68 protein-coding genes, 2 tRNA genes and 3 pseudogenes (1 of these 73 only partly in view) are annotated in these 53,952 nt (G+C 55.8%); 25 read left to right on the top strand and 48 right to left on the bottom strand.

Annotation, left to right across the window (positions count from 1 at the left end; translation table 11 throughout):
- Both ggt and ASF29_RS14415 read left to right on the top strand, forming a co-directional pair.
- Positions 1-351 carry the final stretch of a gamma-glutamyltransferase gene (ggt, locus tag ASF29_RS14420; protein ID WP_062451675.1) on the top strand. 1,407 nt of this gene lie to the left of the window's left edge, so 351 of the gene's 1,758 nt are visible here — the last part of the coding sequence; its start codon lies off the left edge, out of view; the stop codon is at positions 349-351.
- Positions 352-391: 40 nt separating this feature from the next.
- Positions 392-1,639 (top strand): cytochrome P450, encoded by a 1,248-nt coding sequence (locus ASF29_RS14415; protein WP_062451368.1) that lies wholly within the window; start codon positions 392-394, stop codon positions 1,637-1,639.
- A 55-nt stretch (positions 1,640-1,694) separates the two neighbouring features.
- Here the strand turns inward: ASF29_RS14415 and ASF29_RS14410 are convergent, their stop codons facing one another.
- The 3 genes from ASF29_RS14410 to ASF29_RS14400 form a co-directional block, all read right to left on the bottom strand.
- Positions 1,695-2,051 carry a cupin domain-containing protein gene (locus tag ASF29_RS14410; RefSeq protein WP_062451367.1) on the bottom strand — a complete coding sequence of 119 codons (357 nt, stop codon included), beginning with the start codon at positions 2,049-2,051 and terminating at the stop codon, positions 1,695-1,697.
- Between the two features lie 30 nt (positions 2,052-2,081).
- Entirely contained in the window at positions 2,082-3,365 is a 1,284-nt protein-coding gene (locus ASF29_RS14405) for an O-acetylhomoserine aminocarboxypropyltransferase (RefSeq protein WP_062451366.1), read from the bottom strand.
- 90 nt (positions 3,366-3,455) lie between these two features.
- Positions 3,456-3,887, bottom strand: coding sequence for a CoA-binding protein (locus ASF29_RS14400; protein WP_062451365.1), 432 nt, complete (start codon positions 3,885-3,887; stop codon positions 3,456-3,458).
- Positions 3,888-4,416: 529 nt separating this feature from the next.
- Here ASF29_RS14400 and ASF29_RS14390 point away from each other — a divergent pair.
- From ASF29_RS14390 to rpsI, 3 genes are all read left to right on the top strand, one after another.
- Positions 4,417-5,253: an EamA family transporter gene (locus ASF29_RS14390; RefSeq protein WP_062451363.1), complete on the top strand. Its 837-nt coding sequence runs from the start codon at positions 4,417-4,419 to the stop codon at positions 5,251-5,253.
- A gap of 244 nt (positions 5,254-5,497) precedes the next feature.
- Positions 5,498-5,962 carry a 50S ribosomal protein L13 gene (rplM, locus tag ASF29_RS14385; RefSeq protein ID WP_062451362.1) on the top strand — a complete coding sequence of 155 codons (465 nt, stop codon included), beginning with the start codon at positions 5,498-5,500 and terminating at the stop codon, positions 5,960-5,962.
- 2 nt (positions 5,963-5,964) lie between these two features.
- On the top strand, positions 5,965-6,432 hold the full coding sequence (gene rpsI / locus ASF29_RS14380) for a 30S ribosomal protein S9 (RefSeq protein ID WP_062451361.1): 468 nt from the start codon (positions 5,965-5,967) through the stop codon (positions 6,430-6,432).
- Positions 6,433-6,537: 105 nt separating this feature from the next.
- On the opposite strand, the gene ASF29_RS14375 is transcribed toward rpsI, so the two are convergent.
- On the bottom strand, positions 6,538-8,508 hold the full coding sequence (locus ASF29_RS14375) for an acyltransferase family protein (RefSeq protein WP_156462681.1): 1,971 nt from the start codon (positions 8,506-8,508) through the stop codon (positions 6,538-6,540).
- 267 nt (positions 8,509-8,775) lie between these two features.
- Here ASF29_RS14375 and argC point away from each other — a divergent pair, with 267 nt between their 5' ends.
- Together argC and ASF29_RS14365 are read left to right on the top strand one after the other, a co-directional pair.
- The gene (argC, locus tag ASF29_RS14370) at positions 8,776-9,708 is read left to right on the top strand and encodes an N-acetyl-gamma-glutamyl-phosphate reductase (RefSeq protein WP_062451359.1); all 933 of its coding nucleotides are present in this window, start codon (positions 8,776-8,778) and stop codon (positions 9,706-9,708) included.
- The gene (locus ASF29_RS14365) at positions 9,708-10,577 is read left to right on the top strand and encodes an aminoglycoside phosphotransferase family protein (protein ID WP_348271310.1); all 870 of its coding nucleotides are present in this window, start codon (positions 9,708-9,710) and stop codon (positions 10,575-10,577) included. The genes argC and ASF29_RS14365 overlap by 1 nt, the downstream gene beginning before the upstream one ends.
- Here the strand turns inward: ASF29_RS14365 and ASF29_RS14360 are convergent.
- Positions 10,567-11,682 carry a COX15/CtaA family protein gene (locus ASF29_RS14360; RefSeq protein WP_062451358.1) on the bottom strand — a complete coding sequence of 372 codons (1,116 nt, stop codon included), beginning with the start codon at positions 11,680-11,682 and terminating at the stop codon, positions 10,567-10,569. The genes ASF29_RS14365 and ASF29_RS14360 overlap by 11 nt on opposite strands.
- A gap of 147 nt (positions 11,683-11,829) precedes the next feature.
- Here ASF29_RS14360 and ASF29_RS14355 point away from each other — a divergent pair, with 147 nt between their 5' ends.
- Positions 11,830-12,042, top strand: a complete 213-nt coding sequence (locus ASF29_RS14355) for a DUF2842 domain-containing protein (RefSeq protein WP_062451357.1) — start codon at positions 11,830-11,832, stop codon at positions 12,040-12,042.
- 3 nt (positions 12,043-12,045) lie between these two features.
- On the opposite strand, the gene ASF29_RS14350 is transcribed toward ASF29_RS14355, so the two are convergent.
- Entirely contained in the window at positions 12,046-12,681 is a 636-nt protein-coding gene (locus ASF29_RS14350) for a tyrosine-protein kinase family protein (RefSeq protein WP_062451356.1), read from the bottom strand.
- Positions 12,682-12,879: 198 nt separating this feature from the next.
- Here ASF29_RS14350 and ASF29_RS14345 point away from each other — a divergent pair, with 198 nt between their 5' ends.
- The 6 genes from ASF29_RS14345 (at position 12,880) to ASF29_RS14325 (ending at position 17,235) form a co-directional block, all read left to right on the top strand.
- A complete protein-coding gene (locus ASF29_RS14345) occupies positions 12,880-13,452 on the top strand; it encodes a polysaccharide biosynthesis/export family protein (protein ID WP_062451355.1) in 573 nt (190 codons plus the stop codon).
- Between the two features lie 320 nt (positions 13,453-13,772).
- Positions 13,773-15,326 carry an undecaprenyl-phosphate glucose phosphotransferase gene (locus tag ASF29_RS14340; protein WP_062451354.1) on the top strand — a complete coding sequence of 518 codons (1,554 nt, stop codon included), beginning with the start codon at positions 13,773-13,775 and terminating at the stop codon, positions 15,324-15,326.
- Between the two features lie 66 nt (positions 15,327-15,392).
- The gene (locus ASF29_RS24695) at positions 15,393-15,542 is read left to right on the top strand and encodes a hypothetical protein (RefSeq protein ID WP_156462680.1); all 150 of its coding nucleotides are present in this window, start codon (positions 15,393-15,395) and stop codon (positions 15,540-15,542) included.
- A complete protein-coding gene (locus ASF29_RS14335) occupies positions 15,539-16,306 on the top strand; it encodes a hypothetical protein (protein ID WP_156462679.1) in 768 nt (255 codons plus the stop codon). The genes ASF29_RS24695 and ASF29_RS14335 overlap by 4 nt, the downstream gene beginning before the upstream one ends.
- A gap of 292 nt (positions 16,307-16,598) precedes the next feature.
- Positions 16,599-16,675 (top strand) — tRNA-Pro (locus ASF29_RS14330).
- Between the two features lie 281 nt (positions 16,676-16,956).
- Positions 16,957-17,235: a hypothetical protein gene (locus tag ASF29_RS14325; RefSeq protein ID WP_244473564.1), complete on the top strand. Its 279-nt coding sequence runs from the start codon at positions 16,957-16,959 to the stop codon at positions 17,233-17,235.
- 54 nt (positions 17,236-17,289) lie between these two features.
- Here ASF29_RS14325 and ASF29_RS14320 read toward each other — a convergent pair whose 3' ends face one another.
- Together ASF29_RS14320 and ASF29_RS14315 are read right to left on the bottom strand one after the other, a co-directional pair.
- Entirely contained in the window at positions 17,290-17,880 is a 591-nt protein-coding gene (locus ASF29_RS14320) for a dual specificity protein phosphatase family protein (protein WP_156462678.1), read from the bottom strand.
- 115 nt (positions 17,881-17,995) lie between these two features.
- Entirely contained in the window at positions 17,996-18,583 is a 588-nt protein-coding gene (locus tag ASF29_RS14315; protein ID WP_062451352.1) for a YqaA family protein, read from the bottom strand.
- Between the two features lie 191 nt (positions 18,584-18,774).
- Here ASF29_RS14315 and ASF29_RS14310 point away from each other — a divergent pair.
- Positions 18,775-19,761: pseudogene (locus tag ASF29_RS14310) on the top strand (IS1595 family transposase); the annotation flags it as partial.
- A gap of 352 nt (positions 19,762-20,113) precedes the next feature.
- Here ASF29_RS14310 and ASF29_RS14305 read toward each other — a convergent pair.
- Positions 20,114-20,476: a type II toxin-antitoxin system RelE/ParE family toxin gene (locus tag ASF29_RS14305; RefSeq protein WP_062451351.1), complete on the bottom strand. Its 363-nt coding sequence runs from the start codon at positions 20,474-20,476 to the stop codon at positions 20,114-20,116.
- Entirely contained in the window at positions 20,473-20,733 is a 261-nt protein-coding gene (locus ASF29_RS14300) for a ribbon-helix-helix protein, CopG family (RefSeq protein ID WP_062451350.1), read from the bottom strand. Before ASF29_RS14300 ends, ASF29_RS14305 begins: the two co-directional genes overlap by 4 nt.
- Before the next feature lie 561 nt (positions 20,734-21,294).
- On the opposite strand from ASF29_RS14300, the gene ASF29_RS14295 reads away from it, so the two are divergent.
- Complete coding sequence (locus ASF29_RS14295) at positions 21,295-21,942, top strand: exopolysaccharide biosynthesis protein (RefSeq protein WP_062451349.1); 648 nt, start codon at positions 21,295-21,297, stop codon at positions 21,940-21,942.
- Here ASF29_RS14295 and ASF29_RS14290 read toward each other — a convergent pair.
- Positions 21,929-22,213, bottom strand: coding sequence for a hypothetical protein (locus tag ASF29_RS14290; RefSeq protein ID WP_062451672.1), 285 nt, complete (start codon positions 22,211-22,213; stop codon positions 21,929-21,931). The genes ASF29_RS14295 and ASF29_RS14290 overlap by 14 nt on opposite strands.
- A gap of 176 nt (positions 22,214-22,389) precedes the next feature.
- On the opposite strand from ASF29_RS14290, the gene ASF29_RS14285 reads away from it, so the two are divergent.
- Positions 22,390-22,464: transfer RNA gene (locus ASF29_RS14285), tRNA-Asn, on the top strand.
- Positions 22,465-22,894: 430 nt separating this feature from the next.
- On the opposite strand, the gene ASF29_RS14280 is transcribed toward ASF29_RS14285, so the two are convergent.
- Entirely contained in the window at positions 22,895-23,224 is a 330-nt protein-coding gene (locus ASF29_RS14280; RefSeq protein ID WP_062451348.1) for a DUF2934 domain-containing protein, read from the bottom strand.
- A gap of 132 nt (positions 23,225-23,356) precedes the next feature.
- On the opposite strand from ASF29_RS14280, the gene ASF29_RS14275 reads away from it, so the two are divergent.
- Positions 23,357-23,587 carry a hypothetical protein gene (locus ASF29_RS14275; protein ID WP_062451347.1) on the top strand — a complete coding sequence of 77 codons (231 nt, stop codon included), beginning with the start codon at positions 23,357-23,359 and terminating at the stop codon, positions 23,585-23,587.
- A gap of 13 nt (positions 23,588-23,600) precedes the next feature.
- On the opposite strand, the gene ASF29_RS14270 is transcribed toward ASF29_RS14275, so the two are convergent.
- The gene (locus ASF29_RS14270) at positions 23,601-23,975 is read right to left on the bottom strand and encodes a TIGR02594 family protein (RefSeq protein ID WP_082453529.1); all 375 of its coding nucleotides are present in this window, start codon (positions 23,973-23,975) and stop codon (positions 23,601-23,603) included.
- 377 nt (positions 23,976-24,352) lie between these two features.
- Positions 24,353-24,619, bottom strand: a complete 267-nt coding sequence (locus tag ASF29_RS14265; RefSeq protein ID WP_062451346.1) for a DUF982 domain-containing protein — start codon at positions 24,617-24,619, stop codon at positions 24,353-24,355.
- A gap of 188 nt (positions 24,620-24,807) precedes the next feature.
- Between ASF29_RS14265 and ASF29_RS14260 the strand changes: the two genes are divergently transcribed.
- The 4 genes from ASF29_RS14260 to sseA all read left to right on the top strand — a co-directional run bounded on the left by ASF29_RS14260 (position 24,808) and on the right by sseA (position 29,607).
- Positions 24,808-26,256, top strand: coding sequence for a deoxyribodipyrimidine photo-lyase (locus ASF29_RS14260; RefSeq protein WP_062451345.1), 1,449 nt, complete (start codon positions 24,808-24,810; stop codon positions 26,254-26,256).
- A gap of 123 nt (positions 26,257-26,379) precedes the next feature.
- Positions 26,380-27,417, top strand: a complete 1,038-nt coding sequence (locus ASF29_RS14255; RefSeq protein ID WP_062451344.1) for a cysteine synthase A — start codon at positions 26,380-26,382, stop codon at positions 27,415-27,417.
- Between the two features lie 13 nt (positions 27,418-27,430).
- Entirely contained in the window at positions 27,431-28,168 is a 738-nt protein-coding gene (locus ASF29_RS14250) for an alanyl-tRNA editing protein (RefSeq protein WP_062451343.1), read from the top strand.
- Between the two features lie 17 nt (positions 28,169-28,185).
- Complete coding sequence (sseA, locus tag ASF29_RS25105) at positions 28,186-29,607, top strand: 3-mercaptopyruvate sulfurtransferase (protein WP_062451342.1); 1,422 nt, start codon at positions 28,186-28,188, stop codon at positions 29,605-29,607.
- A 131-nt stretch (positions 29,608-29,738) separates the two neighbouring features.
- On the opposite strand, the gene msrQ is transcribed toward sseA, so the two are convergent.
- The 5 genes and pseudogenes from msrQ to ASF29_RS14220 all read right to left on the bottom strand — a co-directional run bounded on the left by msrQ (position 29,739) and on the right by ASF29_RS14220 (position 34,558).
- Complete coding sequence (gene msrQ / locus ASF29_RS14240) at positions 29,739-30,395, bottom strand: protein-methionine-sulfoxide reductase heme-binding subunit MsrQ (RefSeq protein ID WP_062451341.1); 657 nt, start codon at positions 30,393-30,395, stop codon at positions 29,739-29,741.
- Positions 30,395-31,336 (bottom strand): protein-methionine-sulfoxide reductase catalytic subunit MsrP, encoded by a 942-nt coding sequence (gene msrP, locus ASF29_RS14235; protein ID WP_062451670.1) that lies wholly within the window; start codon positions 31,334-31,336, stop codon positions 30,395-30,397. Before msrP ends, msrQ begins: the two co-directional genes overlap by 1 nt.
- A 208-nt stretch (positions 31,337-31,544) precedes the next feature.
- Positions 31,545-33,533 (bottom strand): bifunctional 2',3'-cyclic-nucleotide 2'-phosphodiesterase/3'-nucleotidase, encoded by a 1,989-nt coding sequence (locus ASF29_RS14230; protein WP_062451340.1) that lies wholly within the window; start codon positions 33,531-33,533, stop codon positions 31,545-31,547.
- Positions 33,534-33,663: 130 nt separating this feature from the next.
- On the bottom strand, positions 33,664-33,999 hold the full coding sequence (locus ASF29_RS14225) for a PilZ domain-containing protein (protein ID WP_062451339.1): 336 nt from the start codon (positions 33,997-33,999) through the stop codon (positions 33,664-33,666).
- Positions 34,000-34,089: 90 nt separating this feature from the next.
- A pseudogene (locus tag ASF29_RS14220) lies at positions 34,090-34,558 on the bottom strand (DUF1203 domain-containing protein).
- A gap of 150 nt (positions 34,559-34,708) precedes the next feature.
- Here ASF29_RS14220 and ASF29_RS14215 point away from each other — a divergent pair.
- The 3 genes from ASF29_RS14215 to ASF29_RS14205 all read left to right on the top strand — a co-directional run bounded on the left by ASF29_RS14215 (position 34,709) and on the right by ASF29_RS14205 (position 37,103).
- Entirely contained in the window at positions 34,709-35,593 is an 885-nt protein-coding gene (locus ASF29_RS14215) for a DUF4344 domain-containing metallopeptidase (RefSeq protein WP_062451338.1), read from the top strand.
- A 274-nt stretch (positions 35,594-35,867) separates the two neighbouring features.
- The gene (locus ASF29_RS14210) at positions 35,868-36,677 is read left to right on the top strand and encodes a DUF817 domain-containing protein (RefSeq protein WP_082453528.1); all 810 of its coding nucleotides are present in this window, start codon (positions 35,868-35,870) and stop codon (positions 36,675-36,677) included.
- Between the two features lie 12 nt (positions 36,678-36,689).
- Positions 36,690-37,103 carry a hypothetical protein gene (locus ASF29_RS14205; protein ID WP_062451337.1) on the top strand — a complete coding sequence of 138 codons (414 nt, stop codon included), beginning with the start codon at positions 36,690-36,692 and terminating at the stop codon, positions 37,101-37,103.
- 171 nt (positions 37,104-37,274) lie between these two features.
- On the opposite strand, the gene rplQ is transcribed toward ASF29_RS14205, so the two are convergent.
- The 29 genes and pseudogenes from rplQ to tuf form a co-directional block, all read right to left on the bottom strand.
- Positions 37,275-37,700 (bottom strand): 50S ribosomal protein L17, encoded by a 426-nt coding sequence (gene rplQ / locus ASF29_RS14200; protein ID WP_062451336.1) that lies wholly within the window; start codon positions 37,698-37,700, stop codon positions 37,275-37,277.
- A 134-nt stretch (positions 37,701-37,834) separates the two neighbouring features.
- Positions 37,835-38,845 carry a DNA-directed RNA polymerase subunit alpha gene (locus ASF29_RS14195; RefSeq protein ID WP_003495228.1) on the bottom strand — a complete coding sequence of 337 codons (1,011 nt, stop codon included), beginning with the start codon at positions 38,843-38,845 and terminating at the stop codon, positions 37,835-37,837.
- Between the two features lie 186 nt (positions 38,846-39,031).
- Positions 39,032-39,421: a 30S ribosomal protein S11 gene (gene rpsK / locus ASF29_RS14190; RefSeq protein ID WP_007766864.1), complete on the bottom strand. Its 390-nt coding sequence runs from the start codon at positions 39,419-39,421 to the stop codon at positions 39,032-39,034.
- 139 nt (positions 39,422-39,560) lie between these two features.
- Positions 39,561-39,929, bottom strand: a complete 369-nt coding sequence (gene rpsM, locus ASF29_RS14185; RefSeq protein WP_062451335.1) for a 30S ribosomal protein S13 — start codon at positions 39,927-39,929, stop codon at positions 39,561-39,563.
- 224 nt (positions 39,930-40,153) lie between these two features.
- Positions 40,154-40,768, bottom strand: a complete 615-nt coding sequence (locus tag ASF29_RS14180) for an adenylate kinase (RefSeq protein WP_062451334.1) — start codon at positions 40,766-40,768, stop codon at positions 40,154-40,156.
- The gene (gene secY, locus ASF29_RS14175; protein ID WP_062451333.1) at positions 40,765-42,105 is read right to left on the bottom strand and encodes a preprotein translocase subunit SecY; all 1,341 of its coding nucleotides are present in this window, start codon (positions 42,103-42,105) and stop codon (positions 40,765-40,767) included. Before secY ends, ASF29_RS14180 begins: the two co-directional genes overlap by 4 nt.
- 316 nt (positions 42,106-42,421) lie before the next feature.
- A complete protein-coding gene (gene rplO, locus ASF29_RS14170) occupies positions 42,422-42,901 on the bottom strand; it encodes a 50S ribosomal protein L15 (RefSeq protein WP_062451332.1) in 480 nt (159 codons plus the stop codon).
- Between the two features lie 16 nt (positions 42,902-42,917).
- Positions 42,918-43,124 carry a 50S ribosomal protein L30 gene (gene rpmD, locus ASF29_RS14165; RefSeq protein ID WP_045230765.1) on the bottom strand — a complete coding sequence of 69 codons (207 nt, stop codon included), beginning with the start codon at positions 43,122-43,124 and terminating at the stop codon, positions 42,918-42,920.
- Positions 43,125-43,135: 11 nt separating this feature from the next.
- Entirely contained in the window at positions 43,136-43,705 is a 570-nt protein-coding gene (gene rpsE, locus ASF29_RS14160) for a 30S ribosomal protein S5 (RefSeq protein ID WP_062451331.1), read from the bottom strand.
- Between the two features lie 119 nt (positions 43,706-43,824).
- Positions 43,825-44,187, bottom strand: a complete 363-nt coding sequence (rplR, locus tag ASF29_RS14155) for a 50S ribosomal protein L18 (RefSeq protein WP_062451330.1) — start codon at positions 44,185-44,187, stop codon at positions 43,825-43,827.
- Between the two features lie 12 nt (positions 44,188-44,199).
- A complete protein-coding gene (gene rplF, locus ASF29_RS14150; RefSeq protein ID WP_062451329.1) occupies positions 44,200-44,733 on the bottom strand; it encodes a 50S ribosomal protein L6 in 534 nt (177 codons plus the stop codon).
- A 43-nt stretch (positions 44,734-44,776) separates the two neighbouring features.
- Positions 44,777-45,175, bottom strand: a complete 399-nt coding sequence (gene rpsH / locus ASF29_RS14145) for a 30S ribosomal protein S8 (protein WP_042618522.1) — start codon at positions 45,173-45,175, stop codon at positions 44,777-44,779.
- Positions 45,176-45,187: 12 nt separating this feature from the next.
- Entirely contained in the window at positions 45,188-45,493 is a 306-nt protein-coding gene (gene rpsN, locus ASF29_RS14140) for a 30S ribosomal protein S14 (protein WP_062451328.1), read from the bottom strand.
- 33 nt (positions 45,494-45,526) lie between these two features.
- Positions 45,527-46,084 carry a 50S ribosomal protein L5 gene (rplE, locus tag ASF29_RS14135; protein ID WP_062451327.1) on the bottom strand — a complete coding sequence of 186 codons (558 nt, stop codon included), beginning with the start codon at positions 46,082-46,084 and terminating at the stop codon, positions 45,527-45,529.
- Positions 46,077-46,385 (bottom strand): 50S ribosomal protein L24, encoded by a 309-nt coding sequence (gene rplX / locus ASF29_RS14130; RefSeq protein ID WP_062451326.1) that lies wholly within the window; start codon positions 46,383-46,385, stop codon positions 46,077-46,079. The genes rplE and rplX overlap by 8 nt, the downstream gene beginning before the upstream one ends.
- 12 nt (positions 46,386-46,397) lie before the next feature.
- Positions 46,398-46,766: a 50S ribosomal protein L14 gene (rplN, locus tag ASF29_RS14125; protein ID WP_003495199.1), complete on the bottom strand. Its 369-nt coding sequence runs from the start codon at positions 46,764-46,766 to the stop codon at positions 46,398-46,400.
- Between the two features lie 232 nt (positions 46,767-46,998).
- Positions 46,999-47,235 (bottom strand): 30S ribosomal protein S17, encoded by a 237-nt coding sequence (gene rpsQ / locus ASF29_RS14120; RefSeq protein WP_062451325.1) that lies wholly within the window; start codon positions 47,233-47,235, stop codon positions 46,999-47,001.
- A 12-nt stretch (positions 47,236-47,247) separates the two neighbouring features.
- Positions 47,248-47,448 carry a 50S ribosomal protein L29 gene (rpmC, locus tag ASF29_RS14115; RefSeq protein ID WP_062451324.1) on the bottom strand — a complete coding sequence of 67 codons (201 nt, stop codon included), beginning with the start codon at positions 47,446-47,448 and terminating at the stop codon, positions 47,248-47,250.
- A 12-nt stretch (positions 47,449-47,460) separates the two neighbouring features.
- Complete coding sequence (gene rplP / locus ASF29_RS14110) at positions 47,461-47,874, bottom strand: 50S ribosomal protein L16 (protein ID WP_042618528.1); 414 nt, start codon at positions 47,872-47,874, stop codon at positions 47,461-47,463.
- A 38-nt stretch (positions 47,875-47,912) separates the two neighbouring features.
- Positions 47,913-48,644 (bottom strand): 30S ribosomal protein S3, encoded by a 732-nt coding sequence (gene rpsC, locus ASF29_RS14105; protein WP_062451323.1) that lies wholly within the window; start codon positions 48,642-48,644, stop codon positions 47,913-47,915.
- Complete coding sequence (gene rplV / locus ASF29_RS14100; RefSeq protein ID WP_037172087.1) at positions 48,644-49,033, bottom strand: 50S ribosomal protein L22; 390 nt, start codon at positions 49,031-49,033, stop codon at positions 48,644-48,646. The genes rpsC and rplV overlap by 1 nt, the downstream gene beginning before the upstream one ends.
- Before the next feature lie 2 nt (positions 49,034-49,035).
- Positions 49,036-49,314 carry a 30S ribosomal protein S19 gene (gene rpsS / locus ASF29_RS14095; protein WP_045230774.1) on the bottom strand — a complete coding sequence of 93 codons (279 nt, stop codon included), beginning with the start codon at positions 49,312-49,314 and terminating at the stop codon, positions 49,036-49,038.
- Between the two features lie 15 nt (positions 49,315-49,329).
- A complete protein-coding gene (rplB, locus tag ASF29_RS14090) occupies positions 49,330-50,166 on the bottom strand; it encodes a 50S ribosomal protein L2 (RefSeq protein ID WP_062451322.1) in 837 nt (278 codons plus the stop codon).
- Between the two features lie 44 nt (positions 50,167-50,210).
- Positions 50,211-50,504, bottom strand: coding sequence for a 50S ribosomal protein L23 (locus tag ASF29_RS14085; RefSeq protein ID WP_062451321.1), 294 nt, complete (start codon positions 50,502-50,504; stop codon positions 50,211-50,213).
- Complete coding sequence (gene rplD / locus ASF29_RS14080; protein ID WP_062451320.1) at positions 50,501-51,121, bottom strand: 50S ribosomal protein L4; 621 nt, start codon at positions 51,119-51,121, stop codon at positions 50,501-50,503. Before rplD ends, ASF29_RS14085 begins: the two co-directional genes overlap by 4 nt.
- Before the next feature lie 13 nt (positions 51,122-51,134).
- The gene (gene rplC, locus ASF29_RS14075) at positions 51,135-51,776 is read right to left on the bottom strand and encodes a 50S ribosomal protein L3 (protein WP_062451319.1); all 642 of its coding nucleotides are present in this window, start codon (positions 51,774-51,776) and stop codon (positions 51,135-51,137) included.
- 170 nt (positions 51,777-51,946) lie between these two features.
- Positions 51,947-52,255, bottom strand: a complete 309-nt coding sequence (gene rpsJ / locus ASF29_RS14070; RefSeq protein ID WP_003507767.1) for a 30S ribosomal protein S10 — start codon at positions 52,253-52,255, stop codon at positions 51,947-51,949.
- 358 nt (positions 52,256-52,613) lie between these two features.
- Positions 52,614-52,711 (bottom strand): annotated as a pseudogene (locus ASF29_RS24415) (elongation factor Tu); the annotation flags it as partial.
- 65 nt (positions 52,712-52,776) lie between these two features.
- The coding region (gene tuf / locus ASF29_RS14065; RefSeq protein WP_062451318.1) for an elongation factor Tu at positions 52,777-53,952 on the bottom strand (1,176 nt) is incomplete at its 5' end.

The raw sequence follows: 53,952 nt of genomic DNA, 5'->3' as shown, positions 1-53,952 counted from the left end.
TCCTCCATGGCGCCGACTATCGTCATGAAAGATGGAAAGCCGCTGCTTGCAATCGGTTCGCCGGGCGGCAGCCAGATCATCGGCTATGTGGCGCAGGCCCTGGTCGCCTACATCGATTGGGGATTACCCGTGGAAAAGATCGTTGCCCAGCCGCACCTCATCAACCGGTTCGGGACCTACGACATAGAAGCCGGGACGGATGCGGAACGATTTTCAGAACCGCTGAAAGCCTTGGGTTATGAGGTCAAGGCAGGAGAAATGAATTCCGGCCTGCACGCCATCGAGATTACCGGCAGCGGGCTTGTCGGGAGTGCCGATCCGCGCCGTGAAGGCGTAGCGGTCGGCGAATAGATGGCTTTTTCACAGCAATGATTTCAGATAGACATCAGGCATGAAAATCTTGCCTGATGTTCTTCGTATCGACACCGACCGGCGTGCCGTTTTGCTCGATGCCCGCGATCCCGCCTTCTACAGCAACCCGAACGCCGTCTATGCGGCGTTGCATGCACATTGTCCCAACTTTTACTGGGAAGAGCAAAAACAATGGTTCTTCACCCGCTACGACCATGTCAATGCGCTGTTGCGCGACAGGCGTTTCGGACGACAAATCCTGCATGTTGCCAGCCGCGAAGAACTGGGCCTGCCGCAACCGCTTGACCATGTTCGCCACTTTGACGCCGCCGAACGCCATTCGCTGCTGGAGATAGAGCCGCCGGAACATACGCGGCTCAGGACGCTGGTGAACCGGGCCTTCGTATCTCGCCATGTCGATAAGATGAAGCCAGAAATCGAGGCGCTCGCCAACGGACTGATCGATCGTTTCGAAAAGGATGGACGCACCGAACTCCTCTCCTCCTTCGCCGACATCATTCCCGTCACAATGATCGCCCGCATGATCGGCATACCCGAGGAGATGGGCCCACAATTGCTGAAGTGGTCGCACGCCTATGTCGGCATGTACATGTTCAAGCGCACCCGCGAAGACGAGCTTCTCGCCAACGCGGCTGCCAAGGAATTCTCCGATTATGTACGAACAGTGATCGCCCAACGGCGTGCCGAGCCGAAAGACGATCTGCTGAGCCACATGATCCACACGGAACATAAAGGCCATTTGTTGAGCGACGACGAACTGATCTCGACGACGATCGTGCTACTGAACGCAGGACACGAGGCAACCGTCCATCAGATCGGCAATTCCGTACGGGTTATTCTGGACAGTGGCATCGAATCCGCTCGCCTTTTCGCCGATGAGAAGACAACCGAGCGAACGGTCGAGGAAACGCTAAGGATCGGCGCACCGGTGCACATTTTCCAACGCTGGGCTCTGGAACCCGTCGAAATCGACGGCATAAAGTTCAAGCGTGGAGACAAGGTCAGCCTGATCCTTGCCGCAGCCAATCTCGACCCGCAAAAATTCACCGATCCGCTAACCTTCAAGCCCGACCGCAACGAGGCCCCAAACCTGTCCTTCGGCGCAGGCATCCACTTCTGCATCGGCGCGCCGCTGGCCAGGCTGGAGCTGAATATCGTGCTTCCGTCGTTGTTCAAACGGCTGCCGAGACTGCGCCTGGCCGAGGAGCCGAGGGTTAAGGATGTCTACCATTTCCATGGTCTGGAACGGTTGGATTTGGTTTGGTGAACTCAACCGTGACAGAGATTATGCGCGATGGTGGAGCAAGACATTGCGGCCGGTTCTATAACCGCACCACGTAATCCTTGCGCGTCGTCTCCACGACTTCCCAAGTGCCTTTGAAGCCGGGGCGAATGATCTGACGGTCTCCGGGTCTGAGATGAATGGGCACTCCACCGTCTTCGGTCAGAATGGAATGGCCATCCAGGATGTTGAAATATTCCCATTCGTCATATTCCACCCGCCACTTCCCCGGGGTGGATTGCCAGATACCGGCGTAGATCCCGCCGCTGGCCTCTTCCAGATTCCACGTGGTGAACGTCGGCTCTCCCGATATGAGCCGGTCTGGCGCAGGTGCGCCCTCTTCTGGCTGAATGGCCGAAAGATCGCCGTCCGACTTGAAGTTGAGTGTATGGGGCATCGGCGATCTTTCCTGTTCCGACTTTCGATTTCAGACGTTTGACAGCGCCTGCTCCAGATCGGCAATGATGTCCTTTACATCTTCAATGCCGATGGACAGACGCACCACATCCGGCCCTGCCCCTGCAGCCGTCTGCTGTTCAGGCGTCAACTGGGCATGAGTTGTCGATGCGGGGTGGATGACCAGAGAGCGTGTGTCGCCGATATTGGCGACATGCGAAAACAGTTGCAGCCCCTCGACGATGGCCTTGCCCGCCGCATATCCGCCCTTGACGCCGAATGTGAAGACGGAGCCAGCACCCTTTGGCGAATAACGCTGCTGAAGCGCATGATTTTCGCTGTCTTCCAGACCTGCGTAGTTAACCCAGCCAACTTTAGGATGCGCCTTCAGCCATTTGGCAACCGCAAGCGCATTATCGGAGTGGCGTTGTACGCGCAGCGCCAGCGTTTCGATACCGGTCAGGATGAGGAACGCGTTGAACGGCGCGATGGATGGTCCAAGGTCGCGCAGGCCCAAAACACGTGTCGCAATGGCAAAGGCGAAATTCCCGAAAGTCTGATGCAAGACGACGCCGGAATATTCGGGCCGCGGTTGCGACAGGGCCGGAAATTTGTCGCTGGCCGACCAGTCGAAGGTTCCGCCATCGACGATGATACCGCCCATGGAATTGCCGTGCCCGCCTAGAAACTTGGTGAGCGAATGCACGACGATATCGGCACCATGCTCGATAGGCCGCAGCAGATAGGGGCTGGCCATCGTATTGTCGACGATCAGCGGCAGGCCATGTTTGTGGGCAACTTCGGCGATGGCGGAGATATCCACGAATGTACCACCCGGATTGGCAAGGCTTTCGATGAAGATCGCTTTCGTGCGCGCGTCGATCTGGCTTTCGAAACTGGCGGGGTCTGCGGCGTCGGCCCACCGCACCTGCCAACCGAAATTCTGAAACGAATGGCCGAACTGGTTGATGGAGCCACCATAAAGCTGGCGCGCCGCAACAAAATTGTCTCCGGACTGAAGCAGCGTGTGGAAAACGAGCAACTGAGCAGCATGACCCGACGCCACCGCCAATGCTGCGGTGCCCCCTTCAAGCGCAGCCACCCGCTCTTCCAGAACCGCCTGTGTCGGGTTCATGATACGGGTGTAGATGTTGCCGAATTCCTTCAAGCCGAAGAGGGCTGCCGCGTGATCGGAATCGCGGAACTCATAGGCCGTTGTCTGGTAGATAGGCGTCGCCCGCGCGCCGGTCGTCGGATCTGGCGCGGCTCCGGCATGAATCGCCAAAGTCGAAAAACCCGGATTATTCTCTGACATGTGTCCCTCCAAATTTCATTCTGCCCGCCTTGAGAGCAGAGGGATAATAACGCCCTCAAGGCGAATGGTAAGTGCAACTTATGCTAACTATCATGCGATATTGAGACGCGGATGCTCAATTGCGGGGCATCGGTTCATCACAACCTCTATTCCATAAGCCTCGGCTTTGGCTGCCGCATCGTCATGACGCACAGACAACTGGCCCCAGATGACCTTCGGTCTCGGCGACAGTAGAATAACCTCATCAACAATGGCGGGAAGAAACTCCGAGGCGCGGAAGACATCAACCATGTCGATCGGCTCGGCAATGTCGGCAAGTTTTGCGTAGACAGGCCTGCCAAGGATTTCCGTTCCCACCTGGCCCGGATTGACCGGAAAGACGGTATAGCCCTTGGAAAGCAGAAAGTTCATGACGCCGTGGCTTGGCCTTGCCGGATTGGGAGACGCTCCCAGAACGGCAATTGTTTTGACATCCTTCAATATCCTGGTGATGTCCCCATCGTCATACATATCGTGTTTCATCACTTTCTCCTCCAACCTGCACCACGTCTAAAAAAGCTGCGTCCATAGTGATCGAGAAAAGTGTTTTATCAAAGCCCACCCAGAACGACATGGACCCGCAACTCCAATGTTTGCGCTAACGCTGTCCTCAATCCTCAATCGTACTTTTTTTGTACCACATTTGTTCATCCGCATTTTAGAAACTACTCATAGTTACATTAGCAAAATATGTTTCATGATAAAACAGTTCAACTCGAAACGATCATTCGACATCAAAATGTCAAATCGAACTCGAATTGCCATCCGAAACACATTTATTTTTTCGTTGACCCATGGTTCAATCGTTTTAACAGCACGGTTTTTCGGGAAATTGTTAACATCGGCGTTATCTACGGCGTCAGCCGATAACACGTATAGATTGTTAATGACGACGGAGAGGTCAAAAAAACGGTAACCAGGCACCGCGTCGAAACGATAGAATCAAGCACCGTGCAAATGCCCTCGATAAGGCATAAGCATCTAAACAAGTCCAAAACTGTGTGAGTCGCCCGTGCCACTTGATGTCTTATTGCTGGTTTTGCTGGGCGCTCTCTTGCATGCCGGCTGGAACGCGTTGGTAAAATCCGGTGCGGACAAGGCACTGGACGCCACCTTGATTGCGGCAGGTGCCGCTGCCTGCTCCCTACCCTTTCTTCCATTTCTTCCGATGCCGGGAATGGTGGCTCTTCCCTTTCTCGTGGTTTCGGCCATCCTGCAATTTACCTATTTCAGGCTTGTGGCCGCGGCCTACACGGTCGGCGATATCGGCCTTGTTTATCCGATCATGCGCGGGGTAGCGCCCCTCATCGTCGCCGCGAGCAGCAACCTGTTTCTTGGCGAAACACTCAGCACGGCAGCCATGGCGGGCATCGCGATCATATCCGCCGGCATCCTCACCCTCGCCTTTGAAGCGCGGCATGGTGGTCGTCACCCCATTCTTCTGGCACTTGCCAATGCTGTGGTAATTGCCGGCTACACATTCGTGGATGGTGTGGGCGCAAGACTTTCAACGAGTGCAATTTCCTACACACTGTGGATGTCACTGCTGCCACCCATACTCCTGTTTTCCTGGGCACTGTATCGCAGGGGATGGACACCCGTGGCCGCTCATGTGCGCGGCAACTGGTGGAGGGGCCTGGCCGGTGGCGCAGGCTCCATTCTTTCCTACGGCCTTGCACTCTGGGCCATGACCAAGGCCCCTGTCGCAATCGTCGCGGCGTTGCGCGAAACATCCATTCTTTTTGCCATAGTGATCTCGGTTTTTCTCCTCAAGGAAAAGGCCAGCATCTGGAGATATGTTGCCGGTGCCGTCATCGCCATGGGGGTTCTGACCATGCGGATCGGTTGATTTCAGCGAGTTATATTGTGGTATTATAAAACCACACTAATAACCAATTGATTTTAAACATTATTTTTTAAAGCCTTCCAGAAACGCACCGTTGACGAGATTTTTCCAACCGCTTATAAGCGCGCCAGACAGAATTTCCCTGGAAATACGGTCTTCCCGGCTGCGCAGAAGTGTTCAGCCTCAAGCAACAAGAAACGCCTGCATGCTTATCCAAGTGTGACAGGTCCAAAAGAAAGTGAAAAGAATGTCTACTTTCGTTCAGAAGCCTGCCGAGGTGGAGAAGAAGTGGGTCATCATCGACGCCGAAGGCCTCGTTGTTGGTCGCCTCGCTACCATCGTTGCAACCCGCCTTCGCGGCAAGCACAAGGCAACTTACACACCTCACGTTGACGACGGCGACAACGTCATCATCATCAACGCTGAAAAGTGCGTTTTCACAGGCAAGAAGTATTCCGACAAGAAGTACTACTGGCACACCGGTTATCCGGGTGGCATCAAGGAACGTACCGTTCGTCAGATCATCGAAGGCCGCTTCCCGGAGCGCGTTCTCGAGAAGGCTATCGAGCGTATGATTCCGCGTGGTCCTCTTGGCCGTCGCCAGATGAAGAACCTTCGCGTTTACGCCGGTTCCAACCATCCGCATGAAGCACAGCAGCCAACCGTTCTCGACGTGGCACAGCTGAACAGCAAGAACGTAAGGAGCGCCTGATAATGGCCGATCTTTCCTCTCTGAAAGACCTCGCCCCTGCATCGGAAGCGTCTGCTCCCGTGCACGTCCGCAAGGTTGACACTCTCGGCCGCTCCTACGCGACCGGCAAGCGCAAGAACGCCGTAGCCCGCGTATGGGTCAAGGCCGGTTCCGGCAAGATCATCATCAACGGTCGCGACTTCTCGGCATATTTTGCCCGTCCTGTCCTGCAGATGATCCTTCAGCAGCCGCTCGTCGCAGCTGCTCGTTCGGGCCAGTTCGACATCATCGCAACGGTTGCAGGCGGCGGTCTTTCCGGCCAGGCCGGTGCCGTTCGCCACGGTCTTTCCAAGGCCCTCACCTACTTCGAACCAGGCCTTCGCGGCGTGTTGAAGAAGGGTGGCTTCCTGACCCGCGACAGCCGTGTTGTTGAACGTAAGAAGTACGGTAAGGCCAAGGCCCGTCGTTCCTTCCAGTTCTCCAAGCGCTAATCGCTACGGAATACAAAATCGAAAGGCGGAGCTTCGGCTCCGCCTTTTTTCATTTGTCAGTTTTTGGTTACTGAAAATACCTGGCGACACGATGCCGCTTTATGCCTATCTCTGGGGCACTATATTGTCGGCTACATGGGTAGCGCCGATTTGCTTCATCATATGGTCCACGATCATGTGCGCACCCGTCAGCGTGTAGTGGCTCTTGTCGGCAATGTAGGCAACGCCATCACGGGCAAAATAACATTGCTCGGATTCCACTTGCCCGCAGAATATTGCCTCAGGAAGGACCTTGACCACTCCCCCTGTCGCGGCAGCGTCCAGCACGTCATAGGCGCGCTTGGTTTCGGCTTTGAAAAGCGTATGGGGATACGCAAAGTCCGGGGTAGTATCACCCTTGATGATATGCGTCGCCATAACTTCAGCGACCGATTTTTTAAAGCGTGGTGTGGGATAGACGATCAGCACCCGCTTGCCATCTTTTTCCAGTGAATCGATCGTTGATTTTAGATTGCGTGCCATATCGACGACGGCGATAGCCGAACCCTGCCTTTCAACGCCATCGACATACATATAATCAGCATTGAAGAAATTGACCCAGGACGCTGAGAGAACGACAGTATCGACATCGCTTTCCAGAAGATACTCCATCGCTCTCCTGTTGAAGATATCACAGTTAGCAGCACGCTCGTGGCGAGCGTTCCACACGCCAATAATCGGCGCACAGAAACCATGCGTCAGTTGCACCACCCCTACCCCCTGCTCCTGCAATTCGTCGCGTACCGCAGGAGTGATAGCCGCAGAGATGGAATCGCCCCACATGGCGTAGGTTCTCTGCGCACCCTGCGTGTTGAACATACACTTTTGCGCGGGAAGAGCAGGAATGCCATCAAATACCTGGAACAGGCACTTGCTGCTCCAGTTCGTTGTTTCAACGAGCTTTGCGACCTCAGGCGGCAGCCGGAAGGGCAACCCCTCCTGCACCCCCCATGCGCCGAAACCAACAATAATCACGACGCTGGCCGTAACACTGGTAACAACGCGGCGCAAAGAAACACGGAGATGCCGGAAGGGCTGCTCCACAAAATGCCAACTCAAGGCGGCAAGAATAAAGACGACAACGATCAGTCCAGACATGATGGCTGGCGTGGGCGGATCGAGGTTTTTGATGCGCCAGAACGCGAAGACAGGCTGGTGCCACAGATAGGCACTGAAACTGATGCGACCAAGCCAAACCAGGGGCGTCAAAGCCAGCAGCTTGCCCGCAAGATTGTGCCGGGACGCATGAAGGAGAAAGAGCGCTGCGCCGCCGACAGGCAACAATGCGATGACTGAAGGAACCCGGGTGGTCGTATCGAAGGCGAGGATAGACCCGACAATCAGCACAAGCCCAAGCATCGCGAGCGCTCCGTTTGCGCGGCGTTGCTGACCGAAACCATAGAATGCGCAGAGCGATCCCGCCAAAATTTCCCAGGCACGGGTTGGGAGCAGATAATAATTGGCGGAGGGAAAGCGCTCGGAACCGATCTGGCTGGCGACGAGGCTTGTCACCGCAAGCGCTGCGACGGCGATAAAAATCGTGCGAAAGCTCAATCGAAAAAGAAAGAGCAAGGGAAACAGCATATAAAACTGCTCCTCCACGCCCAGACTCCATGTGTGGAGCAAGGGCACCTCTGCCGCATCGGGTGCAAAATAATCGTTCTTCTTCAGGAAGTAGAAGTTGGAGACCGACAGCGCTGCCGTCATCAGACTCTTGGAAAAATCTTCGAAAGCGCCTGGCAGAAGGAGAAACCATGCAGCGATGGAGGAGCAAATCAAAACGAAGAACAAGGCTGGCAAAATCCGCTTGGCCCTGCGTTCGTAGAAGCGCGCCAGCGAGAACTCGCCTCGGGCGTACTCGCCAAGAATAATGGTGGTGATGAGGTAACCGCTGATGACGAAAAACACGTCTACACCAACAAAGCCACCGCCGAACAATTGGAAATTTGCGTGTGAAAAAATGACTGACAGAACGGCGACAGCACGTAATCCATCAATCTCAGCTCTATACGTCATTGTTACCATCGGATTTCGCAACCTTAGGTTTTCCGGTTACAGCAACAACTTTATGTCGTAAAGGCCAGTTTCCTGGTTTTCCAAAACGCATTTAGAACTTTGAATCGATAGAAAGTGGCGTTCGTCTGGATGTCTCAAGAACATCACCGCCATTGCCGGGGCGACAGTTGCAATGTATATGCTTGGCACGCGCCGAGTGGCTTTAGACAAAGCTGCCAGATCGAATCAAGTCTTTAGCAAACTGATTCCGCGCACTCTCGCAACCCATTGAAAGTTCAGGACAAGGATATGACAGCGAAAATCTTCATCGACGGCGAACACGGCACCACGGGGCTGCAGATCCGCACGCGCCTTGCTGACCGCCGCGATATCGAACTGCTGTCCATTCCGGAAGCAGAGCGGCGCAATGCTGCCATGCGCGAAGACATGCTGAACAATGCCGATATCTCGATCCTGTGCCTGCCGGACGAGGCTTCGCGTGAAGCGGTATCTATGGTGGAAGGCAACAACAAGGTCCGGATCATCGACACCTCGACCGCCTACCGCATTCACAAGGACTGGGCCTACGGATTTGCCGAAATGGACAAGGCGCAGGCGGACAAGGTGCGTGCTGCACGTTTCGTGGCCAACCCTGGATGCTACCCCACCGGCGCCATCGGCCTTATCCGCCCGCTGCGCGATGCAGGAGTCCTGCCCGCCGACTATCCGGTCAGCATCAATGCCGTTTCCGGCTATACGGGCGGCGGCAAGCAGATGATCGCCCAGATGGAAGATCAGAGCCGCGATGACGCCATCAGCGCCAACAACTTTCTCTATGGGTTGACGCTGAAGCACAAGCATGTGCCGGAAATGAAAATCCATGGCCAGCTCGATCGCGCCCCCCTGTTCTCGCCTTCCGTCGGACGCTTCCCGCAAGGCATGATCGTTCAGGTGCCATTGTTTGGCGATGGACTGAAGGAAGGCACAACGGTCGAAAGCGTCCACGCGGCGCTCGTGGCGCATTATGCAGGCCAGAATATCGTCTCCGTCGTTCCGCTGGACGAAAGTAAAGGGCTTTCCCGTATCGATGCGGAAGAGCTTGCGGGCAAGGACACGATGAAACTGTTCGTCTTCGGCTCTGACGATGGCGCACAGATCAATCTGGTGGCCCTGCTGGACAATCTCGGCAAAGGCGCATCCGGTGCTGCAGTTCAGAATATGGAACTGATGCTCTCGGCGTGATGACGAACGCCAGTTCCATGGATCGAATACCAGACGAACTTTCAAGGCGGTGGAGCATATCCTCCGCCTTTCTTGTTGCAGATACGCATACCAGCCTCATCCATCGCGTCATGCGACGTGATGGTTCGACGGCGATCGTCAAATCTCTCAAACCAAGAGGTATGGGAGAGCTTCCGGGGATGGCATTTCTGGCATGGCGAAACGGCCACGGCGCTGTCCGGCTGCTGGATCAGGTGCAGAATGTCTGCCTTCTCGAAGATGCCGGCGAGATGAACCTGCGAGACCATCGGCGAATTCACGGAGAGGCGGCCAGTAACGCCATCATCGTCAAGACTATCGCAGAGATGCACGCCCCAAGCCCGATTGAGCCCGAGGGGCTGACACCCTTGCGTGAACACTTTGGCTCGCTTTTCAAACGAGCAGGATCATGGGGCAACGATAGCCTGTCCGACGTGCTACGCCGCGCCGCTGATATTGCCGAAGCACTGCTTTCGAACCAAAGAGATATCCGGCCGCTCCACGGCGATCTGCACCATGACAACATCATTGCCGGCAGCGCGCGTGGCTGGCTGGCCATTGATCCACAGGGGCTTATCGGCGACCCTGCCTATGATGTCGCCAATGTGTTCGGCAATCCGCTTGGCGCCTTTGACGATATTATCAGACCGGACCGTATTCTGGCGCTGGCCAGTCTTTTTGCAGACGCGACCGGTTGTAGCGAAGACAAAATTCTGCGCTACGCTCTGGCCCATGCCGGCCTGTCGATCTGCTGGTCACTGGAGGATGGAGGCACTGTCGAAGAGAACGACAATGCCAGAGAGCGCCTCGCCTTCTTCAATGTGGCGGCACCCCTGCTGATCAGCCCCTGACCTCAGGCGTTATGGAGACCGGATACTCTCCGACGAAACCGCGCCAGTTGGCGATTGCAAACGCCAGTACCAGCAGTGCCATGCCCTGATGCGCCAGCGCGACATGGATATCGACATGCATCAACAGCGTCGTGATGCCCAGACCGGCCTGAATGCAGATCAAAACGAAGAAGAGGACGGACCTGCGCGCATGTGGCGTGTTGGGCTGGCTGCGGGTCATGACAATCATGTTCCACAGTGTCAGGGCAATCAGCACATATGCGCCAAGCCGGTGGACGAATTGCACCGTCTTGGGGTTTTCAAACAGATTGATCCACCAGGGCTGCTGGAGGAAGAGATCGCCCGGAACGAGAGAACCGTCCATCAGCGGCCAGGTGTTGTAGGAAAGGCCGGCATTGAGCCCGGCGACCAGTGCACCGAGATAAATCTGGACAAGACAGAGAATGGCCAGCAATGCCGCAAAACGTCTGCCCTTGATGCTTGCGACATGGGCGGAGTGAAGCGAAAGGCCACGCAATATCCACATGCAACCGGCAAAAATCAGACAGGCAATCGTCAGATGCGTCGCCAGCCTGTACTGAGAAACATCCGTGCGGTTGACGAGGCCGGACGACACCATCCACCAGCCGACGAACCCCTGCAAGCCGCCCAGCGCCAGCAATCCGACAAGCGGTAGCCTCAGACGTTTTTCAATACGTCCGGTGAGCCAGAAATAAGCCAGCGGCAGCGCGAAGATCAGGCCGATCGCCCGCGCCAGCAGCCGGTGCGCCCATTCCCACCAGAAGATGGTCTTGAACTCCTCCAGCGACATGCCCTTGTTGATTTCCTGATATTGCGGAATACGCTTGTAAAGCTGGAATTCCTCTTCCCATTCGGCAACGGACAAGGGCGGAATGGCGCCATGGATCGGCTTCCACTCGGTGATGGAAAGGCCTGATTCGGTCAGGCGCGTCGCACCGCCGACCAGTACAAGACAGAACAGCACAAACAGCACGACCCGCAGCCAGATACGCACGAGGCGTCGGTCTTTTTCCAGCTTTTTCAATGCGGCCTCGCGACGTTGCTCGACAGAAATTTCAGCCGCGGCCACCGTGTTCGCCTGCATTCTTGACACTCCACAAGTCTTTGCGATGGTTTGCAACAACGTACCGCGCAAAACAAGCCCTCTCACCCCTGTCGCATGCCAATAAGCTTTGCGGCATTGGGTCGCGGCTGTATAAGCGAGCGACAGTTCAAGGGAGTGAAAGACGGCATGCCTCAGCGCCTCAGATCATTTATCGGCACCATCGTCATCATTTTGCTGGTGGTCGCCTATGCGGTGATCGCGACCAGTTTTGCCTCTGCGGCACTTGCCACGCAACCCTGGTGGATTCATCTGGGCTATTTCGTCGTATCTGGACTGCTGTGGATTCTTCCGGCCATGCTCATCATCAAATGGATGGCTGGCCCCAAACAGCAGAAATGACGGTCAGGCGGCGGTCCTGTCTCCGGCACCCGCGCTGCCCATGGTAACGACGTCCGAATAGCCCAACCGATCCAGTTCACCGATCGTTGCAGCGGAAAGGTCGCGATCTGCTCCCGGCAGAGACACCACGATTTCCGCGTCGACGTATTTCAGCAGCGTTGCAACGCCCTCCATATCGGTGGCGCCGAATTCCAGAAGCACGGTGTCATAGGTATCTGCAAGCGCATGCAGAACCATCGTCAGGCGTTCGATGACCCGGACAGCCTGTTGCGGGCGAGCATTTCCCTGCGGCACGATGTGCGCGTTGGAAAGGCGATCGTGATGGATCGTTTCTCCAAATGCCGTTTCGCCGAAAAGAAGATCGGCCACACCAGCAAGCCCCGGTTCCTGCGACATGAGACGGCTTGGGCAGCCAGAGCTCGTCATATCCACAAGGACAACGGATCGCCCGTGTTCAGCAATGGACCTCGCCAGCATCACAGTTGCCGTCGAACCATCATCTCCGCTGGGCGACAGCAGAGCGACGGTCGGCTTGGCCCCCCGCATGGACAGGAAATCGGCCACACCGTTGACCGAAAGGTTGAGGTGCTCTTGCCGTTCATCGTCGAACTCATTTGCATGCGGGACTTTGTCGGTCACATTATCACTCTGTTCTGCCCAAAGGCATCGGCCTCGTTTTGTCGGTGATCTTAGGAAGCTTCGGTAACGCAAGGGTTAAACCATGGACCCGCAGCGTGAAAACTTACGAAAGCAAAAGACAAAATTCGTTTCTTTACCGGGTGTTAACCATAAGGGCTGATAACCGCATGAAGAAATGTCTTTGGAGCATGATTGCGGATGACGTTCGCTGCCCCACGCCTGATATCCGTACTGGTCGTTGCGCTTGCAGCCACGCTTGCTGGTTGCTCCGCGTACAAACCGGCACCTCGCGCCTTCAACGAGGCTGCGCTGGCACCTTACAGGCTGGACAGCGGCGATCGGCTGCGCGTCAACGTCTTCGACCAGACCGGGCTGACCAATACCTACACGGTCGATCAGTCCGGCTATGTCGCCTTTCCGCTGGTCGGTCAGGTGTCGGCCCGTGGCAAGACCGTGGCGCAACTCGAATCCGGCATCGCCCAAAAACTGCGCCAAGGCTTCCTGAAGAATCCGGATGTTACAATCGAGATCGACCGTTATCGACCCGTCTTCGTCATGGGTGAAGTGGGCAGGCCCGGCCAGTATTCTTACGTTCCCGGCATGACAGCGCAAAATGCCATCGCCGTTGCAGGTGGCTTTACCTCTCGCGCCAACCAAAGCGATGTCGATATCACCCGCAAGATCAACGCAAATGTCATGACCGGCAGAATCATCATTTCAGGACCGGTGATCGCGGGTGATACCATATACGTTCGAGAACGCTTCTTCTAAAGCCTGGCCTTGCGCCAAAGTGTTTCAGCACGTCTTTCCAAAAGGATTCAAGATCAAAGTTTGCGGCCGAGACGCTGCGCCAGACAGCGGCGTCTCAATCGCCCACAGTTGCGGGTAAACAGGTATTGCGTATCCCGCCCCCCCCTTTCTGCGAATGGCGAAAACTGCCATTTTGGCTTAAAACATCCATTGAGAGTTTTAGCAAACGCGTATATACACCGCATAATGGTGAAAATGAACGACCTGATAATCTTTGCTCTAAACGTTTATTAGTGAGTTTGTCGTAACCTCCCCTGCATTCAAGACTGCGGAAAGACGGAATGAGTAAGGTTGGAGGCGACAATAACCCGATCGATCTGGATGCTTTGCGCAAAAAGCTCGCCCGCAACGTTGACGATGGCGGAGCGAAAAAGCGCGATCCGGTCACGCTAAATCCGCTGGCGCTGCAAGTCGCCAACCAGCTTCGTGCCACGAGCCATTCACCCAACATCGTTATCGGTCAACTGCGGCTGCTCGAGTTCGTGATCCTGAGTGTGATCGGCATCCTCGTCAACGCGCTGGATGCTCCGGAGGCTTTTGGCTCGCGTGTCGCAATGATAGCGATTTGCATCTGGAACGGCATCTTCTGCTCCATCCTTCTGCAGACGGCTGACAGTTATCAATTGCCTTCCCTACGCCGCGCCATGGAAACGATGCCGCGCATTCAGGCGTCGCTTCTCGCCTCATTCGCGCTGACGATCCTGCTCACCACGACCTTGTTGCCGAGAAACAACGATCCCTGGCAGACGCTTGGGCTGTGGTACGGCGCAAGTGCTGTTTTTCTGCTCATCGAACGCATTGTCGTCGGCCTGATGATTCGCCACTGGGGGCGCAACGGCGTGATGGAACGCCGTGCCGTCATCGTGGGTGGCGGACAGGCCGCGAAAGATCTCATCCGTTCGCTGGAACATCACGATAACGACATTCGCATTTGCGGCATCTTCGATGACCGCAAAAGCGCACGATCGCCTGATGTCGTTGCCGGTTATCCGAAACTTGGTACTTTTGCAGAGCTTGTCGAGTTCGCCCGGCTGACAAAGCTCGACATGCTGATCATCTCCATTCCCATGAGTGCGGAGGCGCGCATTCTGGAGTTGATTCGCCAGCTTTGGGTACTCCCCGTCGATATCCGCATTGCAGCCCACGCCAACAAGCTGCGCTTTCGCCCCCGCTCCTACTCTCACATCGGCAGCGTGCCGATGCTCGACGTCATGGACAAGCCGCTGCGCGACTGGGACTCGGTGGCGAAACGTGTTTTCGACGTGATTTTCAGTCTTGTCTCCATCGCCCTCCTGTGGCCCGTCATGCTGGGAGCGGCCATAGCGGTAAAATCGACGTCGAAAGGTCCAGTCCTCTTCAAGCAGAAACGCCACGGATTCAACAACGAGACGATCAACGTGTGGAAGTTCCGCTCCATGTATACGGAGATGAGCGACCCGACGGCAAAGAAGGCTGTGACTAAAAACGATCCTCGCGTTACACCTGTCGGCAGGTTCTTGCGCAAATCGTCCATCGATGAACTTCCACAACTCTTCAATGTTCTGGCCGGTGATCTTTCGCTTGTCGGTCCTCGTCCTCACGCGGTGCACGCCCAGACCGGTGACCTCAAATATACTGAAGTGGTCGAGCATTATTTTGCACGTCATAAGGTCAAACCCGGTGTTACCGGATGGGCGCAGATCAACGGCTGGCGTGGAGAGATCGACCACGGTGACAAGATCAAGAACCGTACCGCGCACGACCTCTACTATATAGAGAACTGGTCGCTCTGGCTGGACCTGAAGATTCTCGTCCTGACGCCGATCCGCCTGCTGAAATCTGAAAACGCCTACTGAGGAAAAGCGGAACCTCTTGCGATTTCATGCGTTTGGCTGCGGCAGTTTCTTGCTTAGGGGAAATATATGACGCGGACGAATAATCTCTACCTCATCATCGGCGCCTTGATCATCGCCGTTGCAGGGCTCGGCATCTATGTCTGGCACGAAGAGACGAAGCCCAAAGGCATCGAAATGAACATCGGCCCGAACGGCGTCTCTGTTCAGGAGAATTGAGTTTCTCCAGCTTCGCGCAGGTTGAAGAATCTAGACCGGTTTGTGTCAGTTTTTTAACGGACGGAAACCGGTCTTTTCATGAGAAAAGACCTAGAGAATGCTCACTTCTTCGAAGTGATGGCCACGGCGCAGATGAATGCAACGGGCTGAAAATCAGGAAATCCTCAGCGATGGCGTTGGGACTCGTATCGTATGTTCAGCTTCAGTCTACCGAACTTGCACTTAAAGCCATAGAAAAGCAGCAGACACCGCAAGCAGACGCCGTTACCGATGACGCGGCGCCTACGGCCACCATCCCACAGCAAGATGCGGCTGAACCCCACGTTGCTCCGACACTGACGCTTGTGCCTGAGACGATGGGACAAGATGAAGACCACGGCGACATGACCGGTCCCGCATTCATGAGAGAGCTGAAAACCTGGCTTGCCGAACTGTCGGGAGACCCAGCAAGTGCTGCACAAGGGCATGCCATGTCTCAAGCCCTGTCATCCGGAACACTTACCATTCACGACCCGGTTGAAGGCGCTGCTGTCAGCGCATGGGATGCTTCGGGAATCCGCCCGCAAACAGTCACGCGCCAGGAGATTGCCGCCATCGGATGGAGCCAGTTTCTGAAGCAGCGCGTCAAGCGTGAAGACGGCGCAGGCTATGTGAAAGATACCGACGGGAATTACATTGATATGGTTTCTGGCGAGTGCGCTTATTTCGGCGCAGTGGGCAGCAATTTCTATTACCTCACATGGCCAAAGCACGTCGACATGTAAGAAGAAATGGGAGACCCGCCGCTGTCCCACCCAGCATATGGCGGGTCTCTACCGTTTACCCCTCCAGTCAGGGCAAAGACAGAGAAACACGAGTGCCGCATTATGGCAAGATCGTGGCAGTAATTTTGCGTAAATTTTATTCATTTCGCCTCTTATGCGGCACGCTTCAGTCTTCCTGCCTACACCACGCTCATTTTCGCACCCAATGGTCAGCTTCCCACACTGTTTTTCGGGCAGCCGCGATTTTCTACTTGCGCATGAACGGCCATCTATATAAACGCCTGTCCTGTGTCGGAGCGTAGCGCAGCCCGGTAGCGCACTTGACTGGGGGTCAAGGGGTCGTGGGTTCGAATCCCGCCGCTCCGACCATTCTTCCAAATGCTTGAGGTATCCCCGCCCTTAAGCGATCTCCGTGAAAATCTTCATGTCGAATCTTTCAGGCAATGACGAGAGATATCGTTATTGGCGCAACAGAAGCTTGCCCTGAATTACGCCCATCCCACCTCCACCTTCACAGATAATCCGATGCGTCGGAATGAATGTAACCTGCCTGACCTGTTCAGCTCTGGTTAAAGCGCAGCACAGCATCTTGCAGCGATGGAACTCAGGACATCAGCGCACGTTGAGGTCCATCAAACGGGAGATCGGTCATGAAAATCTTAAGCGCAGCAATTTGTCTTTTGTCGGTCGGCATCCTTAGCGGCTGCGTGGACGATCGCGGTTACCGCTCAGGCGGCTATTATTCTTCTGGCGTCTACTATCGCTCGTATGATCGCGACCGTTATTACCGCGACTATGATCGCCGCAACTGGCGAAGCGATCGCTACGACAGACGCGACCGTTGGGACAGAGGTTATAATCGTCGGGATTATGGCAGGAGCTACCCTCGCGCGGTCGTCTACGGCGATGGCGTCTATATAAATCGATAATCAAGATTCGGATAAGCGGCCGGAGGCGGCGCTGCGATGACCGCCTCCACATCGCTAAATGACTTGAGACAGAAGAGTGTCGAAACTGGTAACCGGTCTCTCATCCTCGATCTTTTCCCAGCTTTCGTCCATGGCATATCCCGAAGACAGATAGGGAATGCCGAGGTGACCAAAACGGATGGATAGCTGACGTTCCGCGGTATCCTCATCCAGCCCCGCAACGCGGTTGACGTAGATGGCCGAAGCAAGACCTGTGCGGTCAGCGCCCGACTTGCAGTGGATAAGTATGGGTTTCGGGGCGGTTCGCATGATCTCGACAAGTTGCGCAACGCGGTCAAGAGCGAGTTGCTTGCGGCTGGACATGCCGAAATCCACGTGCTGGACACCCAGCTTTTCGGCTACAGCCGTCTCTTGCTGGTACCAGGCAGAGCCTTCGTTTTCTCCGCGCAGATTGATGATGGTTTTTATGCCATTTGCTTTCACGTATTTTGCCAGTTGCGTGTCGGAAAGTTGGCTGGAGCGATAGAGCTGCCCGGCGATCACCTCATGGAAGTTGCCCGACAGCAAAATGAAACCGAAGTAGATCAAAAACACGACCGGCACGAGGGCGACCGGCAGAACGCCACGAAACAAAAGACTGCGCATCATCATTTTCCTGTTTGTCTGACAGGAAAATGGCTGCGAATACTGACACTAAGCTGAATGCTGCCGTCAGATGGCGGCAGACTGTGTCACGTGTGGATCGGCGTCTAAAGGAATGTCACCGCACCAGGACATACGTCGCATAGACCGCGATCAGCGCCCCTGCCGCGACCGCTGTTATAACGCCGAGGCGTTTTTCGATGAAGTCCCGGATCGGTTCGCCGTATCGCTGAAGCAGGCCAGCAAGAATGAAAAAACGCGCGGCGCGGGTGACGACTGCAGCGAGAATGAACAGGCTGAGACTGATATTGGCGGCACCGGACAGAATCGTCACCACCTTGATCGGCGGAAGATGCGCAAGACCGGATGTGACGAGAAGCAGCAAAATGGTCTCATAGTCGACCGATGCCTTCAGATGCTCGAAGCTTTCCAGCTTGCCATAAAATTCCAGGACCGGGCGGGCTATGCTCTCGAAGGCGTAATGTCCCAGATACCAGCCGGCGATGCCGCCAAGCACTGAGGCAACCGTGGCGACCGATGCATAGAACATGGCGCGACGCGGTCGGGCGAGCACCATGGGAATAAACAGAACGTCGGCAGGCACGAGAAAAACCGAGCTTTCTACAAAGGCCACGATGCCGAGCCACCAGACCGCAGTTTTTCTGGCGGCGAGCGCCATTGTCCACGCATATAATCTCTTGAGCATAACGCACCTTTATTCACCGACCCAACCGTGCTGGCCGCTTATGACAAATCTTGCAAGGCAATAATGAGGCGGATCTGCGCCGCGCCTTCGCAGCGCAGCAATTCAAATAAGGCTTATCCCGTTCGCACAGGTGTTAACCACATCTAGCGCTCACGAATGACGTGTCTCCCCTGCTCGGCTATACGGGGAGGATGAGCGAAAGCCTGTTTCCAACTCGTTGGGCCGAGGATCGGCCTCCATCGCTGGAGAAGTTCACCTCGGACTTCTCCGACGACTACGCGTGTGCGGACTACCTGGCCAAGAAACGATGGCGTCATGGCTTCAAATGCCCGAAGTGCGGAGGCAACCGTGCTTGGCGGCTTGAGGCACGGCCTTGGGTCTGGGAGTGCCAAGGTGTTCGGGTTGACGACAACGGCGAACGGACGAGGACTGGCTGCCACCATCAAACCTCGCTGATTTCGGGGACGGTCATGCACGGAACGCATCTGCCGTTGCGCAAATGGTTTCTGGCCGCATACCTCGTTGCGACACACTCGAACGGGATGTCAGCCCTTCAACTCCAGGCCAAGCTTGGTATCGCCAGCTACAAGTCCGCGTGGCTTCTTCTCCATAAGCTCCGTCGCGCCATGGTCGATCCGGATCGTCGTCGTTTAAGTGGCGTCGTGGAAATGGACGAGACAAACGTGCCGTATCGGAAGAAAACGGACCCCCTCACAGGAGGACAAGGCCGCAGCCCCATAGGGAAGATGGTGCTTGTCGGAGCGGTCGAGATCGTCGACAAGTTCTATGCCGGGCGCATGCGGTTGGAACGTGTTCAAGTCGCGGATCGCGAGACGCTACAACGGTTCATCGCCCAGAACACCGCGCCAGGCACACAGATCATCACCGACGGTTATAGCGCCTACGAACGGCCGCCGGAGCGCAAACACAAAGCACATAATCTCAGTGCCACGAATGCGTTACCAGCGCATATCTTGCTGAAGTGGGTTCATCGCATCTTTTCCAACTTCAAGCGCTGGGCGATGGGGACATACCACGGCCTTAGAGAGAAGCACGTCGACATCTACTGCAATGAGTTCGTCTTCCGATGGAACCGTCGTCGCAGCTTCCAGACATCCATCGACACTCTTCTCGGCCTTGGCCAGAAGATCGGCCCCGTAACCTGGCGCGGCATCGTCGGCGACACCCTCAAATGGAAACATCAGCACCGAGACCAGGTGCTGGGGATGGTTGATCCCGAGCGGCTCAAACGTGCCAAAAAATACGCCTTCGAAAACGGCATGGACATCTTCGACGCCCTCGACGACATTCGAAGCGAGGAAGAACGGCATAAGTATTTCCGCCGAAAGCCGTTGCGCCCGGCGCTACCACCAAGGCGGCCTGGCGAGGAGCGCAACACGCGCCGATACATTCATCCGCCAAGCCCTGTTCAGGCAGAATGCACAAAAGGCTTCCTGCGACATGTTCCGATTGGTTCGCCCATCACGTGCGCGAGACGCGGAAGACAGGTCAAAGCAGAACCTGCGGGGTTCACGACCTGAAGGTGCTGGAAGAGTCGTCATAAGGCTCCTCCATGTCCAAGCCGTCGTCGAGCTCTTCCTCGACGTTTGGCGTTAGCTGAAGCATTCGACCATGGCGTACTGCGATGATGTTCACATCATCATCGTCTCGCATGTAGTCGAATAGGTATGCATCGACGACAAGTGTCAGTCCGCCATCGATCTGGAGTCCATGGGTCACGTTCCCCGCATCTGCAAAGGTCCTCAAAACGTCCTTCGCGCGTCGGATGGTATCCGAGAAACTCTGAGCGGCATGCGGGTTCCGACGACGAAGGTAAGCCGCTTCGCTCCTAATGAAGTTGGCGGCTTCCTTCGAAACTCTCACTCGCGTCATGCGGCATGTCCGGCAACGATTTTGTCCACATCAGCGATAATGTCGTCGATGTCCTCATACTCGCCAGCCGCTATCTGATCTCGTCCACGAGCTGCAGCCAGGATGTCCGCTCCTTCGTTGAGGAGATACGTCTTCAAGGCGCGAACGATGATGTAGCTTCGTGAACGGTCGGTGGCGTCAGCGACGGCCTCAATATTTGCAACGACGTCCGAGGGGATGCGGAGAGTCACGGATTCCGATCCTTGCGACTTGGTCATGTGGCTTCTCCCTCTGGTGAGATGAAAGACAATGTAAGACAAATTGGATGGCGGGTCAATTTGTCTGATCCTTTTGTGGACCTACGGTAAAGCCTGACGCTTTTTCATCCGATCTCTGAAATTCTTACTCGTGATCGAAAGTGAGTCGCCTCCACGCTAGCACTGCATGTGGTATGCACCTGTGCGAACGGGATAAGCCTTATTCAAATACCCCCCAGAGCATAGGCTCTGCAAACCTTATGTTGCAGTGCAAATACAAAATCCATTTATACTGGTAAATTTCGGAGAGTCGATGTATAGTAACGACGGGACGAATGGAGGAGGAAATAGTCATGGATTATGTCGGCTTCGTTACTTCGCTGAACCCGTTCATTATAGGAATTCTAGTATTGGTGCTGCTGGCTGGCGCCTACAGTTCGTGGGTTTCTCACTGACACTGCGACATCATCGCTTCTGACGAATTCGTGCAAAGCAACTACCGCCAGAAGGTTGTGTTCGCCATAGCGATGCCATGTCTGGAATGTTATCTAAACCCGCAACGAAATCGTTTCGGGAAAAAGCATGACGGACAACATCAGTTTCAAGGACACATCGGAAAGCCTGAGCACAGTGCTCGAAAGGCTCATCGGCAATTTGCGTGGAAAAACCATCACGCTGCGTGAGTTGATGGAGGCGATTGGGGAACAGGGCCTGCTGCTCATGTGCGCCATCGCATGCCTTCCCTTCCTGATTCCTGTGTCGATTCCCGGCGTCAGTACTGTGTTTGGCGCGGCCATCGTTATGATCAGCCTCGCGATCACGCTCAACCGGCTTCCATGGCTACCGAAACGCATTCTCGACAAGCAGATGGAAACGGCGCGGCTGGCCCCTGCCCTGCAAAAAGGCGTGACCATCGTGTCCAAGCTGGATCGATTCATGCGCCCCCGTCTTCCCGGCTTGACCTCAGGCAACGTCATGGCACGCGTCAATGGACTTGCGATCATGGCGGCAGGGATATTGCTGATGATGCCTCTGGGCTTCGTGCCGTTTTCCAACACGCTGCCGGGTATCGCGATCCTGCTATTTTCAGCGGGCATGATCCAGCGTGATGGCGCGACGGTGCTGGGTGGTTACCTTTTCCTGATTCTGACGACGATTTACTTCGCTGCCCTCGGCTATGGAGCTTTCTGGGCAGGACAAGGCATCAGCAACTCGCTCACGGGCGCATAGTGCCGCCTCGGCGCGCTTCACGGGCGCGCCGCTTCCTGACCCACCAGACGGCAAGCCGTCGCCGCTGGCGCCGCACATAGGGCAAATCCTGCGAGAGCACGAGAAGACCGAGCGGCACCATCCAGAAACCAAGTATGGGAAGGAAGCCGAGGATACCGCCAACGACGAGCAAAACGCCGATAATGATGCGCCCGACTCGCGAACGCGGCATCGGCATGCTCCATTTTCCCAGATGGAGTCGTCCCGTTTGAGGGTGAAGACCGAAAGTCATGTCGATATGCCCCTCTGCTGAACTGTCAGTGAAATCTTTTTTGATGCCAACATCCCCGGAAAAGTGGGAGCTTCGGTGGATAAAACAAGAGGAATTCATTTTTTTTGAAAAAACCGCTTGGCAAATCGGAAAAGCATTTGTATTACCCCGCTCACACCGCGCCAAGCAGCGCACGTTCCCTGGTAGCTCAGCGGTAGAGCATTCGACTGTTAATCGACAGGTCGCCGGTTCGAATCCGGCCCGGGGAGCCATTTCTTCCAGAAGTGTGGAAATGGTCATGATGAAGGTCACAGGACCTCATCACACGCTGCAGATAATCTCACCTTCCCGATGACAGAATGATATCATGGATATCGACTGGGTTTATATTCAACGGACTGGGATTGGGCCGGCAATATGCTGGAAGCTGTGGTCATGGCGATCGTCTTCGCGGTTCTCATGCGCGTTGTTATGACGTGAAGAGATTGCGGGCTTGCAGGACTTGCCTTCTCTGCGGGGCACTTTCAAGGACGTGAAAAACGGGACTACGAGACATCAGTGCAGATGCCGCTGCCTCACATTGATGGTTACTACGTCTCGAACTGGTCTTGGGATCAGATGACGGATTTTTGGCCGACGGCACTGTTGTGCGTCGGCCTTATGCTGCTTTGGTTACGTCAGTGGTCGAAGAAACGGTTAGCGTTACTCGCCCGAGTTCTTTTTCTTGGCTGCCCCACCGGAAACGGTCGTAGACGTCGCCGATACGGGATCGCTGGCTGGAAAGCTGTCTTCCAGCCCTTCCTGCAACTCGTTGTCATTGCCGCCGACAGACGCATCTGCACGCTCCTGCCTTACCGATTTGGCGGCTGGCGATTTGGCGTCGCCAGGAGTTGCCGAGCCGTCCTCGATGGCGGTGTTCAGCTCATGTTCGGCTTCTGCCCAATGGCGCTCATGCTCGCCCTCGCGGCGCCCTTCGCTCTCCCATTTCTCGTAAGCTTTTCTGCGGATTTCGGCTTCGCGATCTGTAGACATTTTGCTTCTCCATTGCTGTCCTCGGTGAAGAAACAAGGCACGCAATAATTAGTTCCTGCGCGGGACAACAAACCCCACAAGGAACTTCACAGCATCTGGCACCGTTATGACCATTAACGAAGGAGCCGAAACATGGATGACAAACACACGAAACCGCTGGATATTGACGAAAAGGATGTCGCCAATTTCCATACGGAGCGGGAATTGAAGGGCGTGCCTGATGAGGTCGATCCAGACGAGGAGATGAATCTTCGAGCGCGGCGTCAGGCCGCACGTCAGCACGAAGACGCTTTTATCGTCGCAACGGATTTGGAAGACGACGACCAGCGCGACGCTGCCCCTGGCACGCGGGAGCAGCCTTAATTAGCGGATAAAGTCAGCGACGGACGGAGACGATCGACTTCCTGCTGAAGTTCGAAACCTGAACACGACCGGACTGATTGCCGCCCAGTATCTGGGCGGTATTCTTGCTGAGGCTCTTCAAAATTCCTGCATGATAGCGTTTTCCGCTACGCACGACGACAACGTCGCCAGGCTTTGCATTACTCGTTGGAACGGCATAACCAAACGATGTCCAGGATTTCGCGAAGCCCGATGACTTCGGCGGCTGCCGACCTGACTTCTCTGCCACGACGCTCAGGAAATGGCCGCACCAGGGAGTCTTGCGCGGGTTGACGCCAAGGATTGCCTTGAGCGTCTTGTTGTTTTTACCTTCATGAAGCCCGGAATATCTTTCGGCTTGGTTGAGCATGCCAGCGGATACGGGTGCAGTGAAAGCCGCGCAAAGTGCAGCGGCCAGAACGAACGCAGTTACTTTCAAATTCTCGCCCTTTAGAAGCGCGCGGAACTCCACTCCTGCCCCGTCAGAAGTCCCGTGTGCATATTCAAAGTATAGCAGCGACGAGCGGTCGAACCCGCCATTGTTATCGCTGACGAGCCTCGATCTATTCCTGCAATTTAGCGAGAATTTGACGAAAAATAGGCGAAAATTGGAAGGAAATTTCCTATCTTGCCATGATTATTCTCATTGCAACGACATGATTTTGGTTTTCATCGAAAATCTTGCTCACGAATTAAAAAAGCCACCCTGCTTTCGCTGGGTGGCTTTTTGAGTGACACTAGAAAAACTTAGGAGGCCAGTTTCTGGCCTTCGACAAGGCAATGCGCGTCGCGGCTTGCTTCGATAAAGGCGATGCGGGCAATTTCACCGCCGACGCTTCCCATAAGTGACGCTCTACACAGTCTGAGGGCCTGCTCATAAACCTTGCCATGACGGCTTGGCCACTCGTGCTGCAGAAAGTCGAAAGCTTCGTATGCGCCGGTGAAGGTTCGGGGTGCGCCATTTTCCAGGGAAATCACCACCGGGCTTTCCCATTTGACGTCGTTCAGCATCATTGATTGGACTTCCATGCTCAATTAACCCGCCTCTAACGTTGGACCCGACATATGGTTCCACGGTAAACGGCTTCAAGAGACGATAATTCACCAATTGAAAACCATGGTGTTGCGAGGCTCTATCATACGCCGATCGCGGGAACAAAGCTCTTCAACAATCATTCAATCCGAAGTGAACCGGGTGGCCTATGACTGAAAACAAAGATCCTGTAATTTTGTGGTTTCGCAAAGACTTACGACTTGCCGACAACCGTGCTCTCGCAGCCGCTATGGACCATGGTGGGCCGGTTATTCCGGTGTATATCCGCGATGAAGATCCTCACCTGGACGGCGCGCTCGGAGGCGCCCAGGAGTGGTGGTTACTCCATTCTCTCACCGCACTTTCCAAGGCTCTTGAGGCAATTGGAAGCAAGCTGATTTTGAGGCAGGGAGCCTCCGAAACGCTTCTGAAATCACTTCTGAAGGACACCGGTGCGACCGCAGTGTTCTGGAACCGCCGATACGATGCTCACGGCATGGATTTTGACAGCAAGCTCAAAAAAACATTGCGCGAGGATGGCTTTCAGGTGGAAAGCTTCGCCGGTCACCTGCTCCATGAGCCGTCCAAATTGAAGACGAAGAGCGGTGGTCCCTACCGGGTTTACACGCCGTTCTGGCGCGCCTTTGAGGGCGGAGATGAACCGAATGAGCCGATAGCGGCTCCCAAGAAACTGGTTTCGCCGTCGCATTGGCCTCAATCGGACACGCTGAAAAACTGGCACCTTTTACCGACCAAACCGGACTGGGCAAAGCAATTCAAAGAGGTCTGGACACCCGGCGAAGCTGGCGCTGCAGACAATCTCGAAACGTTCATAGACGACTCTTTGAAGGGATATGAAGAAGGCAGGGACTTCCCGGCAAAGCCCGCAACGTCCATGTTGTCGCCACATTTGGCCATGGGAGAAATTTCTCCGGCACAGGTCTGGCACGCGACACGTGGCCTTTCTTCTCACATCGCCTCTCATGATCTCAGTCGTTTTCGCAAGGAGATCGTCTGGCGCGAGTTTTGCTACCATCTGCTTTTCCATTTCCCAGAACTGGACAAGAAAAACTGGAACGACAGTTTCGATGCCTTCGAATGGAAAACAGACAGCGCCAAATTCAAGGCTTGGACGAAGGGAATGACGGGCTATCCCATTGTCGATGCCGGCATGCGACAACTCTGGCAGCACGGCGTGATGCACAATCGGGTCAGGATGATCACTGCATCCTTCCTCATCAAGCACCTGCTGATCGACTGGAGACAGGGAGAAAAGTGGTTCCGCGACACACTCGTGGACGCTGATCCGGCTTCCAACCCCGCCAACTGGCAATGGGTGGCGGGCTCAGGTGCCGACGCCTCACCCTTCTTCCGCATCTTCAATCCCATCCTGCAGGGCGAAAAATTCGATCCCGAGGGCGAATATGTCAAAACCTTCGTGCCAGAACTTTCGAAACTGGATAAAAAGTTCATCCACAAGCCCTTCAATGCTCCGAAAGAGGTTTTGCAAAAAGCAGGCATCGAGTTGGGTAAGAGCTATCCCAAACCGCTCGTCGATCATAACGAGGCACGGCAACGTGCGCTTGCGGCATACTCGGACATCAAGAAAGGCGAATAAAATCTGCTATCGGCAAGATTTTGCGTCTGAACGCTATTCACCAGAAGATATTTTCTTGTCACAACGCACGTTGACAAGGAGATAACTGCATCACATTCGCTGACTGGACGAGAAGGCTCGATCATGACCATTCATACCTCTGTTCTTACCGCTATCGGCAATACGCCGCTCGTCCGCCTGAACGCGGCCTCAGCGGCAACGGGATGCGAAATTCTCGGCAAAGCCGAATTCATGAACCCTGGACAGTCGGTAAAAGACCGCGCCGCTCTCTACATCATTCGCGATGCGGAACGGCGTGGGCAGTTGCGTCCCGGCGGCACGATCGTGGAAGGCACGGCAGGCAATACAGGCATCGGGCTTTCGCTCGTTGCCAATGCCTTGGGCTACAAGACCGTCATCGTCATTCCTGAGACCCAGAGCCAGGAAAAGAAGGATGCGTTGAAACTTCTCGGCGCACAGTTGGTAGAGGTGCCCGCCGCCCCCTACTCCAACCCGAACAACTATGTGAAGGTTTCCGGAAGACTGGCGAAGCAACTGGCAGCGACCGATCCCAATGGCGCGGTGTGGGCGAACCAGTTCGACAACATCGCCAACCGTCAAGCCCACATCGAAACGACGGCACCGGAAATCTGGGACCAAACGGATGGTCGCGTGGATGGTTTCATCTGCGCGGTGGGTTCCGGTGGCACCCTGGCGGGCGTGGCCGATGGACTTCGTGACTTCAACCCTGACATCAAGATCGGCCTTGCCGACCCGGATGGTGCAGCTCTGTATGAGTTCTACAAGAACGGCACTTTGAAATCCGAAGGTTCCTCCATCACCGAAGGCATAGGACAGGGCCGGATAACAGCCAATCTTGAAGGTTTCGAACCGGATTTTTCCTACAGGATTTCCGATGCCGAGGCTCTGCCGGTGCTCTACGATCTGGTGACGACGGAAGGCCTTTGCCTTGGCGGGTCATCTGGAATTAACGTCGCTGGTGCAATTCGACTTGCCCGCGACCTCGGTCCGGGGCATACAATCGTCACCATTCTTTGTGACTACGGTAATCGTTACCAGTCGAAGCTTTTCAACCCGGACTTCCTGCGGTCCAAGGGTCTTCCCCTCCCCGCATGGCTGACCGAAAAGCGTGAGATCGCGGTGCCGTACGAAACCGTCTGAGGTCTGCGTCCCTATGCCTGTGAATGCCCTGTTTCGTGATGATTTTTATCTCTCCACATGTGAGGCGGTCGTCACGGCAGTGCATGAAGATGGCGGCATAGAGCTGGATCAGACATGCTTCTACGCCACATCGGGCGGCCAGCCCGGCGACTCGGGTGTCATGCACCGAGCCGATGGCACGACAATCGACATTGATGTTGCAAAACACGGTGCCGACAAGAGCGTCATCATTCATGTTCCTTCAGAGGGGCAGTCCCTGCCGGACGTTGGGGAGAAACTGACGCTGCAAATTGACTGGCCGCGTCGTCTGCGGCTCATGCGGATGCACACGGCATGCCATTTGCTATCGGTCGTGTGCCCCTGGCCGATTACCGGTGCCGCCGTCGGTGAAGACGAATCGCGTGTCGATTTCGACATGTCGGAGACGATCGACAAGGACGAAGTGACCGAAAAACTCATGGCGCTCGTCCACGAGGATCACCCGGTTTTCCTGCAATGGATCACCGATGAAGAGCTCGCGGCCAATCCCGGTATCGTCAAATCCAAGAATGTACGCCCGCCGATTGGTCTTGGCCGTGTCAGCCTCGTCTGCATCGGCGAAAATTCTTCCGTTGACAGCCAGCCCTGCGGCGGCACTCATGTGTCGAGCACGCAGGACGTCGGCGAAATCCACATCGCCAAGATTGAAAAGAAGGGCAAGGAAAACCGCCGCTTCCGTATTCGTTTCGGCAAGCCCGGCGCATCCGCCTGATTTCTGGGAGAGACATCGTGACCACCGATAAAAGCCGTTTCGTCGTTTCGGCGGATTGGGTCGAGCAGCAGCTCGGCACGCCCCATTTCAAAGTTGTTGATGCGTCCTGGTATCTGCCGGCACACAATCGCAATGGCAAGCAGGAGTATCTGGCCGGCCATATTCCCGGTGCAGTGTTTTTCGATCAGGATGTCATAGCAGATCACGAAACAGGGCTTCCCCATTCCCTGCCCTCGCCACAGTTCTTCGCGCAGGAAGTCGGTAATCTGGGGATTGGCGAGCATGATACGATCGTCGTTTACGACGGCCCCGGCTTCTTCTCAGCGCCACGTGTCTGGTGGATGCTACGCGTGATGGGAGCCGAGAAGGTCTATGTTCTCGACGGTGGCCTGGACGGTTGGAAAGCTGCGGCAAAACCATTGGAGAGCGGCAGCCCTGATGTCGAGCCCGTGACCTTCGAGGTTCACTTCAACCCCAAACGTGTTACATCCTTTGCCGCCATGCGCTCCATTGTCGATCAGGGCGATGAACAGGTCGCGGATGCTCGCGGCGCTGGTCGTTTTACCGGAGACGAGGCCGAACCTCGCGCAGGTATGCGCTCAGGCCACATGCCTGGAGCCCGCAACCTGCCCGCTACGGCATTCTCGGAAAACGGTCGCTTCAAAGACCTCCCCACGATCCGCAGAATGTTTACCGATGCGGGCATTGACCTGACCCAGCCGGTCGTGACGAGTTGCGGATCTGGCGTCACCGCCGCGGTCATTACGCTCGCGCTGGAATCGCTCGGTCATTTCGATAACTCACTCTATGACGGTTCGTGGTCGGAATGGGGCTCCAGACAGGACACACCTGTCGTCACCGGCCCTGCAGAACCGATCGCAACATCGGAAAACGGCCCGATCAAGGCACATGTCACGCAACTGGAAATGACGTCGGCGCCCAAGGTCAGTCTCCCGGTGCCCGTGAATATCCAGACTGCCATCATGCGTACCACGGATATACCGCTGCATTTCTATCGCTATCTCTACTGGCGGGTGGGAAAGCGCTGGCATTGGCAAAAGCGTATGCGCATGAGCGACGCTGAACTGTCCGCAACGCTGCGTGATCCTGCCAACTCCGTCACGGTGCTATATCTGAACGGTGCGCCTGCCGGTTTCTTCGAGTTGAATCGCATCGATGCAGATGTCACCGAACTCTCCTATTTCGGCCTGATGGAAGAAGCCATCGGCGCGGGGGTCGGTAAATGGTTCCTGCTACAGGCGCTTTATGCCGCGTGGCAGGACAATCCGAAAAAGATTACGGTTTCCACGAACACGCTCGACCACCCTCGCGCACTTCAGCTCTATCAGATGATGGGCTTTTCTCCCGTCAGCACGCATGAAGCCTGGGTGGAGCCGCTGACAGACAGCGAGTATCTGGAGATTTCCCGCAGGAGCTGACGCGTGCTCCAACGTTTCGAACGTCTCTGAGCCGGTGCCCGATGGCACCGGCTTTTTCATGAGAACGTCAAACGAGTTGCAGCCTGCGTAGACGATTGCCTGAATCTTGCGGGCAATAGCGCCCTACGCTTTCACCGCGAGACGCGTTGGGCGTTCGCGGCCTTTCGCGCACGCTTTCGTGCCATGATGGCCGGACGTGCGGCCCGGTATCCCAACAGGATAAGCATGACCGAAATGTAGAAGACAGGCTCTAGCGTCAGCGACTTTCGCGCCAAAACGAAGTGCAGGATGCCGGCAATCAGGATGAAATACGACAATCTGTGAAGCGTATTCCAGCGCGAGCCCAATTTGCGGATAGACCAGCGGTTGGACGTGATGGCCAAGGGAATGAGCATCACAAGCCCGGCCATGCCGAACATGATATATGGCCGCTTGAGAATATCGGCGATGATCGAACTGAATATCAGCCCGCGATCCAGCACCAGATAGACCGCAAAATGCGCAAGCACATAGTAGAAGGCGATAAGTCCCAGCGCACGGCGATATGCTATCAGGTTGATGTTGAAAAGATCGCGCAGCGGCGTGACGCACAGGCCGAGGCACAGAAATCGCAGCGCCCAGATGCCAAGGAGATGCTCGAAATCCTTGACTGGGTTGAAGCCGAGCCCACCCGTTGCAGCCAGATAAAAATACCAGACGCCAGGCACAAGCCCGATGACGTAGAGGCCCCATATCGCGGCGGGCTGGTACTGTTTTGGCAAGGAGGGAAGCGAAAAGGCCGATGCCATCAATAATTCGCTTTCAGGTCCATCCCGGTGTAGAGGCTTGCGACCTCGTCATAACCGTTGAACATCAGCGTCGGCCTGTTCTGAGTGCTGAAAAAACCACCTTCACCAATGCGCTGCTCAGTCGCCTGGCTCCAGCGTGGGTGGTCGACCTTCGGATTGACGTTGGAATAGAATCCGTATTCGCGGGCGTTGGAATTCTTCCACGTCGTTTCCGGCTGCTTCTCGACCAGAGAAATGCGAACGATGGACTTGATTCCCTTGAAACCATATTTCCACGGCACCACAAGCCGAATGGGCGCGCCATTCTGGTTTGGCAGCGTTTCGCCGTATAGGCCAACGGCGAGGATCGTCAGCGGATGGCGAGCCTCATCGAGCCGCAGGCCCTCCACATAGGGCCAGTCGAGCGGCTGGAACAAGCCCCGTTGACCGGACATCTCCTCAGGACGCACGACCGTTTCGAAGGCGACATATTTGGCGCTGCCAAGCGGCTCGACCTTATCGAGAATGGTGGAAAGCGAAAAGCCGATCCAGGGGATCACCATTGACCAACCCTCAACGCAGCGCATGCGGTAGGTTCGATCTTCCAGCGGATATTTGAGCAGGTCTTCGATACCGAATTCCTGCGGCTTGCCGACAAGCCCGTCCACCTTCACCGTCCAGGGTGTGGTTTTGAAATCGCCAGCATTCGCTTTCGGGTCCGATTTTCCCGTGCCGAATTCGTAGAAATTATTGTAGCTGGTCACGGCATCGAGCGGTGTGACCTTCTCATCGAGCTTGTAAGCGCCCGGCTTTGCCGTCAGCGCTGTCGCCTCGGCAAATTGTGTGGAGAGTCCCATTGCCGCCAGACCTGCGGCAGAGCCTATAAAATTTCTTCGGGAAAGATAGATGTCCCGCGGGGTGATTTCCGATGATGCAATTCTGGGCGGGCGATAGGTGGGCATGGAAACCTCCTGCGAGCCAATCAAAGGTATTGCCATCCAATACCGCAGCGCTGGCTTCTAAAGATATGTTTCACATTACGAATAAAAAAAGGAATTGGAGCACGCTGCAAAAACAATTTTTCGAGAACAGTAAGAAAAGCTCTAAAGCCCCGCGTCTGCTCACCGGCTATTGGTCAGGCGCGCCAGAAAACGCGCCTGACTTTGGGTGTTACAGGATCAAGCGGAACTTGGCGAAGCCTTCCGCACCATCTCCGGCCTCTTCGATCTTGGCACCCTTCACGTCCTTGGCGTATTGACGCCCCTTCGGACCCGTCTCGAAAATCGCCGTCGTATTGGCAATCGAAGCGAAGGACCAGTTATCGTCTGCAGACGGATTGATCGTTCCCTGCGCGATGATGTAGCGAACGATGACATCACGGTTGGTATCCGGCGCCACGAAGATGATCTTGTCCGATGAAATGGCCGGGAACTTGCCGCCACCGCTTGCGCGGTAATTGTTGGTTGCCACCACGAATTTCTGCTCTGGATCGATTGGCTTTCCATCGAACTGAAGGTTGACGATGCGGCTGACATCGGGGTTCACCGCCTTGCCATCCTTGTCGAACTTCGCGGGTTTGGAAAGATCGATCTGATAGGTCACGCCATCGATGACGTCGTAATTGTAGGAAGGGAAATCAGGATTGAGAAGTGGTGCGTCTTTTGCACCCGCCTCTACCGTCTTGAACATGCCAGCCGACATCTCCAGCCAGTCCTTGACCTGTGCACCGGTGATCAGCACGGCCTGCACCGTGTTGGGATAGAGGTAGAGGTCGGCGACATTCTTGATGGCGATGTCACCGGCGGGGACATCGGTATAATAATCCGAGCCGCCGCGACCACCCGCCTTGAAGGGTGCTGCAGCCGAGAGAACCGGCAGATCCTTGTACTGACCTTCTTTCAGCATGTCCTTGATGTACCAGGTCTGCGCATTGGAGACGATCTGGACGGACGGATCGTCAGCCACCAGAGCGAAGTAGGAATAGAGTGGCGCGGACGTCTTGCCCACGGGGCGGCGAACATAGGCAAGCGCAGCTTCGTGGTCGGTCTTGACGGCATTGATGACCTCTGGCTTGTCTTTGACATCAGCCACGATCTTGCGATTGTCATCGCGGTGGTAGATGGGCCGGGCTTCCGTCGTGAAGTCGACGATCTTCCAGTTCTTGCCGTCCTTTTCGAGCAACAGGTCGATAAGGCCCATATGCGAGCCCCAGAAACCCGCCATGACGGCAGGCTTGCCCATCAACGTGCCCTTGACCGGATCCGCACCTTCGATGCCGTCCCATGTTTTCGGGCCTGGGAAGACAAGATGCTGATGGCCGGTGAAAACCGCGTCGATGCCTGCGACACCGGCAAGATAGAGCGATGCATTTTCCATACGGTCGCTCTGGCCCTTACCCTCGATACCGGAGTGAGACAGGGCAATAATGATATCGGCCCCCTCTTCCTTCATGACTGGAACCCAGGCCTTTGCGGCATCCACGATGTCACGCGTCTGCGCCTTGCCTTCCAGATTCTTGGCATCCCACATCATGATCTGTGGAGGCACGAAACCAATGATCCCGACCTTGACCGGACTCGTCGCACCGGAGCCGTCCTTGATCTGTTTTTCAAGGATCACATAGGGTTTGAAGAACAGATCGTCCTTTTTCGGATCCGACGCCAACTGGCCCTTGGTCAGATTGGCGCAGACGTAGGGGAAATTCGCGCCACCCAGCGTGTTGAACATGAAATCGAGCCCGTAATTGAACTCGTGATTTCCAAGCGTGCCGCAATCGTAACCCAGAACGTTCATAGCGTTGATGACCGGATGCTTGTCACCGGCCTTCATGCCGCGCTCGTAAGCGATGTAATCGCCCAGCGGATTGCCCTGAAGGAAATCGCCATTGTCGACCAGCATCGAATTGCCCGCCTCGGCACGAATGCTGTCGATGATGGAGGCTGTGCGGGCCAGACCAAGCGTATCGTTCGGCTTGTCGGCATAGTAGTCATACGGGAAAACGTGGACGTGAATATCCGTGGTTTCCATGATGCGCAGATGCGCCTGATTGCCCTGCGCACGCGCCGCAAAGGGGTGCAGCATGACGAGCGCCGAGGAGGCGGCAATGCCGCCCAGCAAGGAGCGGCGCGTGATGGGATGAAGGCCGATAAGCGAAGACATGGAAACTCCTCGAGGAAATTCAGGCTGCACGGAAAGGCCCAGCCTAGAATGAATTGCAGAGGAGTCCATCATCAAAATGACAGGCGTGTGACTTGTCCAGATTTTTTAGACCACCTGGTAAAATCAGCGCTCAGCCCGCCAGCGTCGGCTTCACGTCTTCATGGAAAAATCGGAAATAGGAGGAGAGTTGTGCCAGCGTATTGGTGGAAAGCTTCAATTGCAGACCAAGCCTGTTCTGGTGCTGCCACTGCACCGTACCCTCGATAAAACCGAGGTCTTCGCTTTGCACCTTGACCCGGCTTCCCTTGGCTGCCGCAAACGGCCCGTCCAGCTCCAGCGCCATGCCGGTTGCCGAAAGATCGACCACACGGCCCTGCACGGACTGACTGAAGTACTGAACAGTCCCATAGATTCGAGTCTTGCTGCGACTTGCGCCGCGATTCTGCATTGTCATCTGTCCGGTCATGAATACGCTTCTCCCTTGTCTCTCCCGCATCGTTGCACGGAAGATTTGAAAGCCATTTAGGATATTGCGTAAAATTACGTCGAATGTCGTTCAACCACGGTCGATTCGGCATTGGTAGCAATTGTTCCGCGCCGAACGGACATGGACATAGGCAACGTCGTCTCTCTCGAGAAGCTCTCCGGCTCTGACCGAGATTTTCTGGACGGGAATGACAGCCCCTGTGCCGTAGACGATGCGATCGTCGTGACCATAACCCCGAACGATATAATCGGGGCTGTCCAGCATCGGCGGCAGAACCTCTTGCGCCCTGTAAGGACCGCACGGCTGCATATGGATGAAAACAGGCCCTTGTCTCCGCAAAGGGTTGAAGCTCGGGAAAGGGCCGATAGGCCAGCAAAAGCACCTCCTCGCCGTCCTTGATCTGCCCAAGGCAAGCACGTCAAGGTAACGTTCCGGCAGCACGCGAGCGTTCCGGTTTCTGTCCATAGGCATCCGGCTCACCCTGGCGAATGGCGTCCGCCTCACCGGGGTTCATGGCGGCAAATACAAGCTTGGTCATAGCGGCTCCTGTGCGTTGCTTCTTTGTCGCTATGCTCTTCAAACATGCGTGTATCCACCCGTTTCTTGCGTCGGAAGGCAACCACCCCATTGCTTGTACCGTTGAGTGTGGCAATCAATCGAACATCGTCTTTTTGGAAAGTTCATATCCATGCTGCGCAGGTTGATGGCCATTTCCCTGGTCACCGTTTTCTCCTCTTTTTCACCTGCCGCCCACGCGCAAACCGCGCCCGCGCTCGACAATCTGACCGATGAGCAGTTGCAGCAGACGGTCAACTTCGTCATCGGCAACGCAATCTTCGGCCTCTATCACGAGGCGGCCAAAATGCTGATTTCCGATCTCCCGCTTCCCACGGGCAATGATGTGATCGACCCCGCCGATCAGCTGGCTGCAACCATGATGCTCGAGGCCAACGAAGAGTGGCTCGATACGGCCATCGTCAACGCAACGGACAGCTGGTATCTTGCTCGCTCATCGCAGGCCCTGCCTGAGCACAACGCGCCGCTCTATTCGACACTCGTTCCCAATATTGGTCGAGATCGCCAGATGGCCTGCCTTATGGTTGGCAAGGATGCCGGCGGCTATGGTGATCTGGCCGATATGATGGGGCTTCCGAAGAACGACTGGAAAGCCTGCGAGACGGCCTATCCCAAGACCGCTGCTGAATGGAATGACAGGCTGAAGCCATTCGTGGCAAAGGCCGGTGCGACGAAATTCGTGGCACGCTATGAGCCCGTCCGGGATCCGTTTCTGGATATTTACGCCACCATCGTCAAGGAATCCAAAGTCCTCGATCTGATCGCCCGCAGCTTCAACGGTTACAAGTTGAAGGGCGACGTCAAGCTGACCGCGCGGACCTGTGGGCGACCTGATATCTATTGGTCGGCGGAGAAGCGCGAGATCACCTATTGCTACGAGATGGCGAGGTTTCATGGCGAACTCATCGCAGGACACCTCGCCGCCGGTGGCAGCGAAAAGGAAAGCGAACCCGCGCAAGAGATTCCAACCGCCGTCAATCTCGGCCAGGAATTGTAAGGTTGACACGGTCTGATCACCGCGCCTTTCTTTTGACCTTAAGACGGAACGACTTTCCGCTTGATTGCCGAAGGAACCTCGGAAACATTCTCGCGGCGAAGGTGCCAACGGCGCGTCTCATCTTATTGATGTGTTGAAAAGGCTCCACCATCATAACGCTCTATTTCGATTCTGATGTAGCTTGGAATCAAACAGCGTTGAGGATGAAGACGTGGAGACCAACACAGCCTACCCTGCCAGTCGACTCTCGTCGATCGACGCTTTTCTCTGCGACATGCGGCCTTGGGGCGAGCTGAAGGGCGTAAAACGCTTCCTGGTGGAGTTCGTCTATTTCGGCGTAAAGGAGGCTCGAGCCTGCATCTTCGCGGGCCTGTTCTTTCTTTCGATCTTCATTGTCCCCAGAGACGGTCTTTTCGGCCTTCCCCGCTACGACGTTCTTCTCGTCATAGCCCTTACGATCCAGTTTTTCCTGATCTGGAGCAAGCTCGAAACGCTGGACGAAGCCAAGGCTATCTTGCTGTTTCACCTCGTGGGTTTTGCTCTTGAAGTGTTCAAGACATCGGGCAGCATTCAATCATGGTCCTATCAGGACTTTGCCTATACGAAGGTTTTCGGCGTTCCGCTGTTTTCAGGCTTCATGTACGCCGCCGTCGGCAGCTACATCATTCAGGCATGGCGTCTGCTGGATGTCCGTATTCGCCACCACCCGCCCTACTGGATGGCGTCGCTGATGGGCATCGCCATCTATGCCAATTTCTTCACCCATCACTTCATCGGCGATTATCGCTGGTATATCGCCGCCTGCGCCATCGGTCTTTATGCCCGCGCCACCGTCATCTACCGTCCCTATGACCGCGACCGTAAAATGCCCCTTCTGCTCTCCTTCATCCTGATCGGCTTTTTCGTCTGGCTCGCAGAAAACATCTCTACCTTCTTCGGCATCTGGAGCTATCCCAACCAGCTTGGCGCCTGGTCCGTCGTTCATATCGGCAAATGGAGCTCATGGTCCCTGCTTGTCATCATGACATTTTCCATCGTCTCTCACCTGAAGCATATCAAAGGTCGAATCTCGGTGCCTGAGTGAGAGGTGAGGTCTATGAAAATTGCCGCAGCACAAAGCACTGTCACGAACGACGTTGCCGAAAATAGCCGCACGATAAGCTGCCTCATTCGTCAAGCAGCAATGCGGGGTGCTCGACTCGTCAACTTCTGCGAGGGTGGCATCGGCAACTTTTTCCAGATCGCACTACGCGCTCACGCCGGTTTCAATTGTGTCTGGATCAGCGGCGCGACGCCCGCACAAAAGGCACCCCAAGGCCCCGCGGCCATTTTGGGGCCAGAGGGAAAAGTCGTCGCATCTTGCACCTCGGAGCCAATCAATCAATTGGTGTTCACCACACTTGACCGCAACAATCCTGACTATGATATCCCCCTTAAAAAGGCTCGGCCCTGGCGCCAGATCGCAAGGCAAGGGAAAATCTATACGGACAAGCACGTCGATGCCGGCTGACGATCAAAAGCCGCTGCCTTGCAGAATGGATTACCGACGTTAAGCGGGCGGCAGACTTGCCGGCGACATTCAGATCCAGCGGCTTGTCTTTTTAGATCAAAACCGACAACAAAAAAGCCGGGTGATCGCTCACCCGGCTTTTTATCATTTGACGCTTTTCAGCGTCAGATATTATGCAGCTTCGGCTTCAGCAGCTTCTGCAGCAACGCGGGCCTTGTCGGCCTTGCCCTTGGCGTCTACGTCGCGTTCTACGAACTCGACAACAGCCATGGCAGCGTTGTCGCCCTGACGGTAGCCAGCCTTCATGATACGCAGGTAGCCGCCGTTGCGGGTTGCGTAACGTTCAGCGATGGCTTCGAACAGCTTGCGAACAGCGTCCTGATCCTTGATCTGCGAGATTGCCTGACGACGAGCGTGCAGGTCGCCGCGCTTGCCGAGGGTCACCAGCTTTTCTACGATCGGGCGAATTTCCTTCGCCTTTGGCAGAGTTGTTACGATCTGCTCATGGGTGATGAGCGAAGCAGCCATGTTGGCAAACATTGCCTTGCGGTGGCTGGCGGTTCTATTGAGCTTGCGGCCTGAATTTCCGTGGCGCATTGCTATTCTCCTTTAATGCAGGTTCCCAATCCGGGCCTGCCGTTTCCTGGCACATGCAGGCGCTGTTGTCTTGATGACGGTGCCTGCTGTTTGACGGGGAAAGGCAGTCTTTAAAGGGCCTGCCTTTTTATTGGTTAATACTGGTCTTCGTAACGCTTGGCGAGATCTTCGATGTTCTCTGGTGGCCATGCTGGCACTTCCATGCCGAGATGCAGACCCATGGAAGCGAGAACTTCCTTGATTTCGTTGAGCGACTTGCGACCAAAGTTCGGCGTGCGAAGCATTTCGGCTTCGGTCTTCTGAATGAGGTCGCCAATGTAGACGATGTTGTCGTTCTTCAGGCAGTTTGCCGAACGAACGGACAGTTCCAACTCGTCGACCTTCTTGAGAAGCGCCGGGTTGAATGCCAGTTCGGTCACAGATTCTTCTTCTGCTTCCTTCTGCGGCTCGTCGAAGTTGACGAAGACGCCCAGCTGGTCCTGAAGAATGCGAGCGGCAAAGGCAACGGCGTCTTCGCCGGAAACCGAACCGTTGGTCTCGATCGTCATGATCAGCTTGTCGTAGTCCAGAACCTGACCTTCACGGGTGTTTTCCACCTTGTAGGACACTTTCTTGACCGGAGAATAAAGGCTGTCCACCGGAATAAGACCGATAGGTGCATCTTCCGCGCGGTTACGCTCTGCAGGCACGTAACCCTTGCCGTTGTTGACGGTGAATTCCATGCGGATTTCAGCGCCATCATCGAGCGTGCAGATAACGTGGTCGGGGTTGAGGATTTCGATGTCGCCAACCGTCTGGATATCGCCAGCGGTAACGGCACCTGGACCCTGCTTGCGCACGACCATGCGCTTGGAATCGTCACCATCCATCTTGATGGCGATTTCCTTGATGTTCAGCACGATATCAGTCACGTCTTCCCGAACGCCGGGAATGGAGGAGAACTCGTGCAGAACGCCGTCGATCTGAACCGCTGTCACAGCGGCGCCACGCAGAGACGACAAGAGAACGCGACGAAGCGCGTTACCGAGCGTCAGACCGAATCCGCGTTCCAGCGGCTCGGCAACCAGCGTTGCCTTGGTGCGGCTGGAAGACGTGAACTCGACCTTGTTCGGCTTGATCAGTTCCTGCCAATTCTTTTGAATCATCTTTAAACCTTCCGTTCGCCGCCACCATCCAATCGTGGCGGACCGAGCATGATCACCGAGAGGAACCCGAGGGTTCATCGGAGGGTTTGAAAGCGTTGGAACGCCGGACAAGCCGGCAACCACACGCCGATTACGCGAAAATTCCGCCAGACCAAAGGCAAGGCGGAATTCCCAGACAGAAACGCGTTAGACGCGACGCTTCTTGCGCGGGCGGCAACCGTTGTGCGGGATCGGCGTCACATCGCGGATGGAGGTGATCATGAAACCGGCAGCCTGGAGAGCGCGAAGTGCGGACTCACGACCCGAACCTGGACCGCAAACCTCTACCTCAAGCGACTTCATGCCGTGTTCCTGAGCCTTCTTGGCGCAATCTTCAGCAGCGATCTGGGCAGCAAATGGAGTCGACTTACGCGAACCCTTGAAGCCCTTTGCACCAGCAGACGACCAGGCAATCGCATTGCCCTGTGCGTCGGTGATGGTGATCATCGTGTTGTTGAAGGTCGAGTTGACGTGCGCAACACCCGACGTGATGTTCTTGCGTTCGCGACGGCGTACGCGTGTGGCTTCCTTGGCCATGGTAGTCCTTTCGTTGATCTCTTCACCGCCGTAACTCCAGCGGCTACACCGGCGATCAGCCTCTTGAGAAGCATCTCGCCAAACTCAGAAAGGCTGGTGCGGCTTGCACCAGCCTCCCCTTTTCCGGAGAACCGGAAAATTACTTCTTCTTACCAGCGATCGCCTTCGCCGGACCCTTGCGGGTACGAGCGTTGGTGTGCGTGCGCTGACCGCGGACCGGGAGGCCACGACGGTGACGAAGGCCACGGTAGCAACCGAGGTCCATCAGACGCTTGATGTTCATCGATGTTTCGCGACGAAGATCACCCTCGACGCGGTAGTCGCGGTCGATGGCTTCGCGAATCTGAAGGACTTCGGCATCCGTCAGCTGATGAACGCGCTTTTCAGCCGGAAGACCGACCTTGTCCATGATTTCCTGCGCGAATTTCGGACCAATCCCGTGAATATAGGTCAAGGCGATAACAACGCGCTTGGCCGTCGGGATGTTGACGCCAGCGATACGTGCCACGTCTATTCTCCTTGCGTTCCAGTTGCCATCCGGCAAGTGGTGCTTTCATTTGAGCGGCACGAGTTTGCCGCCAGTTCAAATTCCTGTTCGTCACAAGTCAAAACGACCGAACCCGGACTTTCCTTCCCTAAAGGAAAATCCGCGCCAGTCGCTTGGGTTGTCGCGAGTTGGCGCGGTGTTTAACGGAATCGGTTCAAAAAAGCAACCGGCCCCGCCAAGATTCTTTAGATACGTGCTGCAGATGCCCCGGTATCACCGTCTTTTTCAAGAACGGCTTCGATTGCGGCTGTAACCGCATCGACATCGGCCATGCCATCCAGCAAGACCAGCTCGCCCTGCTGCTCATAGTATTGAGACAAAGGCGCGGTCTTTTCACGATATTCAGACAGACGCTTGCGGAACGATTCCGGATTGTCGTCCGAACGCACCGTCCCACCAGCAGCCACCGTTTCGGCAACGCGGCTTTCGATTCGGCGAACAAGCGCCTCTTCATCTACGCGCAGCTCGATCACCGCATCCAGCACAAGGTTCTTCTGCCGCATGTTGTCCGCAAGCGCCTTGGCCTGCGGAACGGTGCGAGGATATCCATCGAGAATGAAACCCTTGGCACAGTCTGGCTGCTCGATCCGTTCGGACACGATCTGGTTGACGATATCATCCGATACGAGACCACCGGCGTCCATCACTTCCTTGGCGCGCTTGCCGATCTCGGAGCCGTCGCTGACGGCTGCACGGAGCATGTCGCCAGTCGATAGCTGCGGAATGGAATATTTGTCCGTCAGGCGCTTTGCCTGAGTTCCCTTGCCAGCGCCGGGCGGTCCCAAAAATATCAGTCTCATCGTCCCCTCTTTCCTCCACGCAGTTTCGATTTCTTGATCAGCCCCTCATATTGCTGGGCGATCAGGTGACCCTGAATCTGTGCCACAGTATCAAGAGTTACACTGACAACGATCAAAAGCGAAGTACCACCAAGGGCTAATGGGATACCTGTGCGTGCAATCAGCGTTTCAGGGAGAATACAGACGAAGACGAGGTAGATCGCACCGATAACGGTGATGCGGGTCAGGACGTAGTCGATGTATTCAGCCGTGCGCTCACCTGGACGAATGCCGGGAATGAAGCCGCCATGCTTCTTCAGATTGTCGGCGGTGTCTTTCGGATTGAAGACGATCGCCGTGTAGAAGAAAGCAAAGAACGCAATTAGCAAGCCGTAGAACAACATGAAGAGAGGCTGACCATGCTGCAGCGACGCAATGACAGTCGTTGCCCAGCCCGGCAGCTTCGTGCTGTCGGTAAAGCCTGCAGCCGTTGCGGGAAGCAGCAGCAGAGACGAGGCAAAGATTGCCGGAATGACGCCCGCGGTGTTCAGCTTCAGAGGCAGATGCGAGGTATCGCCCTGGAACATGCGGTTGCCAACCTGCCGCTTCGGATACTGAATCAGCAAGCGGCGCTGCGCTCTTTCCACGAAGACGATGAGCGCGATCACGCCGATGCAGACGACGAGAACGGTCAGCATCAGAGGTGTGGACAGCGAACCGGTCTTTCCAAGATCAAGCGTACGGGCCAGCGCTCCTGGCAATCCAGCGGCAATACCTGCAAAGATGATCAGCGAAATACCGTTACCGATACCGCGCGACGTGATCTGTTCACCAAGCCACATCAGGAACATCGTGCCGCCCAGCAGCGTGATGACCGTCGAGACACGGAAGAACCAGCCCGGATCGATGACGAGCCCTGCCCCGCTTTCGAGACCGGCGGCAATGCCATAGGCCTGTAGAGTACCGAGCAGCACCGTGCCGTAGCGCGTATACTGGTTGATGATCTTGCGGCCTGCTTCGCCTTCCTTCTTCAACGCTTCGAGCGAGGGCACGACTGACGTCATGAGCTGCACGATGATCGAAGCGGAGATGTAAGGCATGATGCCGAGGGCGAAAATCGCCATACGCTCGACTGCGCCACCCGCAAACATATTGAAAAGACCAAGAATGCCATTCGCCTGGCCGCGAAATGCCTGTGCATAGGCTTCCGGGTTCAGACCGGGAAGCGGAATATGCGTGCCAAGACGATAGACGAGAAGTGCGGCAAGGGTGAACCATAGACGCTTTTTCAGATCTTCAGCTTTCGCGAAGGTCGAAAAATTCAGGTTCGAGGCCAGTTGTTCCGCTGCTGAAGCCATAAATTTCTCCGCATGACCCTTGTCCAGCGGCACGGAAACCGGCAATTCCGGAAAAGGTCTAAAAGATACTGGTTCAAAAACCGGGCTTCGGACGGATCGCGGCTTTCTCGCCGAATCATGCCTCACCCGCGTTTTCGTTCGTCCGCTCCACATTCACCTGAATGCTTCGGAACTGTGAGGCTCCCCCCGCAACATTTTCACGCTGCTTGAGAGTATCCGCATAATCTTTGATATAATTGATTAGGATTCAAAGGCTTATGCGACTTTAGAGCGCGAACGCCCGGAGTGAAACACACCGGGCGTTCGTTGTCTTATATTACTCTGCGGCTTCGGCTGCAACAACCAGAAGCTTGATGGAACCACCAGACTTCTCGATTTTTTCAACAGCAGGCTTGGACGCACCAGCAACTTCGAAGGAAACCTTCGTCTTCAGCTCGCCGTCAGCCAGAATGCGAACGCCGTCCTTGGGGCGACGAATGACGCCAGCAGCCTTGAGAGCAGCAGCATCGATCGTTGCCTTGGCATCGAGCTTGCCCGCATCGATAGCAGCCTGAACGCGACCGAGCGAAACGGTGACGAATTCAGATGCGAAGATGTTGGTGAAGCCGCGCTTTGGCAGACGACGGTAGATTGGCATCTGACCGCCTTCGAAGCCGTTGATGGCAACGCCCGAACGAGCCTTCTGACCCTTGACGCCGCGACCACCGGTCTTGCCCTTGCCGGAACCGATACCGCGACCTACGCGGATACGGTCCTTCGTGGAGCCTTCGTTGTCTTTAATTTCATTGAGTTTCATGATGACTTCCTCCGTCTCACTTCTCGTCTACGACGCGAACGAGATGCTGGACAGCACGGATCATGCCGCGAACCGCTGGAGTATCTTCCAGAGTGCGCTGACGGTGCATCTTGTTGAGACCCAGGCCGATCAGCGTCTGGCGCTGAACCGCAGGGCGGCGAATGGGGCTGCCGATCTGTTCGACCGTAACAGTCGTCTTGGCTTCAGTAGTCTTCTTGGCCATGATCCTGCTCCTTATTCTTCAGAAGCAACGCCAGAAGCGGCGCGGCGAGACTGAAGGGTCGCATACTTCAGACCACGCTGTGCAGCGATGTCCTTAGGATGAACCTGGTGCTTCAGGGCGTCGAACGTCGCGCGAACCATGTTATATGGGTTCGAGGAACCGGTCGACTTGGCGACGACGTCGTGAACGCCGAGCGTTTCGAAAACAGCGCGCATCGGACCGCCGGCGATGATACCGGTACCAGCCTTTGCAGAGCGCAGCAGAACCTTGCCGGCGCCGTGGCGACCGTTGACATCGTGATGCAGAGTGCGGCCATCGCGAAGTGGAACGAAGATCAGATCGCGCTTGGCAGATTCGGTCGCCTTGCGGATTGCTTCTGGAACTTCACGAGCCTTGCCGTGACCAAAGCCAACGCGGCCTTTCTGGTCGCCAACAACGACGAGAGCAGCAAAACCGAAACGACGGCCGCCCTTGACGACTTTTGCAACGCGGTTGATCGCGACCAGCTTGTCGACGAATTCGCTATCGCGCTCTTCTCGGTTCTGGCGATCGTCGCGAGAACCTCTTTTTTCCTGTGCCATTGTCCTTTTCCTTTTTCTTTTGCGGGTGGAACGGCAAACGAAAAGACCATCGGCTTCATTGCTGAAACCCGCATGGTCCGGTGAAAACCTGCCCGGACATTGCCCGGGCAGATCGAATATCAGAAGTTCAGACCGCCTTCACGGGCAGCATCAGCCAAGGCCTTGATACGGCCGTGGTAGATGAATGCGCCGCGGTCGAATACGACGTCCTTGATACCAGCCTTGCTGGCACGTTCTGCAACCAGCCTGCCGACGACGGCAGCTGCTGCAACGTCTGCACCCGTCTTCAGGGACGAGCGCAGATCAGCTTCGAGCGTAGAGGCAGACGCAAGCGTCTTTCCTGCAACGTCATCGATAACCTGAACGTAGATGTTCTTCGACGAGCGATGAACCGACAGGCGCGGACGACCGTTGGCAACCGCTTTGATCTGACGGCGCACGCGGTTCGCGCGACGTGCAAGTGCTTCTTTCCTGCTAGCCATTTCGCGTGATCCTTACTTCTTCTTGCCTTCTTTGCGGATGATCCGTTCTTCGGCGTACTTGACGCCTTTGCCCTTATAGGGCTCGGGACCACGGTATTCGCGGATTTCCGCGGCAACCTGACCGACCTGCTGCTTATTGATACCCGAAACGATGATTTCCGTTGGCTTCGGAACGGCAATGGTGATGCCTTCCGGAGTCTGGTAGATCACGTCATGGCTGAAACCGAGTGCCAGCTGCAGGTTCTTGCCCTGCATGGCAGCACGATAACCAACGCCGTTGATTTCGAGCTTGCGTTCGTAGCCGTCCTTGACACCCTTGAAGATGTTCTCGACCATCGTGCGGGACATGCCCCACTTGGAACGAGCTTCCTTGCTGTCATTGGCAGGCGTTACGGAGACCGCACCATCTTCCAGTTTAACCTGAACTTCGTCATTGGCGACGAAGAACAGTTCGCCCTTAGGACCCTTGGCAGTAATCTTCTGGCCATCAACATTGGCCGTCACACCTGCAGGAACCTGAACGGGCTTTTTACCGATACGAGACATATTTCTATCCTGTCTGTCCGTTAAGGAGATCCTTGCTCGGGTCTTAGAAGACCGAGCAAAGAACCTCGCCACCAACGTTCTGTTCGCGAGCCTGGTGATCGGCCATCACACCCTTCGGAGTCGAAAGGATGGTGATGCCGAGGCCGTTCGCGACCTGCGGGATGGACTTGACCGAGACATAAACCCGGCGGCCCGGCTTGGAAACGCGGCCGATCTCACGGATCACGGACGCGCCTTCGTAGTACTTCAGCTCGATGGTGAGTTCGGACTTGCCGTTCTCGAAATCGACCTTGGAATAACCGCGAATGTAGCCTTCAGCCTGAAGCACGTCGAGAACGCGTGCACGCAGGCTGGATGCTGGTGTGTTGACCGAAGACTTGCGACGGGCTGCACCATTGCGGATTCGGGTGAGCATATCACCCAAAGGATCAGTCATTGTCATGTGCCCGTCTCCTTACCAGCTCGACTTGACAATACCCGGCACCTTGCCGGAATTGCCCAACTCGCGAAGCGCGATACGCGACATCTTGAGTTTACGATAGAACGCGCGCGGACGGCCCGTTACTTCGCAGCGGTTGCGGATACGCGTCTTCGAGCCGTCACGCGGCAGCGAAGCGAGCTTCAGAGTTGCCTGGAACCGCTCTTCGATCGGAAGGGACTGGTTCATGACAATAGCCTTGAGGGAGGCACGCTTGCCAGCCTGGGAGGCAACTGTCTTGCGGCGGCGCTTGTTCTTTTCAACTGCGCTTGTTTTCGCCATATCGGAGTTCCTTTTCTACGCTCGTCGTTACGGTTACTGACGGAACGGGAAGTTGAACTCTGTCAGAAGAGCCCGTGCTTCGTCGTCCGTTGTTGCCGTCGTGCAAACGATGATGTCCATGCCCCACATCTGATCAACCTTATCGTAGTTGATCTCTGGGAACACAATGTGCTCCTTGATGCCCATGGCGAAGTTGCCACGGCCGTCAAAGCTCTTGGGGTTCAGACCCCGGAAGTCGCGAACGCGCGGAAGCGCGATGTTGACCAGACGATCAAGGAATTCGTACATGCGGGCGCCACGAAGAGTAACCTTCGCACCGATTGGCATGCCTTCGCGAACCTTGAAGCCCGCGATGGAATTGCGAGCCTTCGTAACAACCGGCTTCTGACCTGCGATTGCAGCCAGATCGCCAGCAGCAACCGTTGGCTTCTTCGAATCAGCCGTTGCTTCGCCAACACCCATGTTGATGACGATCTTTTCCAGCTTTGGGATCATCATAACGTTCGCGTAGGAGAACTTCTCCTGCATCGCGCCACGAATACGGGAAACGTATTCAGCCTTGAGACGCGGCTCGTACTTGGACTCAGCCATCGATCACTTCTCCCGAACGCTTGGCCACACGGACCTTCTTGCCGTCAACAACCTTGAAACCAACGCGAGTCGGCTTGCCATCCTTATCGGCGATGGCGAGGTTGGAAATGTGCAAGGAAGCTTCCTTGTTGATGATGCCGCCTTCCTGGCCCTGGGTCTGGCGCTGGTGACGCTTCACCATGTTTACGCCACTCACAAAAGCCCGGTCTTCTTTCGGCAAGACCTGTGTTACTTCGCCGGTACGGCCCTTGTCCTTACCGGTCAATACGACAACCTTGTCGCCTTTACGAATTTTCTGCATCGCTATCGCTCCTTACAGTACTTCTGGAGCCAGCGAGATGATCTTCATGTGGTTCTTGGCGCGAAGTTCGCGTGGAACCGGTCCGAAGATACGGGTGCCGATCGGCTCTTTCTTGTTATCGATAAGAACGGCTGCGTTATTATCGAAACGGATGACGCTGCCGTCAGCGCGGCGGATGTCCTTGGCGGTACGAACAACGACCGCCTTCATCACGTCGCCCTTTTTGACGCGGCCGCGCGGAATTGCTTCCTTGATCGAAACGACGATAATGTCGCCAACGGAAGCATACTTGCGCTTCGAGCCGCCCAGCACCTTGATGCACATGACACGACGTGCGCCGGAATTATCCGCCACGTCGAGGTTTGTTTGCATCTGAATCATGTCAGGTCGCCTTCTTGTTGTTACCGGACCGGTTGGGCACGCCTAGCGAACGGCCCCCTGTTCCAGCTTATGAAATGTCTCTGTTTTCGCGCGGAATAATCGTGACAGGGTGGTTTCCCAAAGGACCTTCCGTGCGCATCAAAGCAAAAGAACGCCCGTGAACGAGCGTTCTTGTGCTGCTTCATACAGACTTTCGCGCATATAGCAAGGCCTGCGCGAAAATCTGTTGAAATTATGCCTGGGCGGAAACGACCGTCCAGCGCTTATCCTTGGAGATTGGCGCGCATTCCTCGATGGAAACGACATCGCCGATCTTGTACTGGTTGTTTTCGTCGTGCGCCTTGTACTTCTTCGAACGGCGAACGGTCTTCTGAAGCAGCGGGTGAGCGAATCGGCGCTCGACGCGAACTACGACAGTCTTCTCGTTCTTGTCGGACACAACGACGCCCTGCAGAATGCGTTTAGGCATATTATTCTTCCTTTAGGCCTTGGCTTCTGCCGCCTTCTGGCGGGCAATGGTTTTCACGCGGGCGATGTCCTTACGGACTTCGTCGATGCGCGAGGACTTTTCCAACTGGCCGGTTGCCTTCTGGAAGCGCAGGTTGAACTGCTCCTTCTTCAGGTCGACGAGTTTGTCCTTGAGCTGATCGGCGCTGAGGCCGCGAACGTCTTCGGCTTTCATGGTGCCTGCTCCTTACTCTGCGATGCGCTGAACGAAGCGCGTCTTCACCGAGAGCTTGGCAGCGCCGAGACGAAGCGCCTCGCGGGCGATCTCCTCGGAAACACCGTCGATCTCGAACATCATACGACCGGGCTTGACCTTGCATGCCCAGTATTCAACAGAACCCTTGCCCTTACCCATACGAACTTCGGTCGGCTTCGCCGTGACCGGAGTGTCTGGGAATACGCGGATCCACACACGACCAGCGCGCTTCATGTAACGCGTGATCGCGCGGCGGGCCGCCTCGATCTCGCGCGCGTTCACGCGGTTCGGTTCCTGCGACTTCAAGCCGAATTCACCGAATGCCAGGTCAAAGCCGCCCTTGGCCACGCCTTTAATGCGACCCTTAAACTGCTTACGGTACTTAGTACGCTTTGGCTGCAACATTTTCTAACTTCTCCGAGCTTATCTTTCGCCAGCGTCAATCAAGCGTTTTCGCGGCGACGGTCGCCACGATCGCCGCGCTCACGGCTTGCCGGACCCTGTGCATCGCCTTCGAGCCCACGACGCTCGGAAGCCATCGGATCGTGCTCAAGGATTTCGCCCTTGAAGATCCAGACCTTGATGCCGCAGATGCCGAACGCGGTTTCGGCTTCAGCCGTACCGTAATCGATGTCCGCACGCAGTGTGTGCAAAGGAACGCGGCCTTCGCGGTACCATTCGGTACGAGCGATTTCAGCGCCGCCAAGACGGCCACCGCAGGTGATCTTGATGCCTTCGGCGCCAAGACGCAGTGCGGACTGAACAGCGCGCTTCATGGCGCGGCGGAAAGCCACGCGGCGCTCAAGCTGCTGAGCGATCGACTGAGCAACGAGTGTTGCGTCGATTTCAGGCTTGCGCACTTCAACGATGTTGAGGTGCGTTTCAGAAGAGGTCATCTCGGAAATCTTCTTGCGAAGCTTTTCGATGTCTGCACCCTTCTTGCCGATGATCAGACCCGGACGAGCCGAGTGAATGGTCACGCGGCACTTCTTGTGCGGACGCTCGATGACAACCTTGGCGATACCAGCCTGCTTCAATTCCTTGATCAGGTAGGCGCGGATAGCGAGGTCTTCGTGCAGAAGCTTGCCGTATTCGGCAGTGTCTGCATACCAGCGGCTGTCCCACGTACGGTTAATGCCGAGGCGGAAGCCGATTGGATTGATTTTCTGACCCATTATGCGGCCTCCCCTTTTTCTTCCACTTCACGAACAACGATCGTCAAGTGAGAGAACGGCTTTTCGATACGCGATGCACGGCCACGGCCACGAGCGTGGAAACGCTTCATGGTGATGGACTTGCCGACATAGGCCTCGGCGACGACGAGAGCGTCGACGTCGAGGTCATGGTTGTTTTCTGCGTTCGCGATAGCCGATTCCAGCGTCTTCTTGACGGTGGAAGCGATACGCTTGCGGGAGAATTCGAGCTCGGCGAGAGCGCGATCAACCTTCTTGCCACGGATAAGAGCGGCAACCAGGTTCAGTTTCTGGGGGCTGACGCGAAGCGTACGGGCAATGGCCTGAGCCTCATTGTCCTTCAGCCGGCGTTCGGTCTTAGCCTTCGCCATGATTACTTCCTCTTTGCCTTCTTGTCCGCACCATGACCGTAATAGGTCCGGGTCGGAGAGAATTCACCGAACTTGTGTCCGACCATGTCTTCGTTGACCGAGACGGGCACATGCTTGCTGCCGTTGTAGACGCCGAATGTCAGACCAACGAACTGCGGCAGGATCGTGGAGCGACGGCTCCAGATCTTGATCACTTCATTGCGTCCGCCTTCACGTACCTTCTCAGCCTTAGTGAGAAGATAGCCGTCAACAAACGGACCTTTCCATACTGAACGAGCCATTTGAGAGTTCCTCTCTTACTTCTTGCGCTGATGGCGCGAACGCATGATGAACTTGTCGGTCGACTTGTTCGAGCGGGTGCGCTTGCCCTTGGTAGGCTTACCCCAAGGGGTAACCGGGTGACGACCACCCGACGTGCGACCTTCACCACCACCGTGAGGGTGGTCGACCGGGTTCATCACGACACCGCGAACGTGAGGCTTCTTGCCGCGCCAGCGTGAACGACCAGCTTTGCCGTCGTTGATGTTGCCATGATCGGCATTCGAGACAGCGCCGATGGAAGCAAGGCAAGAGCCATGCACCAAACGCTGCTCACCGGAGTTCAAGCGAAGGATCGCCATCCCTGCATCGCGACCAACGAGCTGGACATAGGTACCGGCAGAGCGGGCAATCTGACCACCCTTTGCAGGCTTCATCTCGACGTTGTGGATGATCGATCCGACAGGAATGTACTGAAGAGGCATAGTGTTGCCTGGCTTCACGTCAACCTGCTTTTCGGAGGCGATCACCTTGTCACCGGCAGCGAGACGCTGTGGCGCGAGAATGTAAGCCTGTTCGCCGTCCGTGTATGTCACGAGCGCGATGAATGCGGTGCGGTTAGGGTCATATTCCAGACGCTCGACCGTACCTTCAACGTCGAATTTACGACGCTTGAAGTCTACCAGACGGTAGGTCCGCTTGTGACCGCCGCCCTGAAAACGAACGGTGATCCGGCCCTGGTTGTTACGGCCACCCTTCGAGCTGAGGCCCTCTGTAAGAGCCTTTACCGGCTTGCCCTTGTAGAGCGAAGAACGGTCCACGATAACCAGCTGACGCTGGCTTGGCGTGGTCGGATTGAAACTTTTCAATGCCATTGTATTTGTTCCCTTTTGGGTCTTTGCCCGCTTGGGCCTAACCTTTAGAGTCCGGTGGACACGTCGATGGATTGACCTTCGGCCAGCGTAACGATGGCTTTCTTGACATCCTTACGCTTACCAGCGAATCCACGGAAACGACGGGTCTTACCCTTACGGATAAGTGTGTTCACAGCCGTGACCTTGACGCCGAAGAGTGCTTCGATAGCTGCCTTGATTTCAGGCTTCGAAGCGTCCTTGGCGACGTTGAATACGACCTGGTTCTGTTCGGAGACCAGCGTCGACTTTTCAGTGATCGATGGAGACACGATCACATCGTAGTGGCGAAGATCCGTCATTTGAACCGCTCCTCAAGGGCTTCTACTGCAGCCTTGGAAAGCACGAGCTTGCCACGACGCAGGATGTCGTAAACATTGATGCCCTGGATCGGCAGAACGTCCACGTTTGGAATGTTCTGTGCTGCGAGCTTGAAGTTGCCATCAAGTTCAGCGCCGCCGATGACGAGAGCGTTGGTTAGGCCAAGCGTTGCGAAATTGCCCAGCAGAGCCTTTGTCTTTGCATCGCTGGCTACGAGCTGATCGACGATGATCAGGTCTTCAGCCTTCAGCTTTGCCGAGAGTGCGTGACGCAGGGCAAGCGCACGAACCTTCTTTGGAAGGTCATGAGCGTGGCTGCGAACGACCGGGCCGTGGGCCTTGCCGCCGCCGCGGAACTGCGGTGCGCGAGCCGAATGGTGACGAGCGCGGCCCGTACCCTTCTGCTTGTACATCTTTGCGCCCGTGCGGGAAACTTCCGAACGGTTCTTGGACTTGTGCGTTCCCTGCTGCTTCTTGGCGAGCTGGTAACGAACCATGCGGGCCAGGATGTCCTGGCGTGGGTCGAGGCCGAAAATTTCGTCCGACAGGGATACCTTGCCGGCGTCTTTTCCCTCGAGGGTTTTGACGTTCAATTCCATTGGTGAGGCTCCCTTACTTCGCTGCCGACTTAACGGCGTCGCGGACGATGATCCAGGAACCCTTGGAACCGGGAACGGCGCCCTTCACGAGGATCAGTCCACGACCTTCATCGGTCGAGACCACTTCCAGGTTCTGGGTGGTGACGCGTGTCTGGCCCATGTGACCGGCCATGCGCTTGCCCTTCCAGACCTTGCCCGGATCCTGGTTCGAACCGGTCGAACCATGTGCACGGTGCGAGATCGAGTTACCATGCGACGCGCGACCACCACCGAAGTTGTGGCGCTTCATGGAACCGGCGAAGCCCTTACCGATCGTGGTGCCGGTAACGTCTACCAGCTGGCCAGCCTGGAAATGATCTGCGGTCAGTGTTGCACCGACGTCGATGAGGTTCTCGGGAGAAACCCGGAACTCGACGAGCTTTGCTTTCGGCTCGACGCTTGCGACCGCAAAATGACCGCGGAGCGCCTTCGACGTGTTCTTGACCTTGGACTGGCCTGCACCGAGCTGAACTGCGGTGTAGCCATTCTTGTCTTCCGTGCGCTGGGAAACGACTTGTACGTTATCCAAACGCAATACTGTTACTGGGATATGTTCACCTGCGTCGTTATAGACGCGGGTCATACCCACTTTCTGTGCAATCACACCTGAACGCATTGGTTCAATCCTCTTGCGAGCCTTGAAGGGAAAACCCTCTCTGGCCTTTGTTAAGGAGTTCCCTTCGACATCTCACGACGTTTCCGGTCTCCGGATTGGAAGACGTTGGATTGCTCCACGTACCTTCCTTGTTATATCGGCCCTTACTTTCGCAAGGTCAGGCCGAGGTCTTAGAGCTTGATTTCCACGTCAACGCCAGCAGCGAGATCGAGCTTCATCAAAGCATCGACAGTCTGCGGAGTTGGGTCAACGATATCGAGAAGACGCTTGTGCGTCCGCATTTCGAACTGCTCACGGCTCTTCTTGTCAACGTGAGGAGAGCGGTTAACGGTAAACTTTTCGATGCGGGTAGGCAGTGGAACCGGGCCGCGAACGCTGGCGCCGGTGCGCTTGGCGGTCGACACGATCTCACGGGTAGAGGCATCGAGGATCCGGTGATCAAACGCCTTGAGGCGGATACGGATATTCTGGCCGTTCATTCGTCTTGTCCTTGTTCTTTGTTTTTTTTGATTTCCGCACGCGGAAATACATGAACCTAGTTGATCGTGGCGCCGCAGATTTTCAAAAATCGAGAGAAGCACGCGAAGTGCCCAATCATTTCAGTAGTCTGTATTGCTAAATCACCGGGCTTCGCGAAACGTCACGAATCCGACTGGTGAGTGTGAGTGCGCGTTTACGCGCTTTCACCGAATTTTTCAAGCACTAAAAGTGCAACGCCATGATGCTTTTTATCAAACGTCCAATGGCGGTGCTTTTCACACCGCCATTGTCCAGAATTATCCCGCCGGACCTAAGCCCGACGTAGAGGCTGCGGCGTCGCAGACGCCGCCTGCCCTATTACTCGACGATCGAGGCGACGATGCCGGCGCCGACGGTACGGCCGCCTTCGCGGATCGCGAAGCGCAGCTTTTCTTCCATCGCGATCGGAACGATCANCCGGAGCGTAGCCCCAAGCGATCCGTTGCCGGCGGGGCCTGATCAAATCCCTTGCGGGAAAAGATTACTCGACGATCGAGGCGACGATGCCGGCGCCGACGGTACGGCCGCCTTCGCGGATCGCGAAGCGCAGCTTTTCTTCCATCGCGATCGGAACGATCAGCTCGACAGCAACGGTGACGTTGTCGCCTGGCATAACCATTTCCGTGCCTTCTGGAAGCGAAACGATACCGGTCACGTCAGTCGTACGGAAGTAGAACTGTGGACGGTAGTTCGTGAAGAACGGTGTATGACGACCGCCTTCTTCCTTCGTCAGGATGTAGGCTTCAGCCATGAACTTCTTGTGCGGCTTCACAGAACCTGGCTTGCAGAGAATCTGACCACGCTCAACGCCATCACGGGTAACGCCGCGAACCAGTGCGCCGATGTTGTCGCCAGCCTGGCCCTGATCGAGCAGCTTGCGGAACATTTCAACGCCGGTAACAGTCGTCTTCGACGTCGCACGAATGCCGACGATTTCGACTTCTTCACCAACCTTGACGATACCGCGCTCAACGCGACCCGTCACAACCGTACCACGGCCGGAGATCGAGAACACGTCTTCGATTGGCATCAGGAACGGCTGGTCGATTGGACGCTCTGGTGTCGGGATGTAGGCGTCGACCTGAGCCATCAGCTCGCGGATCGCGTCTTCGCCGATCTTCTTGTCGGAATCTTCAAGAGCAGCAAGAGCCGAACCCTTGACGATTGGAATATCGTCGCCAGGGAAGTCGTAGGACGACAGAAGTTCGCGAACTTCCAGTTCTACCAGTTCCAGCAGTTCTGCGTCGTCAACCTGGTCGACCTTGTTGAGGAACACGACGATGGCAGGAACGCCAACCTGACGAGCAAGCAGGATGTGCTCGCGGGTCTGTGGCATCGGGCCGTCAGCTGCAGAGCAAACCAGGATCGCGCCGTCCATCTGGGCAGCACCGGTGATCATGTTCTTCACGTAGTCGGCGTGGCCGGGGCAGTCGACGTGCGCGTAGTGACGGTTCGGTGTCTCATATTCAACGTGCGCCGTCGAAATCGTGATACCACGTGCCTTCTCTTCAGGAGCGGCGTCGATCTGGTCGTACGCCTTGAACTCGCCGAAGTACTTCGTGATCGCAGCAGTCAACGACGTCTTGCCGTGGTCAACGTGACCGATCGTGCCAATGTTGACGTGCGGCTTGTTGCGCTCAAACTTGCTCTTTGCCAT

Origin of the sequence: Rhizobium sp. Leaf262, assembly GCF_001422245.1 — a bacterium.
In the GTDB taxonomy this organism is placed as follows: domain Bacteria; phylum Pseudomonadota; class Alphaproteobacteria; order Rhizobiales; family Rhizobiaceae; genus Agrobacterium.
Note: the sequence above shows the minus strand (reverse complement) of the source record. Positions and strands in the feature narration are given on the sequence as shown.

Coding starts and splice junctions, on each gene's coding strand:
- ASF29_RS14415 (WP_062451368.1), top strand. CDS start 392: ATGAAAATCTTGCCTGATGTTCTTCGTATCGACACCGACCGGCGTGCC.
- ASF29_RS14410 (WP_062451367.1), bottom strand. CDS start 2,051: ATGCCCCATACACTCAACTTCAAGTCGGACGGCGATCTTTCGGCCATT.
- ASF29_RS14405 (WP_062451366.1), bottom strand. CDS start 3,365: ATGTCAGAGAATAATCCGGGTTTTTCGACTTTGGCGATTCATGCCGGA.
- ASF29_RS14400 (WP_062451365.1), bottom strand. CDS start 3,887: ATGAAACACGATATGTATGACGATGGGGACATCACCAGGATATTGAAG.
- rplM (WP_062451362.1), top strand. CDS start 5,498: ATGTCTACTTTCGTTCAGAAGCCTGCCGAGGTGGAGAAGAAGTGGGTC.
- rpsI (WP_062451361.1), top strand. CDS start 5,965: ATGGCCGATCTTTCCTCTCTGAAAGACCTCGCCCCTGCATCGGAAGCG.
- argC (WP_062451359.1), top strand. CDS start 8,776: ATGACAGCGAAAATCTTCATCGACGGCGAACACGGCACCACGGGGCTG.
- ASF29_RS14365 (WP_348271310.1), top strand. CDS start 9,708: ATGACGAACGCCAGTTCCATGGATCGAATACCAGACGAACTTTCAAGG.
- ASF29_RS14360 (WP_062451358.1), bottom strand. CDS start 11,682: ATGCAGGCGAACACGGTGGCCGCGGCTGAAATTTCTGTCGAGCAACGT.
- ASF29_RS14355 (WP_062451357.1), top strand. CDS start 11,830: ATGCCTCAGCGCCTCAGATCATTTATCGGCACCATCGTCATCATTTTG.
- ASF29_RS14345 (WP_062451355.1), top strand. CDS start 12,880: ATGACGTTCGCTGCCCCACGCCTGATATCCGTACTGGTCGTTGCGCTT.
- ASF29_RS14340 (WP_062451354.1), top strand. CDS start 13,773: ATGAGTAAGGTTGGAGGCGACAATAACCCGATCGATCTGGATGCTTTG.
- ASF29_RS24695 (WP_156462680.1), top strand. CDS start 15,393: ATGACGCGGACGAATAATCTCTACCTCATCATCGGCGCCTTGATCATC.
- ASF29_RS14325 (WP_244473564.1), top strand. CDS start 16,957: ATGAAAATCTTAAGCGCAGCAATTTGTCTTTTGTCGGTCGGCATCCTT.
- ASF29_RS14320 (WP_156462678.1), bottom strand. CDS start 17,880: ATGCGCAGTCTTTTGTTTCGTGGCGTTCTGCCGGTCGCCCTCGTGCCG.
- ASF29_RS14315 (WP_062451352.1), bottom strand. CDS start 18,583: ATGCTCAAGAGATTATATGCGTGGACAATGGCGCTCGCCGCCAGAAAA.
- ASF29_RS14305 (WP_062451351.1), bottom strand. CDS start 20,476: ATGACGCGAGTGAGAGTTTCGAAGGAAGCCGCCAACTTCATTAGGAGC.
- ASF29_RS14300 (WP_062451350.1), bottom strand. CDS start 20,733: ATGACCAAGTCGCAAGGATCGGAATCCGTGACTCTCCGCATCCCCTCG.
- ASF29_RS14295 (WP_062451349.1), top strand. CDS start 21,295: ATGACGGACAACATCAGTTTCAAGGACACATCGGAAAGCCTGAGCACA.
- ASF29_RS14290 (WP_062451672.1), bottom strand. CDS start 22,213: ATGACTTTCGGTCTTCACCCTCAAACGGGACGACTCCATCTGGGAAAA.
- ASF29_RS14280 (WP_062451348.1), bottom strand. CDS start 23,224: ATGTCTACAGATCGCGAAGCCGAAATCCGCAGAAAAGCTTACGAGAAA.
- ASF29_RS14275 (WP_062451347.1), top strand. CDS start 23,357: ATGGATGACAAACACACGAAACCGCTGGATATTGACGAAAAGGATGTC.
- ASF29_RS14270 (WP_082453529.1), bottom strand. CDS start 23,975: ATGCTCAACCAAGCCGAAAGATATTCCGGGCTTCATGAAGGTAAAAAC.
- ASF29_RS14265 (WP_062451346.1), bottom strand. CDS start 24,619: ATGATGCTGAACGACGTCAAATGGGAAAGCCCGGTGGTGATTTCCCTG.
- ASF29_RS14260 (WP_062451345.1), top strand. CDS start 24,808: ATGACTGAAAACAAAGATCCTGTAATTTTGTGGTTTCGCAAAGACTTA.
- ASF29_RS14255 (WP_062451344.1), top strand. CDS start 26,380: ATGACCATTCATACCTCTGTTCTTACCGCTATCGGCAATACGCCGCTC.
- ASF29_RS14250 (WP_062451343.1), top strand. CDS start 27,431: ATGCCTGTGAATGCCCTGTTTCGTGATGATTTTTATCTCTCCACATGT.
- msrQ (WP_062451341.1), bottom strand. CDS start 30,395: ATGGCATCGGCCTTTTCGCTTCCCTCCTTGCCAAAACAGTACCAGCCC.
- msrP (WP_062451670.1), bottom strand. CDS start 31,336: ATGCCCACCTATCGCCCGCCCAGAATTGCATCATCGGAAATCACCCCG.
- ASF29_RS14230 (WP_062451340.1), bottom strand. CDS start 33,533: ATGTCTTCGCTTATCGGCCTTCATCCCATCACGCGCCGCTCCTTGCTG.
- ASF29_RS14225 (WP_062451339.1), bottom strand. CDS start 33,999: ATGACCGGACAGATGACAATGCAGAATCGCGGCGCAAGTCGCAGCAAG.
- ASF29_RS14215 (WP_062451338.1), top strand. CDS start 34,709: ATGCTGCGCAGGTTGATGGCCATTTCCCTGGTCACCGTTTTCTCCTCT.
- ASF29_RS14210 (WP_082453528.1), top strand. CDS start 35,868: ATGCGGCCTTGGGGCGAGCTGAAGGGCGTAAAACGCTTCCTGGTGGAG.
- ASF29_RS14205 (WP_062451337.1), top strand. CDS start 36,690: ATGAAAATTGCCGCAGCACAAAGCACTGTCACGAACGACGTTGCCGAA.
- rplQ (WP_062451336.1), bottom strand. CDS start 37,700: ATGCGCCACGGAAATTCAGGCCGCAAGCTCAATAGAACCGCCAGCCAC.
- ASF29_RS14195 (WP_003495228.1), bottom strand. CDS start 38,845: ATGATTCAAAAGAATTGGCAGGAACTGATCAAGCCGAACAAGGTCGAG.
- rpsK (WP_007766864.1), bottom strand. CDS start 39,421: ATGGCCAAGGAAGCCACACGCGTACGCCGTCGCGAACGCAAGAACATC.
- ASF29_RS14180 (WP_062451334.1), bottom strand. CDS start 40,768: ATGAGACTGATATTTTTGGGACCGCCCGGCGCTGGCAAGGGAACTCAG.
- secY (WP_062451333.1), bottom strand. CDS start 42,105: ATGGCTTCAGCAGCGGAACAACTGGCCTCGAACCTGAATTTTTCGACC.
- rplO (WP_062451332.1), bottom strand. CDS start 42,901: ATGAAACTCAATGAAATTAAAGACAACGAAGGCTCCACGAAGGACCGT.
- rpmD (WP_045230765.1), bottom strand. CDS start 43,124: ATGGCCAAGAAGACTACTGAAGCCAAGACGACTGTTACGGTCGAACAG.
- rpsE (WP_062451331.1), bottom strand. CDS start 43,705: ATGGCACAGGAAAAAAGAGGTTCTCGCGACGATCGCCAGAACCGAGAA.
- rplR (WP_062451330.1), bottom strand. CDS start 44,187: ATGGCTAGCAGGAAAGAAGCACTTGCACGTCGCGCGAACCGCGTGCGC.
- rplF (WP_062451329.1), bottom strand. CDS start 44,733: ATGTCTCGTATCGGTAAAAAGCCCGTTCAGGTTCCTGCAGGTGTGACG.
- rpsH (WP_042618522.1), bottom strand. CDS start 45,175: ATGACAATGACTGATCCTTTGGGTGATATGCTCACCCGAATCCGCAAT.
- rpsN (WP_062451328.1), bottom strand. CDS start 45,493: ATGGCGAAAACAAGCGCAGTTGAAAAGAACAAGCGCCGCCGCAAGACA.
- rplE (WP_062451327.1), bottom strand. CDS start 46,084: ATGGCTGAGTCCAAGTACGAGCCGCGTCTCAAGGCTGAATACGTTTCC.
- rplX (WP_062451326.1), bottom strand. CDS start 46,385: ATGCAGAAAATTCGTAAAGGCGACAAGGTTGTCGTATTGACCGGTAAG.
- rplN (WP_003495199.1), bottom strand. CDS start 46,766: ATGATTCAGATGCAAACAAACCTCGACGTGGCGGATAATTCCGGCGCA.
- rpsQ (WP_062451325.1), bottom strand. CDS start 47,235: ATGCCTAAACGCATTCTGCAGGGCGTCGTTGTGTCCGACAAGAACGAG.
- rpmC (WP_062451324.1), bottom strand. CDS start 47,448: ATGAAAGCCGAAGACGTTCGCGGCCTCAGCGCCGATCAGCTCAAGGAC.
- rplP (WP_042618528.1), bottom strand. CDS start 47,874: ATGTTGCAGCCAAAGCGTACTAAGTACCGTAAGCAGTTTAAGGGTCGC.
- rpsC (WP_062451323.1), bottom strand. CDS start 48,644: ATGGGTCAGAAAATCAATCCAATCGGCTTCCGCCTCGGCATTAACCGT.
- rplV (WP_037172087.1), bottom strand. CDS start 49,033: ATGGCGAAGGCTAAGACCGAACGCCGGCTGAAGGACAATGAGGCTCAG.
- rpsS (WP_045230774.1), bottom strand. CDS start 49,314: ATGGCTCGTTCAGTATGGAAAGGTCCGTTTGTTGACGGCTATCTTCTC.
- rplB (WP_062451322.1), bottom strand. CDS start 50,166: ATGGCATTGAAAAGTTTCAATCCGACCACGCCAAGCCAGCGTCAGCTG.
- ASF29_RS14085 (WP_062451321.1), bottom strand. CDS start 50,504: ATGACGGATCTTCGCCACTACGATGTGATCGTGTCTCCATCGATCACT.
- rplD (WP_062451320.1), bottom strand. CDS start 51,121: ATGGAATTGAACGTCAAAACCCTCGAGGGAAAAGACGCCGGCAAGGTA.
- rplC (WP_062451319.1), bottom strand. CDS start 51,776: ATGCGTTCAGGTGTGATTGCACAGAAAGTGGGTATGACCCGCGTCTAT.
- rpsJ (WP_003507767.1), bottom strand. CDS start 52,255: ATGAACGGCCAGAATATCCGTATCCGCCTCAAGGCGTTTGATCACCGG.